A 55,072-nucleotide genomic window follows, 5' to 3' on the forward strand; every position below is an offset into this window, starting at 1 on the left:
CTTGCCGGGCCACAACCACCAGGATAGCCTCATGGAATTCGACTTCAGTCCCGTCATTGAATACTTCCCCACGCTGCTTCAGGGCATCGGCGTCACCTTGCTGATCGGCCTCGCCGTCGCCGTGATGTCCGTGATTGGTGGCCAGATCGTGGCGGTCATCACCCTGTATACCCGCAAGGTAGTGAACTGGCCGCTGCGCTTCTTCATCTGGCTGTTCATGACCACGCCACTGCTGCTGCAGCTCTACTTTCTTTACTTCGGCCTCGGCGAGCTGATCCTGATACCGGCCATCGTGGTAGGGATTCTGGGCCTTGGCTTTCACTACATGGCCTATAACGCCGATATCTTCATTGCCACCATCAGGTCGGTCTCGAGCGGACAGTACGAGGCATCGCGATCACTGGGTTTCGGGCACGTGCGGACGCTGTTCTACGTGATACTTCCCCAGGCCTTTTATCGTGCCCTCCCCCAGTTGAGCAACAACATGATCATCATGGTCAAGGATATCTCGGTGCTTTCCGCCATCGGCATCGGGGAGATGGTGTATGTCTCGCAGTACGCCATCAGCGTGACCTTCCGCCCCTTCGAGTTCTACATCACCATCGCCGTCATCTACTACCTGATCAACCTGATGATGGAAGCCGGCCAGACGTGGATCGAGCGTCGCGCCGCCTATCGCCGCTAACGAGGAAGCGACATGACACAATCAACAGAGACCCCGATGGTCGAGCTCAAGGGCGTCAAGAAACGCTTCGGCGACCTGGAGGTGCTCAAGGGCATCGACCTGAGGGTCGACCGCGGCAGGATCATCTCCATCATCGGCCCATCGGGCTCGGGCAAGAGCACACTACTGCGCTCCATCAACAACCTGGAGGTGATCGACGAAGGCAGTATCTTGCTGGATGGCGCCCAGGTGAATCGCCCCGACCTGAAGGGCCTGGCCTTCGAGAGGCACATCAATCATATCCGCCAGAACATGGGCATGGTGTTTCAGCACTTCAACCTGTTTCCGCATCTCTCGACATTGGAAAACGTGACCCTGGCGCCCAGAAAGCTCAAGGGAATGGATGCCGGTAGCGCCCGCGAGCTGGGGATGGAGTTGCTCGAGCGCGTGGGCCTGGCGGACAAGGCACTGTCCTATCCCAGCTCCCTCTCCGGGGGCCAGAAACAGCGGGTGGCCATCGCCCGGGCACTGGCCATGCAGCCCAAGGTCATGCTCTTCGACGAAGCCACTTCGGCGCTGGATCCCGAGCTGGTCGAGGAGGTAAACCGCGTCATGAAGGGACTCGCCGAGGAGCATATGACCATGCTGATCGTCACTCACGAGATGGCCTTCGCGCGCGATGTCTCCGATTGGGCGATGTTCATGGATGGCGGCGTCGTGGTCGAGGCCAACACCCCTGACCATCTGTTCAGCCATCCCGAACAGGAACGCACCCAACACTTCCTGCGCAAGCACCTGGGAGCACCCGCCTGACAAGGCTCCACCCCAGCAGATTCGAACAAACCTGAAGCCACTCCGGCCGGTTCCTGCATCGGCCGGCGGCATCCCACTCCCTGAAGGAGCAACACGTGCACGACACGATGCCCCACGGTGCATCACCTATCGCCGGAGGAGGTACAGCCGGGCTGATCAGGGATCGCGCTCGAGCGAGCGCTTCATGGCCTCACCCGGATCGAGCGCCGATGGCAACTGGTCGAGCCAGGCGCGCCCTATAGCGATAATCACCAGGAAGCGCGCTCCCGGCACGCTCGACACGGCACTGGGCACAAGCCACCGCCGGGACGTGATTGATGACAGGGGAGCGGGAAGAAGACGCGGGCGAACGCCGGGCCAGGCGTCACATTGCCTCGTCGGCAGGCATGAGGCCCTGACGTCGAGACCAGAAGGGATGGTCCGACCAGCGTCGCTCCCGCCGATATTGATCCTGCCACTCCTGAAGAAAACGACCGATGCCCCGGTTAGCGCGCCGCGCATACTGGCGGGCCGCTTCCCGACCGTTGCCGTCGAGCCAGTCGGCGATGACCGGCGCCGCGGCCAGGCCGTCGCCCAGCGCATTGGAAATCCCCGAGGAGGTCAGCGGATCGAAGCTGGACAAGGCATCGCCCACGGCCAGCCAGCCGGGGCCGGCGGCCCGGGTGACGAAACCGCTATGGGCAGGGAAACAGTGGAGCGTGACATCGAGCCGAGACGGTGCCGGCAGCCACTGCTGCAGTTCCTCCGTCTGCGCCCAGAGGGCCTGGAAGGTGTCGCCATGCCTCAGCCCCTGCCGACGGACGAGGCCGGCGTCCGACATCAACGCCAGCAGCGCCGAACCGTCCGGCAAGGGCGCGGCGTACCACCAGCCCTCGGCCACCGACTCCACCAGCGTGATGCCCTCCAGCCTGCCGGCACTCGGCCACTGGCATGCCACCGCCACCAGCTCGTCGAGCCGCCTGCGCTCGACACCGAGCCGCCGGCAAAGCGCGGCACGTCGGCCCGATGCGTCGACCAGATAGCGACAGCGCAAGGCGTGATGCCTTGCGCTGTGAGCCACCTCGAGCCGCCACTCGCCTTCACTCCAGCGCACGGCTTCCAGCACCGATGGCGTCAGCAGGGTCACGCCTCGCGCGCGACAGGCCAGGCGCAGCGCCTCGTCGAAGCGCTCCCGATCGAGATGCCAGCCGTCTCCCGCCGAGTGACGAAGAAAATCGTCGTACCCTCGCCGGCCTGCCCAGCGGGAGAGGTTGGCGTAATAGCGCCGGTGACCGCCCGCCTCCAGGTCATCCGACAGTCCCAAGCGCCGCAACTTGTCGGCCACGTCGGGCGCCGCCGACTCCCCTACGCGAAAGGCCTGCCGGGCAGGCCTGTCCAGCATGGCCACGCGCTCGACCCCCGCCGCCATGGCGGCGAGTGCCGTGGCACAGCCGGCGGGCCCGGCGCCAAGGACGACAAGGTCGACATCAGCGGCCATCGGGGGTGAAGGGCCGCGGCAAGGTGCGAGCGACTTCCACGAAACGCCGCTCCCCTTGCACCTCTTTTTCCATCACGAAGCCCAATTGCGACCAGTACTGCACCATCTGCACGTCATCGGCAAAGGAGATGAAATCGCCCCGCAGCTGGTCGAAATCGGTACCGACCCAGGCCACCTGACCTTCCGTCTGCTCGTTCGGCGTCGGAATGGCCGTCAGTGGCTCGGCTTGTGCCTGCGGATCCAGATAGACGAACTCGGGCCGCTGCGCTGGCCACCACCACAGCACTCGCTCGCCGATGGGCTGTGAAGAGCACTCGTTGAAGTCGGCCTGCCAGGGAATAGCCATATAGCGAGTGAGGTCTCCGGGTTCCATCGCTGAAGGCGTGAATCCCAGACCGAGCGGCCCTTGGGTGGGGGGCGCGGCATTGATGCGCAAAGGGTCGTCGCTGCGGTAGATGGCCCGATTCCGGGAGATCCACGTCAGCTCGATGCCCGGCGAGAAGGCGCCCCCCACGCAGTTGTCCAGGACATGCCGGGTCAATGACATCGGGCCGCCATCGGCCACCGGCTCGTTGACGAAGTGGCCGGCAGCCCACTGCTGGATGAAGAAGAACTGGGTATCCGTCAAGCGCAGGTAGTTGGAGGTCAGGGTGCCGTCGATGAGACAGTTGTCCCCCGCCAGGTAGGGCATCATGGTGGCGCCGCGAGCGGAGACGATGGTGTTCTCGTTGGCCGGCGGCCTCAGGATGTCCAGGATCCAATGGCGCAGGCCTCGATAGTGATCCTCGGCGCCCGGCACCGCACCGAGCATCTGCATGTCGAAGCTGTGAGGCTTGGGAGGAATGGCCGCGACCCAGGAATAGGTGGTCGCACGCTCCAGCAGGGGCCGTATCTCACTCTGGAAATTTGGCCTGTAGCCTTCCGCCCCACCCTGCCACATGCCTTGATCGTTGATGCCAGGAAAGTGGCCGGCGCGGACCGCGCTGTCGAAGATGGTGTCCCACAGGGTGACAAGGTTGGCGATCTCGGGCGCATAGGAGGGTGGCGCCACCGCCACCCAGGCCGTATCGGCCGGCGTGCTGCGGGCATCTTCCCATTCAATGACCGCACTGACCGAGCCGTCGCTGGTGTCATCCCACCAGCCGTCGTTGTTGGCGTACTGCTCGATCACCGCATTCTCGTCTTCGCTCCCGGACACCCCCAGGCCGCCCAGCACCAGCAGGCGGCCGGCATCATCGGTTCGCAGCTCTCCCAGCGTGTCGATCCGCTTGCGATCCGGGTAGAGCACGCCTTCCGGGAAATGGGCTCCGCGATACCCCTCCGGAACGCTATGGCGATCCAGAGGGACAGGGCCAGCCTGGGCGCCAGCGATCTTCCTCGGGCCCGGATCGATGATCAGCAGGTGGCGATTCTCCACCCGTGCATTGCGCAGGGGATGATTGCTGGCATAGCCATGCTCGCCCTCGTTGGTGGCGAACTCGTACCAGCTGGCCTTCTTGTTCGCCAGATGTACGGTCCAGGTGATCGATTTCACCCCGGGCGTATCCAGGTTGACTTCCCTGTCGCCGTCGAAAATGCGGAAACGGGCCGCCTGCCGGCACATACGACCCTGCCCATCGCGGAAATCGTCCTGAGTAAAGGCCCTGCCATCGAGGTTGATGGGCAACCCACGATACTCTTCGGGACCGATGTAGCATGCCTCAGGGGCATTGCCCACTCGCGCAATGCCGATAGGCGGATAGATCTTGTAGTCAGCCATGATGATGTCCTTTCCCCTCCAACCCGTTACAAGCGCAGCGCCCCGGCCGCCTTCACGATCTCCTGGTCGCCCGCCAGGGCGGCTTCGAGGTACCGTCGCGGCTCATGGCCCTGCGCTGTGGAAGGCAGTCGATGACTCTCGTCCTCGAGCTCTCGCGCCAGCTCCTCGACGCTGCGCCGACGGTCCGCCCGGTAGCGCCAGGCCGGCGCGGCATTGGGCCCCACGGCACCATCGCCATCGGCGAAGGCCGGGGTCGTCATCAGCGTTCTGGCGAGATGTGGCAGGACGCGATGCATGATCGACAGCACGACGCTGAAGTAAGGGTCGGGGGCATCGGCCCTGAAGGCGGCCTCGAAGGCACGCAGCATCAGGCTGTAGTGGTCATCGAAGCTCTCGGCAAGCCGCCTGGCCTGGGGATTGGTGTAATCACTGCCGGACGGGTTGGAAATGATCGGCAGCGTCGGGGGAAAGTTGGCGGTATCGAGGGCAACTTCGCGGAACTTGAGGAAATGGCTCAGCTCATACGGGGTGCCAAGGATCGGCCCGTAGGTGCCGTCGGTGCGTTTTCCATAGTGATTGTAGGTACCGAAACGCTCGACGGGCACCAAGGGTTTCTCGGGGGGAACGGTGCCTTCGCCCTGCTCGACGATTTCGTTGACCGCGACGTGAAAGCTCTTCTTGTCCACCACTTCACCGACATCACCGCCGAACTTTCCGAGATAGATGTTGGTTCTTTGCCGGCCGGGAACGCCCGTGGTACTGAAGGGGTTGCCCGGATAGGCATCCACCGCTGCTATCAGGGCACCGTAGAGCTGGGCGATGCTGTCGTAGTTGTCACCCTGAGGAGGGGCCCCATACTGGGCCGGACTCTCGATGGCGGTAAAGACATTGGCGAACACGTCGGGGGAGGCCCGATACAGACCGACCTGTGGCGTCGTCTCGGGATTGGCCCTGGGCAGATGACCGGGGTAAACGGGCACCGCGTCTCCGGTAAACCTGGGCAATGCTCCCAGCGCCACGACGATATTGGCGGCCTGGTTGACATGAAACATCTCTTCCATGACGACGCTGCGCAAGACCTGGTAGGCATGACTGCCAGTGTCCGAAATGGAATAGAGCGAGGTGAGATACACGGGAATGGTCGTGAACTCCACCTGCAATGCCAGCTGTGCCGCTTCCTGCAAATCTTCCAGTGAAGATGAGGTCGTGCTTGCCAACCTGTCGAACAGACCCGCCGGGCGGGCCCGGGCTTCCGATATCGCCATGGTCTTTCACCCCCTTGTCGTTTGTCGTGCCATTTCGAGTTTCCCGTTTTCCCTGCGTCCCTCTCTTCTCCCCCTGGCGTTCATGACCGTGTGATAGCGACGATTTTTCGTGCGCTCAGTCTTTCTTCCTCAGTGTATTGATCTGGATGTGCGGCCATCGCGTGGTGCCGCCATCGGTCCCAAACTGAAACTCGAAGTACTGGATCTGCTCGTACTGCAATTGCAGGATTTCCTTGCCATCCTCGACGACAGTTTCTATCCACAGGCGAAATGTCATCTCGCTGACGGACGCGAACCTGCTGACGAACGGGGTATTCAGCACCCCACCTCCGGGCCCACCCGCCTCACGCGTGCACATCTCGATCAGCACGAAGTCCTTGACCTCCTGGTGCTGGAGGGCGTCGCGCAAGCGCAGGTCCGGACGGACCGAATAGGGATAGAGATCGTGCGCCAGGATGCGCTGCGTGTAGGTCTTGTTGCCGCTTGGACATCGCTCGGCGAGACTGGGGTCGTGAACCCAGGCCGGCGCTTTCTCGTCGAGGTCGATAGGGGTATCGGGGCCGGTACCGGCCAGGCCCATGCTCGATGAAATGGCCAGGTGAGCGGGATCCCAGGCAGCGGTTCCATGCGGGAATGTCGGCCTGCCCGAACCCTGCGAGTACTTACCCAGTAACAGCACGGTGCTGCCATGGGGGATCGTGCCGCTGCGAGAAATCGAATAGGGAGGCACATACACCGGCCCGTCGGAGCCAGCGCCCGCGGAGAGTTCAGGATAGCCGATGTCGGTCATGATGGATTGATCGTCGGCGGGATGGTTGTAAAGGGTATCCAGCCACAGATACATGCCGTTCTCTTCATGGAGCCCGTTCCCCGCGAGATCCTGAATACTCTGGCTGTACTTGACCGCACCGCTGAACTGCTCGTTGGCGCCGCCGCGGTTGCGAACGCCACCGGGCACCAGCGTGAAGGTCAGTTCTTCCTGGTAATCCTGACAGAGAAAATGAAACTTTCCGGGAATGGTTTCTGAGTTGGTACCGGGGGAAGGCAGGCAAGTGGTGTGCAACCCCCACCCCGTACGATTGTTATCCGGGTTATGATTGACCCAGGTTCCCGCCAGCTGTTCGAGAACACCATAATTCGCAGGCTTGTCGAGAACGCCGGGATGATATATCGGCTGATGGGCAGGCATGCTCTCCCCCTGTTGCGGCATCTGTTGTTGTCAATCTTGTTATATATGTCGCTGCATATGTTGTCGTATGCATTGTCATGTCTCGGTCAGCGTGAGGTCACGGGAACGGCATCAAGAGGCCACGCGGCCAGCGACCCTGCCCCCATATCGTCCCATTACACAGCCGAATGATGGAGAAACCGTGACACCTCCGTTACCTGCAGCCTGGGACGGGACATCCCGGTGACGTCACGAGCCCGCTCCTGCAATGGAGCGTCGTGGAAGCATGAAAAAAATCATACATTATAAAAAAACAATGTAGTCGCCGGATGGTCGGCGCGCAATTCAGCCCGCCGTTCTCGACAGCGCCCGGCCCTCTTCTTCCGTACACGTGGCTATCGAGGTCGGACACCTGCCCTTTCCAGGCACCGATGACCAGGCGGCCTCTGCGGAAGAAGGAGGAAGGAGGAAGATGGCACGACAACGCCGTTCGGCAGACCGTCACGCGCCTGAACACCGCAGGAACGGGGTCGAAGAGGATGGCTCGACCCCTTCGGACGCTTCCGCCGGGGCAGCTGCAGGCGGCTCACCGCATGCCGGTATTCACTACTGGAAGGTATTTGCAGGGAAACGCCATCTCGCGGGGAGAACACGCGAGGAAGAAAGGAAGAGCCGCGATTTCAGCGGTCGTCGAGCGACGGTCGACGATATCGGGGTCCTGAAATGGAGGCGGCCCCAAAAGCCACATCCCGGCACACGCGTCCATCACTACCGTTGCTCCCTTCCGGGCCTGGCGGGGTTTGCGACTTAGCGTTGCGGGAGGACCTAAGGGGCCACCACAGCAGGCACTTGGCGTGCCATTTTTGTCAGGCAGTTCTCTGAGCGGGATCAGTCACTTGCCGAACGCTGCGCACTATATCAAGTGACCCTCCGCTCGGCAAGGATGGATTGCCGTCGGCACCCGGCGTTGACGGCAGAGACAAGGCGGCTCGCGACCACCTGCTATGGTGAAGGCATGCCTTCGCTCGTGGCGCCGATGCGCCGACGGGCGTTTTCCCTTGTCGACCCTGGAGGTATGCCATGAAGAAGGATCCGAACAAGGGCTATATCGCCCTGCTGGGCTGGAGCCTGAATGCCATCGAAGCCGCCGAGAACTTCGACCGGCGATACGTGGTGGTGGCGCCTGACTGGGCGGAGGATTACTGCCAACAGCATGATATTCCCTATATTTCCTGGAATTTCGAGCGACTCAACGACCGCTCCATGGAGATCGCCGAGACGCTCAAGGAGATGGGCGTCAACGTGTCCATACCGCTGTTCGAGGAAACCGTGGAATGGGCCGGGGCCATCAATTCGGTGCTGCTCGATAGCCCCCGGCTCTACGGCCAGTCGCTGCTGCTGCGCGACAAGGCGCTGATGAAGCGACGCGCCCAGTTGGGCGGCATCCGCGTCGGGATCTTCGAGGAAGCCCATGACAAGGACGACGTCATCCGCTTCCTCAAGCGCGTCAACCAGACCCTGCTCAAGCTCGACGGCGACCCCAACGATCCCATCCACCTCAAGGCCTTCGACAAGGCGGGCTGCCTGGGGCATCGCGTGATCCGCACCCCCGACGAGGTCGATACCATTCCCGAAGAGGAATTCCCGGTACTGATGGAGTCGCACCTGGACGGATGGGAGTTCGCCGTGGAAGCCTGGATCCACGACGGCAAGATCGCCTTCCTCAACATCTCCGAGTACGTCACCCTGGGCTACTCGGTGTTCGTGCCCGCCTCGCCCGAACTCGAGAAGTATCGCCCGCAGATCACCGCCCAGATCGAGAAGCTGATAAAGGCCTTCGACATCGAGTTCGGCCTGATCCATCCCGAGTATTTCGTGACCAGCGACGGCGAGATGTACTTCGGCGAAGTCGCCTATCGCCCACCGGGATTCAAGGTCTTCGAGCTGCTCGAACGGGTCTATGGCTTCAATGCCTATCAGGCCAGCATGCTGGTCTTCGACCCCAAGACCACCGCCGAGGAGGTCAAGACCTTCTTCCCCAGGGAAGTGGTCGACGCCGACGGCTACGCCGGCTGCTTCGGCGTGTACCCGCGGCTGCGGGTCGTCAGCCGACTGGAGATTCCCGAAGAGGTCGAGGACGACCCCTATTTCGAGTCTCACGAGCTGACCCCGCCGCTCCAGGAGACCGTGACCAAGCGCACGGCCTTCGGCACACACTGGGGCCTGGTGTACTTCAAGGGCGACGATCCCCATCGCATGCGCGATCTGCTCAAGAACCTGGAAGAACTTGATTTCTATGTCTGATAGGGGCGTCATGGTCGCCATGATGACCTGAAGACGAGGAGTCGGCGTGACCACGCAACCCGATCAACCCGGCACCGGCGGGCCCGCCGAAGACAAACTGGCGGGCCTGGTGGCCAAGCTTGACGAAGCCACCGCGCTGCTGGCCGACGCCCGGGAGTTCGCCAAACCGGGCAAGCTGCCGCGGGTGCTCGATACGGCCCGCCGAGTGCTGTTGCAGGAGGGCGGCGGCGCGGCGATCGAAGCCCGCGCCGAGGCGCTGGAGACGGCCGGCGTCTTCCAGGGCTCGGACTGGGCCGCACCGCAGTTCCTGGTACCCTCGCTGACCACCCAGGCGCTGAAGAGCGCCGACGCCAACACCGTGGTGATCGAGGCGATCAGCGAGCTGAGGCTGCTGGCGGTGGCCAAGGGCGAGTATCGCCACGCCCAGGTGTCGGCGGAGCAGGCCCATCACTACCTGACCCAGGTGATCGCCCTGAACCTGTGGCTGCTGTTCGGCGCGCCCAGCGAGGCCGAACGCGAGACCCAGGGTCGCCTGGCGGCGCTGCCCCGACGGCTGTTCGCGCATCTCGCCCAGCGCATCGGCTACGAGCACATCATCGACAAGCTGATCGCCGAGATCTGGCGGATCCTGCAGCAGCGTCCGATCCAGGTCGAACCGGTCAAGCTGATGATCACCCAGATCGCCATCTGCCAGGCCGATCCGTCGATCGACCTCGGCGCCAGCGGCCAGGGCGCCGACCGCCTGGTCAGCTCGCTTTACGGCCCCACCCACGCCTGCCGCGAGGATCCGGGCGTCGACGTCTATCGCGAACGCCTGGCCGGCATGGATGCCACGGCCCTGCAAGCCGAAGCCACCGGCTTCGCCCGGGCGATGCACGATACCGGCCTGGTCTCACCCTATCACCCGGTGCTGCTGCGCCATCTGATCGAGCACGGCGACCAGTTGCTCAGCGAGGCCCTGGGGCTCTCCTCCACCGGGCGTGACTGCCTGCTGTGCTACCGAGAGCTGGTGCACGCCCTGATCCGCGGCGGCGTTCACCCCGCCACGCCCCAGGCCGTCTACGGCCTGGCGCTGATGCTCGAGCGCGGGATTCTCTACCAGCCGCCGGTGGCGCCGGCCATGTGGCGCCAACTGGGGCTCTCGCTATCGGCGTGGTCGCAAGCACGGCTCGATCTGGCCTTCGGCGAAACGGTATCGCCGCGCGCCCGGCTGCTCGAGGGCGTACTGTGCATGCTCGGCCTGCCGCTGGGCGTCGGCCAGGGCAACAACCCCACCTGCCAGTCCGCCCGGGCCCTGTCGATGTGGGCCTACAACGATCCCGACTATCTGCTGCAGATGGTCGCCTGGGCGGCCCGCGACGACGAGATCATCATGCATTTCGAGGGCCAGCCGATCTCTTCCATGGCCAGCATCGGCGGCGTGGCCACCGAGCTGCCGATGGACCTGGACCCGGTATCGCTGATCGTGGTGCCGCACCTGGATCGTATCTACGCCGAGATGGGCCGACGCTGCATCGACCGCGAGGGCGATCCCCATCGCTGGGTCAATCCGGAATTCCACGGCTGGTGGTCGGGCCGCGGCTTTCGCATCAACGTCGACGTGGCCAGCGGCAAGCTGGTCGAGCTGGACAGCTTCCTGCGCCACTTCTATGCCAGCTATCACCCCTACTACAACGGCAACCAGCCGTTGATTCATCCGCAGCCGGCAGGCATCGCCGTCACCGACAGCGCCGCCCGCTTCATCGGCTGGCATGCCATCACCCTGCTGCGCGTCAACCTCGACCCCGGCGGAGAGATGCGCGTCTACTTCTACAACCCCAATAACGACAGCGGCCAGGACTGGGGCGACGGCGTCAGGGTCAGCACGGCGGGGCACGGCGAGCGCTTCGGCGAGGCGTCGCTGCCCTTCGAACAGTTCGCCTCGCGGCTCTACATCTTCCATCACGACCCCCTGGAGCGAGGCGAGCTGGCCCGGGTCGAGCGGGACGAACTGGACCGAGTGATCGGCTATCTGGAACGCAGCTGGGGCGCAGATCGCCTGCCGCCCGGGAACCTGCAAGCCGACGCGGGGCCGTGAGCGACGGGCCGGCATCGCGGCCCTGTGGCATAATCTCAGGCCCATTTCGTGACCGGGACTGCTCATGCCACGCCTCGACCAGCTGCTGCTCCATCAGGGACTGGCACGTTCGCGCACCCGCGCCCAGCGCCTGATCCGCCACGGCAGGGTGCGCCTCGCCGACGACGGACGCGTTTTGACCAAGCCCGGCGAGAAGCTGCCCGACACGGTGCGGTTGAGCGTGGAAGACGACCCGGAGGAGCGCTATGTGTCGCGCGCCGGCCTCAAGCTGGAAGCGGTGCTGGCGACCCTGGCGCTGTCGCTCGAAGGCCGCACGGTCCTCGACGTAGGCCAGTCCACCGGGGGCTTCAGCGACTGCGCCCTGCGCCACGGCGCGGCACACGTGATCGGTGTGGAGGTCGGCCACGACCAGCTGGCCCCGGAGCTGCGCGACGAGCCGCGCCTCACCTGCCTGGAGGGGCTCAACGCCCGCGCCATGCAAGGCGACCCGCGACTCGCCGCGGCGCTGGCCGACCATCCGGCGACGCTCGCGGTCATGGACGTCTCCTTCATCTCCCAGACCCTGATCCTGCCGGAGCTGGCCGACCTGCTGCCCAGCGGCGGCGAGCTGGTGTCGCTGGTCAAGCCGCAGTTCGAGGTCGGCCCCGAGGGTGTCAATGCCCGGGGCCTGGTGACATCTCCCGAGCAGCATGCCCGTGCACAAGCCCGAATTCGCCAGGCCTGTGCCGACACCGGCTTCGAGATCCGCCACTGGCAGGAGAGCCCGATCCGCGGCGGCGACGGCAACCGCGAATTCCTGCTCTACGCGCGCCTGGGCTGACGCGATGCGCCTCAGCGCCCGGCATCGCCGTCTGCGTCCCCCACGTCCAGGTCGCCGGGATCGCCCCCGGCGCCCGGCGGGGGATTGGCCGGCGCCTCCCCCGCTCCCCGGCTGACGACCTTGGCCTCGTTACCGTTGCGATCGCGAAGCCAGACGTCCAGCTGATTGAAGGCGATCTCCAGCTCATGCTCGACGAACAGCTCCCCGACCCGACCATTGATCTCGTCGGTGGCGAACAGGCGATCACCCAGGCTGTTGACGAAGATTCGCAGCTCGAACTCCAGGCTGCTGGCGCCATAGCGCATGAAGAACACCTGCGGCTCGGGATCGTCCAGCACCCGGGCATTCTCCTCGGCCGCCTGGTGCAGCAGGCGCTGCACCAGGCGGTGGTCGCTGCCATAGGCCACGCCATAGGTCAGGATCACCCGGGTGATGTTGTCCGACAGCGACCAGTTGATCAGTTGGTCGGTGACGAAGGTCTTGTTGGGAATGATGATTTCCTTGCGGTCGAAGTCGGTCACCGTGGTGGCGCGGATGCGAATGCGGTTGACCGTGCCGGTGAGGTTGCCCAGCGTGATGGTGTCGCCGATGCGTACCGGCCGCTCGAAGAGGATGATCAGCCCTGAGATGAAATTGGCGAAGATCTCCTGCAGCCCGAAGCCCAGCCCCACGCCAAGCGCCGCCACCAGCCACTGCAGCTTGCTCCAGGACACCCCCAGGGTGCCCAGCGACCAGACCACGCCGGTGCCGATGATGACGTAGGAAAGCAGCGAGCTGATGGCATAGGCGCTGCCCTGCTTGAGCTCGAGCCGCGACAGTACCATCACCTCGAGCAGGCCCGGGAGGTTGCGCGCCATGATCAGCGTCAGCGCCACCACCAGCAGCGCCACGCAGAGATCGGCCACCGAGATCGAGGCGCCCACCAGCTCGCTGCCCTGCTGCCCTTCACCGCCCAGGATCATCACCTGCTCGAGATAGCCGAACACCGTGAGCAGATCGGCCCAGACCACATAGAAGACCAGCAGGAAACCCAGCATCAGGATCAGCTTGGAGAGCCGCAACGATTGCTGGTTGACCTGCTGCATGTCCAGCGGCGGCTCCTCGACTACCTCCACGCCGTGCTCGCCGCTGTCGGTCTCCTGGGCCAGCGCCCGGCGCCGCGCCAGGGCCCGCCGATAGGCCAGCCGACGCGCCGCGACGGCCAGCCCGCGCACCACCGCCGCCTCGACCAGGATCCACACGCCCAGCAGGTACAGGGTGATGACGAAACGCGCCACCAGGCTGAGCGCCGTATAGGCATAGCCGTAGACCACCAGACCGCCCAGCACCAGGGGTGCCATGGCCATCGCCAGCCCCACCAGCAGGCGGAACAGCTTGACGCCGAAGAAGGGCGTATGAGCCAGGATCAGCTTGGCCAGTGCCAGACTCATGCCCGTAAGCCCCGACAACAGCAGCAGCAGGGCCACCGGGCGCTGTGTCAGGTCGATGGCCGCGTCACGCGCCAGGGTGCCCACGAACAGCACGGGCACCAGGGCCACGCCCAACCACAGCAGCCAGCGTCGCAGCTGCACCACGTAGCCGGTCGGCCAGTGGAAGTGGCGGGTCGCGACGCCCTCGGGCACCAGCAGCCCTCTCGCCCAGGCCAGCACCGCCCACGCCAGGGAAAGATGCAGCAGTGCCCAACCGATGCTCACGCCGATACCGGTGCTGCCCAGCACCAGGCCGAGGGACAACGTCACCATGCACAGTGGCCCAGGCAAGGCCAGCAGTGCCTCCAGCGCCACCGCCAGCGGCGTATGCCCCTGGCTGTCCTGGCGCAGGTGGCCGATTTCACCGTGCAGCCCCTCCAGCCGCCGGGACAGGGTGCGACGCAGTCCGAGCAGGATGCCGGCGAGCAGCAGCAGCGGCGAGGCCAGCAAGGCCCCGGCATCCGGCCATCGCCAGTGCGACGGCAAGGCCTGGCGCCATTCGCCCTCCTGCCACTCGGCCTGCAGGTGACTGGGCAAACGCAGCACCCAGGTCAGATCCAGGGGGCGAGCATTGGCGACCCAGAACAGCTGCTCGTCGATGGTCGACCGCAGCGCACGGCTCGTCTCGAGCAGCTGCTGCTGGTTGAGCTGCAGCTCGATGGCCGCCGTCAGCACCTCGCCGTAGGTCGGCTCCAGGCGATCGAGCAGTTCGCGCCGCGCGCGCAGCAGCTGGGTGAGCGAATCGAGAACCGCATCGGAGGCCTTGGCGTCGGCTTCGTCCAGGCGCTGACGCGCCAGTTGCTCGGCGTCCTGCAGGCGCTCGCGCTGGCGATCGAGATCGAACTGCTTGAGGCGCAGGTCGGCGATCTCCTCCTTGAGACTGCCCCCGGACTCGACCCGCGGCAGCGCCTGGCGCTGCTCGCGCAGGATGCGCGACAGCAGCGGGCTGCCGCGAATAGCCTCGATATGTTCGGAGAGCCCACGCTGCAGCTGGCGCACGCGATCGAGCCGCCGACGCGCCTCCTGCCCCTGGCGGGCCAGATCATTGGCCCGGCTGGTGGCGCGCAGCAGTTCGAGGCTCATGTCGCGATTGGCCTGCTGGGCCTCCAGTATCAGGGGATGACGGGCTACCCCTTCCGGTTCGTCTCGCACCGCCTGGGCGATGGCCTGCTCGGACTGCTCGCGGCGCCGACGCTCGAGGGCTCTCTGCAGGGCCTTCACCTGAGCCTCGTTCCGCGCCACCCGGATCTGCAGCAGGTCGCGACGCTGCTGGGCGAGCTCACGAAATCGCGAATTGGTGGCCAGCTCGCGCTGATGCAACGCCAGGCGGCGTTCGGCGAGCTGCCGCTCGATGCGATGGCGCAGGCGCTGTGGATCGTCGTCCGCCGCTTCTCGGGCATCCAGCTGCTCCAGGGCGCGACGGTGCTCTTCCATCGCCGCAGAGGCCTCGGCGATGCCCTGCTGGGCACGCTCGGGCAGGGTCTGGGTACCCAGCAGTTGGGTCTCCACATCGGCGAGGCGATCCTGGGCCTCTTCCAGGTCATCGCTGGAGGTCTCCAGCCGGGACTCCAGCGTATCGAGATCCAGTTCCTGCAGCGCTTCGTCGCCGGGCACCTGCTGCTGCGCATCCTGAGCGGCCGCCAGGGCTCTGCGAGTCTCCCCCAGATCCTGGGGCGCCCGCTCCGCCCGGGCTTCCAGATCGGCCAGACGTGTTTCGGTGTCGTCCAGGGCCTCGAGTCCCTTCAGCGCCGCCTGGAGGGCGTCGATGTCGGCCTGAGTCGCCTCATCGGCCGTTTCTCCCTCAGCGGGCTGCAGGGCCGCCAGCCGGTCTTCCAGCGCGGAGCGCTCGGGCAGCTCGGCGGCCAACGCCGCCAACGGCGCCACCAGCAGCCATACGAGGCAAACAATGTGAAAGCGAACGCGCCACCGGCAGCGTGAAAAAACGATCAAGGGAACCTCGTCAATGGCGTTATCATGGGCTCTGCTCCGGATTCTCGACCGCCCGGCGCGGCAAGGCAATCACCGAGTGTCACGCCGCTGCCCGTTGACTTGTCCGACGGGCGTGATAGAACGACCATTCAATTTCGATAAGGTAGTCGAAGCACCATGGCTTCACGCTCATTGCCCAAGCTGTCGGCACTCGCGTTGGCCGCGACGCTGGCCAGCCTGGGAACGGCCCATGCCCAGACCGACGCGCCGCTCGGCGATGCCGAGCGACAGGTCATCCGCGACCGAATCGAATCTCTGCAAGCCGAGATCGGTGAACTGCGTGCGCGTCTGGCGCAACAGCCGGCCGTCGAAGCCTCGACGCCCGACACCGCATCGGAATCGGCCGAGCCGGAGCTCAAGGCGTCGGTTGCCGAACGTCGCCTGCTCGAGGAAGAGTCGGCCGACAACCCCTTCGCCATCACCACTCACCACCGCAACTATCTGTTGCCGTTCAGCTATACCACGACGCCCAACGTGGATGGCTTCCATCAGATCGACGACCAGGCCAGCCCCGACCGCCTGGAGGTGAAGTTCCAGTTCAGCGCCAAGTTTCAGCTCGCCCAGGAGCTGATCCTCGGTCACGGCGACCTCTATTTCGCCTACACCCAGCGCAGCTGGTGGCAGGCCTACAACGCCGATGCCTCTTCGCCCTTCCGCGAAACCAACTACGAGCCGGAAGCCTTTTTCGATTTCGACAACGACTGGACGCTGGCCGGCTGGACCAACATCAACAACCGCATCGCCATCAATCACCAATCCAACGGCCGTTCGGGGGACCTGTCGCGCAGCTGGAACCGCCTGATCCTGACCAGCACCTTCATCAACGATGACTGGGCCGTCTCACTGGCCCCCTACTGGCGCCTTCCCGAGACCGAGGGCGAGGACGACAATCCCGACATTAACGAATACCTGGGCTATGGCGACATCACCGTGGCGCGGCGTTTCTTCGACGACCACGAGGCCAGCCTGCTGTGGCGCGGCAACCCCGACCGCGGCCACATGGGCGCCCAGGTCGACTACTCATGGCCTCTGTTCGGCAAGGTCAGGGGCCATATCCAGTACTACCAGGGCTATGGCGACAGCTTGATCGACTACAATCGCAGCGTTCAGCGTCTCGGCGTGGGCTTCAGCCTCAACCCGCTGTTTTCCACGGGCAGTTTCGAGCAATGATGTGCCCTGGGTCATTACGGTAAGGGGAGACGGCTGCTATGCTGGGGCTGTCATATACCGTCAGAGGATGACCCAATGGCCGACCGCACGCCCCATACCCGTGAGACCACCCAACAGCTCAAGGAAGACCTGCGTCATCTGTCGCAGACCGTCGAGGAACTGGTGAGCGCCACCGCGGACGATTCCCGAAACAACATCAAGGAACTTCGCGAGCGGGCGGAAAAACGCCTCAACGAGACCCGTGCCCGACTCGAGGCCCGAGGCGAACGTGCCTATCACGACGCCCGCGATACCGTGACCCAGCAGGCCGATGCCTGTGATCGCTACGTCCACGACAATCCCTGGACCAGCATCGGCATCGGTGCCGCCGTCGGCGTGGTGGTCGGCATGCTGATCGGGCGGCGCTGATGGCACAGAGCCAGGGACCGGCTCAGCGACTGTTTGGCGCCGGCAAGCGCCTGCTGGGCAGCCTGCTCGCCACCGGCGAGACGCGCCTGCGTCTCGCCGTGCTGGAACTCGAGGAAGAACGCGCCCGGCTGGTCACGCTGCTGCTGCTGACCGGCATCAGCCTGCTGCTGTTGCTGCTGGGGCTTGGCGCCCTCACGACCCTGGTCATCGTCGCCTTCTGGGACACTCACCGTCTCGCCGCCATCGCCGTGAGCGCTGGCGTGCTACTGTTCGGCGGCCTGGGCTTGGCGGCCTGGGTGCTGCATCTGGCACGGCGACGGACCCTGCTGGTCGACACCCTCAAGCATCTGGCGCTGGACCGGGAGCTGATGGAGACCCAACGCGATGCGCAAGACTGAGCGTCGAGCGCGCAAGGCGGCTCTGCAGGCCGCCATCGAGCAACAGCGTCTCGACCTGCTGGTCGAGGCCGAACGCTGGCAGTCTGCTGCTCGCCCGCTCGAGGCCGGCTGGCAGACCATGCAGCGCTATCGACTTCCCGCCGTCGGCGGCAGCGCCCTGCTGCTCTGGTGGTCCCTGCGTCATCCCGGTGCCGCCAAGCGCCTGGCGCGGCGCGGACTGTTCGTCATGATGACCGCCCGGCGACTGCAGCAGCTGCGACGCTTGCTGCCCCTGCCCTGAGCCCAGCGCCTCACGCCGCATTGCCGAGAGTGCCTTGGGCGTCGCGGGGCGCTCACTATCATCTCGCCGTAACATACCCACATGACCCGCCTGTTATGATTCCGTGTCGATGTAATGACGAATCCACGACAGGACACGATCTCCATGCGCATGCTGGCGCTCTACAGCATCAAGGGCGGCGTCGGCAAGACCGCCTCGTCGGTGAACCTGGCCGCAGAGGCTGCGCGGGCGGGGCTTCGCGTGCTGCTTTGGGATCTCGACCCTCAGGCGGCCACCAGCTTCTATCTGCGCGTCAAGCCGCGCATTCGCGGCGGCGTCGGCAAGCTGGTCAAGGGCAAGGCCTCCTTCGACAAGGTGATCCGCGCCACCCAGATCGATGGCCTCGAGCTGTTGCCGGCGGCCCAGGTCTCTCGCGAGATGGATGCCCGGCTCGCCAAGCGGGGCGCTAGCCACCTGCGCCAGATCCTCACGCCGATACGCGACGATTACGACCTGGTGATTCTCGACTGCCCGCCGAGCCTCTCCCACCTTTCGGAGAACATCTTCTCCAGCGTCGACGCCCTGCTGGTACCGATGGTCCCCACCGTACTCTCTCTGCGTACCCTGGAGCAGCTCGATGACTTCCTGGATGACCACGACATCGCCTGCCCCCGCTGGCCCTTCGTGACCCTGGCCGATCGGCGTCGCACGCTGCATCGCGAGGTCATGGCGGCGCTGCCGGAGCGCTGGCCGCTACGCCTGTCGACGACCATCCCCGCTGCCAGCGCGGTCGAGCGCATGGGCCTCGAGCGCGCCCCGGTGCGCGACTTCGCACCACGCAGCGCCGCCGCCCGCGCCTATGCCGCCCTGTGGCGAGAGCTCGACCAACGCCTGAACTGAAGCCCCTCACTCAGCCACCGCGCATGGCTGTGATGGTCGCCTCCAACCGTGCCGACAGCGTTGCCCCCGGGCCCGACGAAAGCGCCGTCTCACGGGCGATGTCGTAGTGGGCGAGCCTGCGCTGGCGCTGGATCCGCGCCAGCGCCAGGAATCCCCTCAGATGACGCGGCGCGACGGCTCGGGCCTCTTTGCCCTCGGCGGCGCGCGCCAGCCGGTCGCGCACCTCTTCATCGGCATGGGCGGCGGCGGCCGCCTCGAGAGCGGGCTCACGCACCAGGTCGTCATGCAGCACGCCGAAGGCGTCCTGAAAGGTCTTCATGGCCCTTTCCGCCTCCGCGAACACCTCACCCTCCTGCTGCCACGGCCGAAGCAGGTAACGGATGCGCTTCCCAGTGATGCGCGGGCGATGCAGCGACTCACGCTCCTCGGGGGAGCCGATGGCGGCGATCTCCTCGTTCAACGCATCGTGCAGGATGGCCAGCTCACGGGCCGTCGCTTCGCCGAAACGCGGCCCGCGGCCTCCTTTCTCGGCCAGCCGGGCGAGCGTCTCGCCAAGACCACGCTCGAGCGCAGGAAAGTTGGCCCCCAACACCCGCCGGGCCGCGGCATAATCGCTCTCGACCTGAGCCGCCAGCCGCGGGCACCACCAGTCGATGGCGCCGCGCTCGGCGTTACCCAGCACCGGCCGCTCGGCTTCGAGCCAGGCCAGCATCACCTCGCCGTCGCGCGCATCATTGGTGGCGCGGGCCAGGTCGCGCAGCCGACGATGCTGCGACTTGGGCACCTCGATGCCCGGGTCGTCACGATAGGCCCTCAGCCAGGAGCGCAATCGGCGCAGGGCGACACGAAAGTCATGCAGGCCCTCGCTATCCCGCGGATCGTCGATGCGTGGCCAGGCCAGTCGGGCCTCTTCCAGCATGGTCAGACCGACCTTGCCCACGACACGGCGCAGCCGACGTTCTCTCAATGGCTTGGGCATGGACGCCTCCTCCGGGGATTGCCGCCCCCAGTATAGGCGCGACCTACAGGGCCAACCCGCAGGCCACCCCGGAGGCCCAGGCCCACTGGAAGTTGTAGCCGCCGAGCTCGCCGGTGACGTCCAGCACCTCGCCAATGAAGCGCAGCTGGGGCAGGCCGTTGACCTCGAAGGTCTTCGACGACAGGGCCCGAGTGTCCACGCCGCCCATGGTGACCTCGGCGGTGCGCCAGCCCTCGGTGCCGGCGGGCTTGAGCCGCCAGTCGTTGAGGTGGGCGGCCCAGGCCTCCAACTCGGCGTTGGAGCGCTCGGCCAGCGGGCCGTCGCCGCCGTGCCACTCGACCAGCGACTGGGCCAGGCGGCGCGGCAGCCGCTCGCCGAGCCAGGTGGACAGGCGCCGCTTGGGCGTGTCCCGACGGGCCGCCGCCAGGGCCTCGAAGGCCGATTCGCCGGGCAGCAGGTCGATGGCGAGTTCGTCGCCCGGTTGCCAATGGCTGGAGATCTGCAGCATCGCCGGCCCCGACAGGCCACGGTGGGTGAAAAGGATCGGCTCGCGATACTCGCCGGTTCGACAGCGCGCCACCACCTCCGTGGACACGCCTGACAGCTCCGCGGCCCGCGACTTCCAGGCCGAGGTCAGGGTGAAGGGCACCAGTGCGGCCCGGGTGTCGGTCACCTCGAGGCCGAACTGGCGGGCGATGTCATAGCCGAAGCCACTCGCCCCCATGGTGGGCACCGACAGCCCGCCGGTCGCGATCACCACCGCCCCGGCGTCGATGCGCCCGCCTGACGTCTCGATCCGCATGCCCTCTCCGCGGCGCTCGAGGCTTTCGACGGTCGTCTTCATCCGCAGCTCGACGCCTGCCCAGTCGCACTCGGTGAGCAGCACGGCCAGCAGGTCCTTGGCCGATTCCGCGCAGAACAGCTGGCCCGGCGCCTTTTCCACATACTCCAGCCCATGGCGCTCGACCAGTTCGACGAAATGCTCCGGCCGATAGCGCTTCAGCGCCGAGATGCAAAAGTGCGGGTTGCCCGAGAAGAAGTTGGCCGGCGTGGCGGCCAGGTTGGTGAAATTGCAGCGCCCGCCCCCGGACATCAGGATCTTCTTGCCGGGCCTGTTGGCATGATCGATCACTAGCACCGAGCGCCCGGCATAGCCGGCGGTCAGCGCGCACATCAGTCCGGCGGCCCCTGCGCCAATGACGACCACGTCGTAGCTCATGCTTGCCTCTCTCGCGATGACCCGCCGACACCCTGAGCCAGGCGGGTGGAAAAGGGCGACATCTTAGCAAAGCCGGCTCCGGCAATCCTCCGCGGAAGCGTCATCGGCAACGAGCGGTCGCAAAACGGCGAACGAGTTGCGAAAACAATGTGCAACCCCCGGTTTTGTGACACCCTGACCCGCCGGCTTGAGGCATGCTGTCGCTACTCGTCGACACCCATGTTACCGAGGGTAAAGACCTCCTTCTGGACACACGCTCATGATCCACGCATTCGCTTCGTTGCGAGCCTCACTGCAACGGTTAGGCCCGCTCGCCCTCATCCCCCTGCTGGTCACCCTGTCATCAGCGACCCTGGCCCAACAGCCCGCCGACATGCCGCCGACGCCGGTGATCGGCGCCGAGGTCAGCCGCAAGGCCTGGTCCGATCCGCTGGAATCGCTGGGCACCCTGGCCGCCAACGAGAGCGTGACGCTCTCGGCCACGGTTACCGACACGGTATCGGCGATCAACTTCGAGGGCGGCGAGCGGGTCAAGCGGGGCGAAGTGCTGGTCGAGCTGTCCGATGCCGAGGAGCAGGCCGCGCTGCGCGAGGCCCAGGCGTTGCGCGTCGAACGCCAGAACGCCGTCGACCGCCTCTCCCAGCTGCAAAGCCGCAACCTGGCGCCTCGCGCCGACGTCGAGGACAGCCGCGCGCAGCTGCAGCAGGTCGACGCCACCCTCCAGGGCCTGCGGGCGCGGCTCGAGAACTACCGGGTCAAGGCGCCCTTCGACGGCGTGGTCGGGGTCCGCGATATCAGTGTCGGAACCCTGGTCACGCCCGGCACCGAGCTGGTCACCCTGGACGACGTCTCGCGCATGAAGCTCGACTTCGAGATTCCCGAGGTCCAGCTCGGCTCGCTGACCGAGGGGCTCGCCGTGACCGCGACCACCGCCGCCTATCCCGACCGGGTCTTCGAAGGCGATGTCGGCACCATCGATTCGCGAGTCGATCCGGTCAGCCGCAGCATCGCGGTGCGGGCCCTGATCGACAATCCGGACCAGCGGCTGCGTCCCGGCATGCTGATGCGGGTCACCATCGCCCGTCGTCCTCGCCAGGCCCTGGTGATCCCGGAGTCCGCGGTGGTCCCGGAGGGGCAGCGCCAGCGGGTGTGGGTGATCACCTCGCGGGAGGACGGCTCGGTGGAGCGCCGCGACATCAGCGTCGGCGAGCGTCGCCGGGGCGAAGTGGAAGTCACCGAGGGCCTGACGGCGGGCGAACTGGTGGTCAGCCACGGCGCCGACCGCCTGCATGCCGCCTCGCGAGTGCGACTGATCGGCATCGAAGACGACTCCACCAGCGTCAGCGAGATCCTGCGGGCCAACCGCCAGGGAGATGACGCCTGATGCGACTGTCCGACGTCTCCGTCCAGCGCCCGGTTCTGGCCATCGTCATGGCGGCGCTGATCGTCGCCTTCGGCCTGCTGGCGCTGACTCGCCTGCCGCTGCAGGAATATCCCACCATCGATCCGCCCGTGGTCAGCATCCGCACCTCCTATCCGGGGGCCAACGCCGAGGTGGTGGAGACCCGCATCACCCAGGTGCTCGAGGAACGCATCGCCGGCATCGCCGGTATCGAGGTGATCTCCTCCACCAGCAGCGACGGCGACTCCAACATCAACATCGAGTTCGGCCTCGACACCGACATCGATGCTGCCGCCAACGATGTGCGCGACCGCATCTCCGGGGCGGCGGACAACCTGCCAGAGGAGGCCGACCCGCCCGAGGTGCGCAAGGAGGACACCAGCTCCGAGGTGGTGATGTGGCTGATGCTCTCCGGCGAGGGCTACACCACCGCCGAACTGACCGACTATGCCGAACGCTACCTGGTCGACGGCTTCTCGGTGCAGCAGGGCGTCTCCGGGGTGTTCGTCGGCGGCGGCCGGGAATACGCCATGCGCGTGTGGCTCGACAGCGACGCCCTCGCCGCCAGGGGGCTCGCGGTCAGCGACGTCGAGGACGCCCTGCGCGAGGAGAACGTCGAGCTGCCCGGCGGCGCCGTGGAATCCGCCGATCGACAGTTCATCGTGCGCCTGCCGCGCAGCTTCGCCACCCCGCAGGACTTTCGTGAGCTGGTGCTCGACCGCGGCGATGGCGGCTACCTGGTGCGCCTGGCCGACGTGGCCCGCGTCGAACTGGGCACCGTCGAGGAGCGTTCGCTGTTCCGCGGCAACGGCGAGACGGTGGTGGGCCTGGGCATGGTCAAGCAATCCACCGCCAACGTCATGGCACTCTCCCAGGCCGTACAGGCGGAAATGGCGCGCGTGGCGCCGCGGCTGCCCGACGGCATGCACCTGTCGCTCAACTACGATGCCTCCACTTTCGTCTCCGACGCCATCCGCCAGGTGGTCGCCACCCTGCTGATCGCCATCGGCCTGGTGGTGGTGGCGATCTTCGTGTTCCTCGGCAACCTGCGCAGCACCCTGGTGCCGGCGGTCACGGTGCCGGTGACGCTGATCGGCACCTTCGCCGCGCTGGCCGCCATGGGCTTCACCATCAACCTGCTGACACTGCTGGCGCTGGTGCTGGCCATCGGCCTGGTGGTGGACGACGCCATCGTGGTGCTCGAGAACATCCACCGGCGCATGCACCTGTATGGCGAGACACCGCTGGTGGCCGCCTACCGAGGCGCCCGACAGTTGGCCTTCGCGGTGATCGCCACCAGCCTGGTGCTGATTGCGGTGTTCGTGCCGCTGAGCTTCATCCAGGGCGACGTGGGCAAGCTGTTCACCGAATTCGCGCTGACGCTCTCGGCGGCGGTGGCCATCTCCACGCTGCTGGCGCTGACGCTGACGCCGATGATGGCGTCCAAGATCCTCTCGCCGGGCATGCACGAGGGCCGGCTGGCCCACTGGGTCGATGGCGGCCTGCACTGGGCCCAGAGCCTCTATCGCCGCTGCCTGGAGGCGGTGCTCGCCCTGCGCTGGCTGGTGGTGGCGGTCTTCATCGCCCTGCTCGCATCCATCGCCTGGCTCTACCCTCAGCTGCCGGCGGAATACACCCCGCGTGAAGACCGCGGCACCTTCTTCGTGCTGATCAACGGCCCGCCCGGTGCCACCTTCTCCTACATGGAAGACTACATGGACGAGGTCGAGGCACGGCTGCTGCCCCTGCGCGAGGACGGCGAGGTCGAGCGAGTGCTGATCATCTCGCCGCGGGGACGCGGCAGCGTCGAGAACTTCAACTCCGGTTTCGCCATCGTCGGTCTCTCCGATTGGGCCGAGCGACGGCCCGCCTGGCCGATCATGAACGAGGTGCGCCAGACGCTGGCCGAGCTGCCCGGCATCCGCGCCTTCCCGATCATGAGCCAGGGCTTCGGCGGCGGCTTCGAGCAAGGCGTGCAGTTCGTGCTCGGCGGCGGCAGCTACGAGCAGCTGGCGACCTGGCGCGATGCCCTGCTGGAGCATATTCGCCGCACCAACCCGCAGTTGATCAACCTGGAGAGCGACTACGAGGAGAACCAGCCTCAGCTCAGCGTCGACATCGACTACACCCGGGCGGCGGACCTCGGCGTCACCGTCAGCGAGATCGGCAGTACCCTTGAAACCCTGCTCGGCGGGCGCACCGTGACCCGCTTCACCGACCAGGGCGAGGAGTACGACGTCATCCTCGAGGGCGAGCGCGGCGCTACCCCGACGCCGAGCGCCCTGGAGAGCGTGCGCGTGCGTTCGGCGCGTACCGGCGAGCTGATCCCGCTGTCGAGCCTGGTCGAGATCGAGACCTACGCCGGGCCCAGCCAGCTCAACCGCTACAATCGCCTGCGGGCAATCACCGTCCAGGCGGACCTGGCCGACGGCTACTCCATGGGCGAGGCCCTCGACTACCTGGAAAGCGCCGTGGACGAGGTGCTGCCACCGGGCGTGCAGACCGACGTCAAGGGCGCCGCCCGGGACTATCGCGAGTCGAGCGGCGCCACCACCTTCCTGCTGGTCCTCGGCACCCTGGTGGTGTTCCTGGTGCTGGCCGCCCAGTTCGAAAGCTTCGTCCATCCGCTGGTGATCATGCTCACCGTGCCGCTGGCCATCGGCGGCGCCCTGCTCGGACTATGGCTCACGGGACAGTCACTGAACATCTACAGCCAAGTGGGCCTGGTGATGCTGGTGGGGCTGGCGGCCAAGAACGGCATCCTGATCGTGGAATTCGCCAATCAGCTGCGCGACCAGGGCGTGGCCTTCCGCGATGCCCTGCTGCGCGCGGCCATGACGCGACTGCGCCCCATCGTGATGACCTCGGCCACCACCATCGCCGGCTCGATACCGCTGATCCTCTCCAGCGGCGCCGGCGCCGAGACGCGTCTGGTGATCGGCACCGTGATCTTCACCGGGGTGGCCGCGGCAACCTTCTTCACGCTGTTCGTGGTGCCGGTGGCCTACGACCTGCTGGCACGTCGCACCGGCTCGCCCGGCGACGTGGCCCGCCGCCTGGAGCACGAGATGGGCGAAGAGCCGGCGCAGCACTGAATCGCCCTCGCGCCCCGGCGTCACTCGACGCCGGGGCCGACCCACATGAAGGGGTTGTAGGCGATCTCCCAGAGGTGGCCGTCGGGGTCGGCGAAGTAGCCGGAATAGCCGCCCCAGAACACTGCCTGGCCCGGCTTGACCAGCCGGGCTCCCGCGGCCACCGCCTGGGCCAGCACGTCGTCCACCTCAGCCTCACTGGCCACGTTGTGGGCCAGCGCCACTCCGCGAAAACCCTCGCCATTGGCGCTGACGCCGGCATCCTCGGCCAGCGCCTCCCGCCCGTAGAGCCCCAGCCAGGTGCCATTGAGGGGAAAGAAGGCCACTTCAGGCGGCGATTCCATTCGCTCCCAGCCCAGACCCTCGGCATAGAAGCGCACCGCCCGCTCGAGATCGGCAACGCCCAGTGTGATCATGCTGATACGCGCTTGCATGGCGTTCTCCTTAGACGTGTCGCTTAGTGTAGGCGTCTCGCGCCATGCGCGATGGCCCGAGAGACTATGCTGCTATAGGAAAGCATCACCGCCGCATCGAGGAGGACCCACCATGCTCGAACTCCTGCCCTCGGGCGCCGACCACGTGGTAGCCATGAAGGTCAGTGGCCGCGTCACCGCACCGGACCTCCAGGTCGCCATCGATGCCATCGAAGCCGTCAAGAAGACTCAGCCCCGCATCAGCCTCTACACCGAAATCGACGAGATGCGCTGGATGACCTTCACGGCCTTTCTGCGTGACCTGGGCTATGGCCTGACCCAGGTGGGCGACCTCGATCGTTACTACCGCGCGGCGGTGCTCAGCGACAAGCACTGGGTGCGCCACCTGGCCCGGCTGGAGAACCGGCTCTTCAAGCATCTGGAAGTGCGTGCCTTCTCGGTGCGACACAAGCCCGACGCCCTCGAATGGATCCGTCACCTGCCTGAGCATCCCGTTGCTGGCTCCCAACCCTCCACCTCCCGACGCTAGGCATGCGACAAAAAATGCCCCCGGAGCGGGGGCCAAAACAGGGAATGATCGAGGCCGAGACAACGTGATTGGCGATGGGGGAGCCACCGTTGCCTGGCCCCGCAGGGGAACAGGTCCGCTCAGCATGGACCTGGAGCAGCGAACGCCCGATAGACCATGGACTCGGTCTCGGGGTATGGCTCGGGTGTATCGCCACGCCTTCCATGATGGCTCTTCTTGCCGAAGAGCATCGCACGGCATTGACCGCACGCCGTGTAGGAGATCGATGAAAACGGCGAAGATACTCAGTGCCTCCGGGGCTGAATGACGGCCGAAGCTCGCGGCCACCCTCACGTCGCTACCCTCACATCGCTACATACCGGGGCGCGCAGGAACCGTACGCCATTAAGAATATCTGCATATTCAAATTAAGACATAACGTATAGCGAGGTCGGTCCCGTTTCAGGATGCTAGGAGGCTCACGAAATGGAGACGTATGAATGCAAGAAATCGAACTGGTGCCTTCCCCGTTAGGCCACTGGATGATGATGTGCTCGTGTGGCGCAACCGAGATCCGCTCGCCCAAAGGACCAAACTGGACGAGTTTCGAGCTTCGATGCCTCGATGGGGCCAGCTACCGGATCACCTGCGGAAGCTGTGGCCAAATGACCCAGCGCTACTGCCCACGGGATGGAGAAGCCGGCCATACGGGGGTACGGGGGGCCGGGCAACAGGGGAAATCGGATTCATCGGCATGTTTCACCAAGCGGGATAACTCACGTCATGCATCATGAGGCACTTCCCCAACGTGCAGGCTTCTCGCTTGGTACAGACGAAGAAGGGGAATCAACATAAAATGTTGATTCCCCTTCAAGATTCTGTGGCGGAGGGGGAGTCCCCTCGTATTTCTTATAAATCAATATCTTGTTAATTAATTTACCACATACCCAACAAAGAACCTCACATAGAGAATGCTATTCCGTGATACGGGGAGATACCTCCGGCGAGCACTCTTCACCTCCGCTGCGAAGGCTCTCATAGTGGCTGGGTCGGGCTCAGATTCCTACCCTTCGGGCGCCTCGATGCTATCCCTGTAGCAACGGGCAGCCAGGTGATAAGAGCGGGATGCTGGCGGTTTCCCGGTTTCAAACCGGAAAACGTGACGCCGAGTCACAATTACCGAACATGGCAGGCGGTGCGATGATCGTCGCATCAGGGCGGTCAGGCTAGCCGGCTGGGGCAGAGTGTCACAGGGTCACTCGTTGGGGGAGGCACTCCCCGGTATCAGGGTGGTGCCGGTAAAAGGTGGGGATTCCCATCTTTTCGCCAGAAGCTCGGCAGCGGGCCGCTACCTCGCGGGTGCCTGGTCGTTCATGCAGGCCCAGACCAGGGCGACCACCCAACCGATGAAGGTCCAGCCGAGGAAGAGATTCAGCATCGAGATGGCCACCGCATTCTCCTTGGACCGCATGACGGCCACGATCAGCGGCAGGAAGTAGACCACCACGGCGACGAAGAGCATCAGCAAGGCTTCCATGTCCTGTTCCTCATAGCTTGTAGTTGCGGCGCAGTATGCCACGGATCTCGGGCTTAGCCTCCTCGAACCCCTTCTCGAGGAAGCGTGGCTCGCCTCGCGGGTCCCAGAACTTGCCCGCGTTCGACGCGAAGGCCTGGCGGCCGTCCGACGTGCCGAAGGCCTGCACCGAGGAGCGGGGCTGTCCCTTGAGCTTGCCAGACGCCTCGTGGACGTAAAGAGCATAGTCGGCCGTGTAGCCCACGATGCCCCGGGTGCCGGTAAGCGTGTTGGTGACCTGGCGGTACCTGCTGTTGATCAGGTTCGCAGTATCGATCGGCGTCAACCGGGCGGCATACCCTTCGGCGGTAATGAGGATCTCGGTCATCGCCCGCTCGGTGACACGACCTCGAGCCTCCTTCACCAGCCGGCCCATGTTCCGCCGGACATTGCGCCCACCTCGACTCGGCATTGTTGCCTATCCTCCCTCTACAGGGTACACGCCAAGCAGCTTCACCACGTCTCGACCACGACTGATGTCGAGCCCGGCAATATGCCGCTTCAAGCAGGCTTCCGAACTCTCGCCCTCGTGCCGATACGTCGCGGTGCCAGCTGTCCTGTATCCGGCCACCAACTGCCGCTCAGGGTCGCGCGACCCCGGCACCAGGAAGATGTGACGCACACTTGCGTCATCTCCACAGCCTTGAATCTCCACAGCCTCCAGGCGGTTCAGCAGGTCACGTCTCATCACGATTCTCCTCCCCCAACGAACTTCTTGGCTTCCCGGTTCCACGGAGGCACCTCTAGTTGCAGATCCTCCATCCCCGGCAATCCACCGCACATCTCCCAGGCTATCCGGTAGGTCGCCTTCTTCACCTCCTCGGGAAGGTGCGCATTGTCGCTGTCGTAGCGCTCCCAAGTCAGGCGTTCAGCTCCATAGGCGAAGAGGGCCGTGAAGGCCTCCACCTCGTCCTTGTCGACGATGGGTAGGGTGCCCGGGGTTCTCTCCTCCAGGGCTTTCAGCCTGCGCAGGATCAATGCCCTCACCCCATCACCTCCCAATAGACGCGCTCGGCCTCGCTGGGCCCAACCGGGCGCAGCCGGCCTGCCTGGATGCCCCCATCGAGAATGCTTCGATATTGCCGGGCGGCCTCATGGGGGCAAGCAGTGGGCTGATAGACCGGCACTGGCCGACGTTGCCGGCCGACTCCAGCTCGAGCCTCAAGCACATCGAGGCGAGCCGCATTCCTGGATCGCGCCATCTGGAACCTCCTTATTGCTCTAGGTGGGTCGATGTCGAGGGGCCAAGAGTGGCCGCAATGCGCCGGGCCCGCTCCTGTGCCTCTTCCGGAGTATCGCCACCGACCCGAGCCATGGTCGCACCGCTCTCATCTTCGACCCGAGCGAAATAGCGACGCGGCAGGGGCTCTCCCCACCGAAAGTCAGGGTTGTGGTCAAGGATCCGCATTTCTCTCTCCTTCTAGGGCCTCAAGGCGCCGAACGATTTCATCAACCTCCTGCACCTTGACCAGGCCGGCAATGGCGGCAATCAGCTCTTTCCCGGTGGCTGGGTCGAGGTCGCCGGCAGCGATCGCAGTCAGCACGCTGTCCGCCTTCTCGGTGAGCGTCTCGCCCTTCAGCTCGAAGCGCACCGGCTCAGCCTGAGGCTTATAGGCCGGCGTCAGACGTTCGAGACAAAGGCGCAAGGCCTGGGCGTCCCCGGAGAGCGCCATTTCCACGGCTTTGGTCACCAAGGCCTTGCCCTTTGGCTCCAACTCATTGCGCCAGGCTGTGCGCCGATCCGGGCGGCCCCTTGGCCGCCCTTTCGGGTTCCCTGACTGCCCCGGCTTGAATGCCATCCTGTTCTTTCCTTGTTCTGTTTAGCGGGACGGCATGGTGCCGAGGTCATCACTGGAGCCCCCTCGGGCGTCGCGGCTTGGCATGGTGTCGTAGAAGCCTGCCTGGCGATTCGCCACAGTAGCCTCGCGCCCCCAGCGGACATGCTTCTTGAGGTCGGCACTGCCAGCCTGGATCGCGGCCAGGCCTTCAGCATCAAGGCTGCCCAGCACCTCACCTTGTTCGTTCACGATCTCGCCACGCTCAAAGGTATCGCCGTCGCGGTCACCGACGTTCTTCTTAAAGACCACGGTTCCCTTCTCGTCATACAGGGTCAGGTAGAGCTTCCCACTCTGATTCTCCAGCTCTTCAACCGGGTCCTTGTCGCTGGACTCGGGTGCAGCTACGTTGCCCTGGAAGGCCGGAAGTAGTTGATTGCCGAACATGTCGATTTCCTCTATCAGTTAGTTTGCACCCGAAAGCGCGGTTGGATCAGCGGCCAGAGATGGTACGCCGCAGTCCGTAGTTGCTGGCCACCTTGGCATTGTTGCCCTCCTGTCATTTTTGGCTGGTATGCTGGCCCTTCAAGTCATCGCAAAGAGGGGCAGACATGGAAATTAGCTTTGGCAGCGCGGACGAAGTCACAGGCAAGGTTCTTACTCGCTTCCAGATGAATGAAGACACTCCTGAAGGACATTTCCAATGCATCGAGATTGACGTCTGGGTGCCCGACCTTGACTCACTCTCCGAGCGTCAGCGCCACTCCAAGCAGGAGGCTCTTTCGATGCTTCGCCGGGCCGTTGCCACGCTCGAGGAAAATCTGGACGAGTAAGTGGTGGGGGTGGCGCTTCTGCGTCACCTCTGAACCCCATACAGGCTCTTCATCTGCCGGTCCATGGACCCGTCTTGAAAGTTCTTCCTCATGCGTTGATCGACAACCTTCTGCACCCACAAATGAAGCTCTCGGCGGCCATCACCCCCTTGTCGATCCTCTCGGCGCCCCACCTGCATCGGCTCACCCCCCTCGTTGTGGATGTGAACCTCAACACCCCCTAGCGCGGAGCCCGCGGCCGATGAGCCCCCGCCAACGCGACCGCCTTTCAGATAACCGCGGGTGTTCTTGAGCTGCTCGAGCATCGGCAGCATGCCGGGCTGATCGACGACCGCCTTGGGCATGACGAACTCGCCGCGGTGGACGATGCCCGCCACGTCGTGCTTGCTGCCGTCGCCGGTGTAGCCGCCGTTGGCCCAGCTCCCGCCGCCTGCCACAGATAGGGCTGAATCAATCGCCATGCCCGAGACGCCGGAGCTTGAACCGAAGGAGGTTCCGGCCGAGGGCCAGCCGAAGAGACCGCTGATCATGCCGCCCCAGTCGAAGCCGCCAATGGCATTACCCAGAGGCTCAGTGACGTTGCGGCGAAGAGTGATGCGCGCGATGTCCTTGGCGATGCCCTGAAGCACGCTGCGCAGATCCTCGCCCTCGATAACAGCGTCCTCGAACGCAGATTGGAAGGTGAAACCGAGATCCCGGGCCGCGTCGTTGACCTTGTCCATGGCCTTCTCGCCGTTCAGGCCGTACGCCTCGGCGGCGCTCTGGCTGCTGCGGTAGCTCTCTTCCAGGTCGTTGAGCAGCGCCCCCAGCTCGGTGGCCGCCATACCCTCGCGGACGGCGTAGCTGATCAGGGTCAGCTTGTCCTGCATGTACTGCCGCTGGGAGGCTTCGAGAGGGCGTAGATCGTCGCGCAAGCCGCGGTAGGCACGGCCGAGCTCGTCTACGCTTTCCTTTTCATCTTCCAGAGGGGCCCCCAATCCAGGCAGTCGGGTCTTGGGCGGCGTAAGCGGGTCCAAGTCTAGGGTGTCAGGCACAGTGACCCCGGTATCCAGATTCAGCAACTCCTTCTTCCGGTCGATAAGGCGCCCATATTCCTCCTGCAGCTCCTGCAGGGCCTGTACAGCATCCTGGGCCTGAGGCGAGTTCTCCCCGAACAGGTCGATACGCGCCTCGAGCCTGGCCTTGTCATCGAAAAGGCGCTCAAGCTCGGCATTGATGCCGGCAAGCGAGCGCTTGGCCTCGTTATCACGGAAGGAGTCCATGAAGATGTTGAAGCCGCGAGCCAGCGCAGCCAGCCCCTCGCTGGTAGTCTCCAGAGATTCCTTGATCAGGCTGTCGAACTGCAGGACGGCGCGACTAGTCTCGGTACGGATCTGCTGGCCAAGCTGGTTGAATCCCTGGGCTAGCTCTCTCAGGCGCTCAACCTCCGACTGAGAAAGCACGGCATTGAGGTCACGCGCCTCCTTGGCCATGTCCCGAAGCGCTCGAGCGTTGTTGGTCAGGAGCGGCTGGAGGCGCGATGCTTCATCGGCCACGCTCTCGAGATAGAAGACCTGCTCCTCCATCGAGAGATTGGCCGCGTCCATGCCTTGCTGAAGCTTGATGAGCACTTGGGGGCCGGAGAGATTGCGAAACTCCTCCGCCGTCTGCCCGACCAGTGGAGCGATGTTCTCGAAGTAGTCGGCGAGCTCTCCGCCTCCTGTTGCCAGGAAATCGCCCACGCGGTCCTGACTGTCACGGAAGATGTCGGCGAGCCTCTCCTGCTGGACATTCACGCTCTTGGCCGCGTAGGCCAACTGCTGATAGGCCTCGACTGACACGCCGGCCTGACGGGCCTGGCTGGTCAGCTCCTGGGCCGACTGCGCAGCGCGCTGGGTTAATACCAGCATCGCCGCCGAGAGCCCTGTGAACGCCGCCGTGCCGGCTATGGCCACGGACTTCACGCTAGCGGCAATAGGCCTGAGCTTAGAGAAAGAGCGGGAGACGCGATCGCTCTCATCCTTCACGTCATCCAGCCGGCGCTCCATACGCTTTGAGGAGCGGGACACATCCCGTTCAGCCTCGAGAAGCGCTTCAGTCTGCGCATCTACCGTGAAATGAATCCCGCCGAGATCACCGTCCATACATCACCTCAATCCAAGGGATAGCTCTTGGCGTGCCCCGGCCCCACTGGAAAACCGTTCTCTCCCTGGTGCATGACGACTTCGGCCCGCTCGAACATGCCCTTCCCAACGCTACACACGCGGCGGGAGGTGAAGGCCCCCACATTCGGAACCTCGATGGCGTCCTTGGCGCCAGACTTGTCGATGATCTTGAGCGCGCCGGCATGTACCGCTTGTGCCTGCTCCCGGATCTCGGCATAGCGATCCAGGTGGCTGGCAAGCGTTTTCCAGGCCTCGTCAATGGCTGCCGCGGCCTCTTCTGCTTGCTCTGCCAAAGCGGAATGTTCATCCACCACGCCCTTGAGCTTGGTCTGGGCGTCCTCGGCCCTGGCGATCGGCAGCCGAGCCTCGAGCGCCTGTCGCTCCACTCGCAGTCTCCGCGCCTGGCGCTCGGCCTCCAGGTGCGCGTCCTCGACTGCATCAACGTCGCCGCCATCGGCGATGACCCTACCCAGCTCGGCATCGAGATCCCGGGCATCGAAGGCACGTTGCTCCTCGGTGACCTCGGCCAGGCGCTGCTCGACGGCCTCAAGACTCATGGTGTTGATCATGCTGGTTGCCCTCCAGGGCGGTGTGGTTGAGGGGTCTGCTCGCTGATGAAAACCAGCCAGCCGGCGGCATTTACGTCGCCACGTTCAGCGGCTTGCTGCAGGAGCTGGTAATAGCTGGCGATGGCCGCTTTGCCGGGGCGAATGTTGCGGGCTCCGGCTGGACGGCCGCCTCGCTTCCCTTGGCTCATGACGTATCACCTCGGTGGATGGAATCGCATTTTTGTTGGGTATATTGTTGGTTATTTGGAGTTTATACCCATAAACCATTGTTTTCAAATACTCCGATGCGGACCACATCTCCGCCAAACACCGCGACGTGAACCATGACCGATGTCAGGCAACGGGGTGGTACGGGGTGGTACGGGGTAGAACAACAAAACTCGGTCGGGCACCATCTGGGTGGCCAGCATAGAGACTGGTGGAATAGAGCAAACAGGATCGTAGGGAACCAAAATGAAGAAGATCATTCTTGCCGCGGCCGCATCACTCACTCTTGCGGGGTGTGCGGGCCCCTCAGTGATGCCACCCAACACGTCCACGGGGAACCAAACGGAAGCCTACAGCGCTGACTTTGATAGCGTTTGGGAAGGTGCCGTTGACTGGTTCGCCGTCAACAACATCCCAATCAAAAATATCGAGAAAGATTCTGGAATCATCGGCTCCGAATACACACTTGGGGCAAACTACTCGCAGATTGACTGCGGCACCGTTAATCCAGGTGCGATGCACATCCTGCTCAACCAGAATGTAGTGGCCAATATCAATGTTCTAGTCCGAGAAACAAGTGCCGGCACCACCGTCCAGCCCAACGTTTTTGGACACGGAACAGCAATGCTGCGAGATAACTGGAACGGTATGCCCGTACAGCTCCGGCTTGATAACTGCGTCAGCACTGGCGAGCTCGAAAGAAGCTTGCATCAGTACCTCAGCAGGAGCCTGTAATGCCCCCTTTCGCGGGTTTCATGGTCTTTGAGGAAGGCGTGGGACAAGCGGCCAACGGCCTTGTTCTTTCTCTGTTCTGATCAGCAGCAACCAAATCGGCCCCGGCAAGCGACGGGGCCGATAGTGGGCAAGGTTCGGGCAAGGGTCAGTGCAGCGGCTTGGGTGGCGTGGTGCGTAGCTGGTCGGCTATGTCCATCTTCTCGGCATGGGCCAGCAAGTCCTCCTCGCTGGCACCCAGCGCCTGGGCCAGGTCGGCCAGGTTGAACATGGGCCTTCCCTCCTCATCGACGCCTGACGGTTTCAGGCCCGGAAAGAACTCCTCCATGCCATGGCGCAGCGTCTCCAGGATCGGGCCGCGCAGGAACATCGGATGATCCTCGTCATGGGCGGCAGCATGGGCCAGAGTGTCGCGGATGATGGCGTCGGTCATGGGCATGTCTTCCAGGTCAGGGCGTCCGGTGGTCGTGCTGCATGCGCCAGCTGTCAGGCCGGATGAGGGCCAATAAGGTGCGGTTGGCGGCCCTCCTTCCAGCGTTCTCTTGGCGATGCGGCTTAGGCTCAGCCTCGGCGGCCTGCATCCAGGTCTGGATGTACCGCCTGGCAGCCCTCTCCATCGCTAACGGCGGGAGGGTGGCCAAGCGCGACCACACGTATTGCCGATCCTCTCGAAGCAGCGGCACCTGGCCGGCGATCCACTCGAGCCAGTCGGTCCGACTCGCCGCCTCAGGGTCAGGTTCTGATGCAACTCCGGAGGGCTCGCCAGGGGCTAAAAGTTGCACGGTTTCAGGGGTGTCGGTTGCAGCCGAGTTGCAATCACGGTTGCTTTCAATCTCTCGCAACCGCTTGTCTGCCAAGGCTTTGAGTCCGCCGGTTGCACTCCCGGTTGCATCCTGACCCCGCGAAGTTGCCCCCTTGGACTGGGAAAGTTGCGGGTTGCATCCCCTAGGGGGTGCAACGTGCAACTCTGGACGATCGCTCATCACTCACCCCCTCCCTTCTTGGCCAGCAAGCCATCCCGCTCGGCCCGCTTGCGATACCGAGTAGCCGTGCTTTTGTGGATGTCCAACTCCCGGGCCGCCTCTGTCGGCGACAGCCCCTCATTGAGGAGATCAACGACCCGCTGATAGGTGCTCTCCTGGAGCGGGAGCCAGGACCAGGTGGTGCCCCCGCTTGGGGAGCTGACCAGCTCGATCTCTCGCCCCTTGGCGTCGTCACCGTAGAAGCCCCGATTCTTCTCGAAATGAAGCTCGAACTTGGCGCCCTGGGCGTCGTCGTCCTCGCCTTTCGGGTAGCGGAGCGCGATGACGGTATCCAGTACGTCCTCCCGGCGGCTGGTGCCGCGCTGCTGACCGCCCTTTCCGGCGTGGTGGACGAACAGCACCGTCTTCCCCTGGGCCCGCATACGCAGGGCCCATTCCTGCACCATCAGCCAGCTTTCGCCTTCGTTCTCCTTTCCGGTCCGACAAAGGGTCGCGATGTTGTCCACCACGATGAGCTTGGCGGGATCGGTGAAGGGCTCGAGGGCTGTTTGGCCTTCCACGGTCGAGAGGTCCGGCATCCCCCTGGGCTGCAAGTCAGGCGTCAGCAGCTGCAGGGCCTCTGGCGCCGCCTCGTGCTCAGTGCTCTGGATGATGCTTGCGAATCGCTCCTGAAGGGCGATGGCCGGCATCTCCCCATCCAGGTAGAGCACCGGCGCCGGGGAAGGCGCCTCCCAGCCGAGAAAGGATCCTCCGGCAGCCACGGCGTAGCCCGCGTACATCGCAAACCAGGTCTTGCCGATGCCTCGAGGCGCATAGACCATGGCCAGCCCGCTGGTGGGCAACCAGGGAGCCAGGAGCATGGTTCTCGGCGGGATGTTCAGGCCCAAGAAGTCGCCCAAGCTGATGGACTTCAGCGCCATCGATGCCGCGGTTTCCTCATAAGCACTTGCTGGCGGCGTCGGCGGCCCCTCGCTGGGAACCGGCCTCAGCTTAGCCGCGGTGTTGGCTCGCTCATCGAGCCAGCTGGCCCCTGTGTCACGTTCAGACATGGCAACCCACCTCCTCCGCGGCACCGCGCAGGCGCCCGACGGCCTTGGCCAGGCGGTCCAGGTCGGTGCGCTGGAGAGGCTTGCCAGACTGCACCGCCTCCGCCGCCAGCATGACCACCACCGCCTCCCTGGAGATGGCAGCCAACACATCTCGGGGGACCCAGCGCTCGCCGGATCGCTTGCTTGTGCGGAAGGCCTCCTGTTCCCGCTGGGGGAACAGGTCGGCCAAGGACATGCCGACGGCAGCCATCACATCCGCGGTCGGGCATCCGGTGAAGCACTTCACCAGCAGTGTGCCATCCTCGGTCTCTCGGATTGCCAGGCTCGGCGATCGGTCATCATGCGCTGGGCAGCATGCAAGCCACCTGCCCGTGCCATTCGCCTTTACCTTGTCCAACCGGGCGAGGAGCCGGTGCACATCGGCCCCGGTCCGATACTCAGCCCTCGGCAGCTGATCAGCTCGCATGGAAGGGCCCTCCTCCGTTGCGGCGGACTTCCTCAAAGCAGCCATGGATCGAGCGGATCGTATCCGCGATGTGCCCCGTGGCATCGACCAGGGGCTGGTAATGAGCCTGGGGATGACCGGCATCGGCCAGGGCATGGGCGACGGCATCCACCCGATCGCCCAGCGCCAGCAGCTCTTCAGTGACCTTCACCAGATCGGCAGCTTGCTCATACGTCATAGCCTCAATGCCTCCCCTGCTTGTTCCCTGCGACCGTCTCGAAGGGAAGCGCCTCGATCTCGTCCACCAGCGCACTGGCTTCTCGCTCGGTGAGCTCGCCATACCACTTCATGATGAGAATGGCGCCACCACAGAAGAGCTTCCGGCTATTCAGCTCATCCTCGGTGCTGCTCTCGAGCAGCGTGTCCAGGGAAGCCGTGAGAGGATGGGCCCGGTGTCGCCCCATGAACTCGTCGATCCACATGCGAGCGTCCTGCGCCACGTTCAGGCGAATGGTTTTATCCGGCATGGTCACCTCCACTGCCTGCATTGATCTCCTGGATTTTCGCCGTGTGGTAGGCGAGGTTCTCCATCAGCCCGGACATGATGTCGTCGTTCAAGACGTTGTGGTCTTCCTGGCCGCCGTAGTGATCAACCAGCAGCTCGGCCAATGCCCAAGCCTGGCGGGCGTGCGAATCGATATGATCAGAGGTGGTGGGGTAGCTCATGCGTCGCCCTCCTCATCCTGCAGCTCGCGGGCGAAGTCGTCGAAGTCGCAGGCGGCGATGTCGGCGGAATCATGGGAAAGACTGGCGATACGCTTGGCGTGCTTGATGGCATCGGGCTGATCCGACTCCATCAGCACCACGATGGTCTTGAACATCGTGGCGGCGTTTTGCAGGTGCTCACTCGCCAGGGTCAGGTTGTCGTAGTGATCGGTGTGATTCATGACGCCACCTCCTGGCCGGCAACGCGGGCCTCCAGGCGGCGAGCTTTCTGGATGTGGTGGTTATAGCGGCGCAGCCGAACGGCGGCGCTTGAATCAGAGAAAAGGGCTGATTTCGCCATCGCTCGATGAGCAGCGGCGCGTGCGGACGCACTCCGGGTAAGGAGGGGGATCATGGGTCTGACTCCTGTATCTGTGGAGTCGTCCCCGGCTGCGGCCAAGCAGCTGATGGGGGCGACTGTACGCGGGTTGGCCGACCGGGGATACAGGATCCCGGCACACCCGAAGGTGTCCCGCGCACAGCCGCCATAACGCATAGCGGGCACAAAAAAGCGCCTGCTATGAGAGGGGCGCTTGTGCGCCTGTATCCTTTCGACCGGCCAAGGTCGGCCACGGAATTTGCCGTGGCTCCCCCATGGTAGTGAGACGGGATGATATGCGCAAGCATTAGGCGACCTCCTCGCGGGAGGATTCCCACGCTTCAAGGTCGGCCAGGTTCCAGCGGGTGCAGTTGTCGCCCAGCTTCTTGGGCTTGGGGAACTCGGTGCGGGCCTTTGACCACCGCCAGATGGTGGCCACTCCGACGCCATAGCGATCAGCGACTTGGTTGGCGTTAAGCCATGCTTGGTTGGTCTGGGATGTCATGCCTTGATGCCCTATGCGATGGATTGCAAGGGCATCGTGCATCGAAGTCTATCCGCATAAACTGCCAGTATTAGAAAAAAATATTACATGCCGTCAACAGATGCTTAACTCGACATGCAAAACATCAGTGATCAAGAATGCATGCTTTCCATTTCCGAAGACTTTGCAGTAAGGTCATCAATGTACCCTCCTTCCACTCGCCGAATGAACCTACCTACCGTCTTGGAGGGCATCATATCGACCTCCCCGTACCGCCCACCAAAAAGAGCGCTTGCCATGCACTTCTTCGTAATGGTGCAACCTGTCAAAAAGCTCCATGACTCAAGATCAGCATAGGCCGCAACGCGATACTCAAACAGCTTCCTCACATCCGAATATCTAGCTCTATCAGCCCCGTTGTTGCGACCAGGCAGCGAGCGAAGGTGTCCTTCTATCTGCCTGATTACCGTTGGAATTGTTGGATATGGATCCACCATCAAAAAATCACCCATGTCACTATCTCGAACAGGTATATGCCTCTGAATGGCAATTCTCACGCTATCGGTATCCCATCCGTTCTTTGCCGACAACCGCTCAGCCGTGCGATCTATCTCCTTAACAAGCTCCTCATTTTCTTTCAACCACTCCATCATGTCCGCGAGAGTTACCTGGCTAATGCCATCTTCGCTTAAGACGCTTGGCTTGTGGCCAAGAATCCTATCTACCTCGTGGGCACAGCATGTAGAGAACTGCTCTTCTTCACGCCGCCTTTCACTTAGATAGCCTTTGTAATCAAAACTGCCCTTCTCCTTACACCGCTCGTGAAAAATTTCAATTAGAAGCTTGTTAACATTTCGCTCATAAGGGCATGAGGATATTTCCGACAACTTCTCGAGCACTGCCTCCCGAGTATTGCCTGGGCACCCTGGAGTATCTTCATCAAAGATAACAAAGCCAGAGGATATGATGTCCTTTATCCAAAGCCTATCGCTCACTGACATAGCTGCTTCATAGGGGTCTTTGTCTTCCCATTGCTCGTATGGCCGAATATCGAACCATTCGGGAAGCTCGCTGACATCGCGGATCATCTTGTTCATCGCGCTACTCCTGCGCTTACTCCATCCATTGAAGAGGCCGGCCAGTGCGGTGGAGTGTGCCGCACGTTCGGGAGCGACCCTAGGCCAGCCAACAGGGGCGGCGCCGGCTATTCGGCAGACGCCTTATTCTCGCGAATCGAGGTGACATTCCCGGCCTTGGCGGGCGGGGTGTCGATGAAGTCAGCCCATTGCTGCATCAGCTTGGCCCGCTTGGCCAACAGGTCGCCACGCCGGTAGGCCGCTTCGGCGTCGTTCTTGATGGTGTGCGCCAAGGCCATCTCAGCGATGTGGTGCGGGGTGCTGGTGCGCTCGGCCGTCCAGTCACGGAACGTCGATCGGAGGCCGTGAACGGTGGTCTTGTCGCTCATGCCCATCCGCTTGAGCACCGCGGACATGCCAGCATCAGAGAGCCGGCCGCCCCGCGGTGCGCTGAAGATGAGGCCGCCGCCCTTGCAGGGCATGCCGCGCAGCAGATCGACAGCCGCGTCTGAGAGCGGCACGCGATGCTCCTTGCCAGCCTTCATGCGCTCCGCAGGGATGGTCCAGACGCGGCTCTCCAGGTCGATCTCCTCCCAGCATGCAGAACGGGCCTCATTGGACCTCACGGCGGTCAGCGCCACCAGCTCGAGGCAGCGGGCAGCCTCGCCTTTACGCTTGCGCAGGGCGGCCATGAAGTCGTGCACCTCGTCGATCGGCAGGGCCCGATGGTGCTTCACCTTGGAGATGCGGGTAGGCGCCGGCAGGATGGCATCCAGATTGTTCTTCCAGACGGCCACATTGGGAGCGTCCCGGTAGCCATGGGCCGAGGCATAGGCCAGCACGGTCTCGATCCGCTGGCGAACCCTGGTCATGGTCTCGGTCTTCTCCTCCCAATACGGCTCGAGGACCTGGACGATGTGGGGTAGCTCGATGTCGCCGATAGCCATCTTGCCGAGGACCGGATAGGCGTATGCCTCCAAGGTGGAAGCCCACTGCTTGCCATGCTTTGGATTGCTGGCCTCAGCCTGCTTCTTCTTGATCACCGCGGCGGCGCATTGCTCGAAGGTGATGGCCTTGGCCTGGGCGGCGATGAGCTCGCTTCGCTTGGCCTGGCGCTCGAGCACGGGGTCGATGCCCTCCTCTCGGATCCGGCGCTTGAGCTCGGCCGCATCCTCCCTCGCCCTGGCCACGGGCACCTCGCTGGCACTGCCGAGGCCGATGTCCCGGCGCTTGCTGCCCACTGTCGTCCTGAGGATCCAGGAGCGGCCACCGTTCTTGCTCACCTGCAGGTGCAGGCCCGGCGCACCGCCCACGGCATAGAAGCCTGGCTCGACCAGCCGCTTGATCTCCAGGGGGGTAAGTGCCTTCGCAACCTTGGGCATATCCGCCTCTCACATCCTACCCAACAAAAAAGTTTGTGATTGGATGGTAGTAGGTGATACGGGCTAATACAAGGAAATGGCGTAACGGCGGGACCCAGACACGAAAAAGCCGCCTCGATGGGCGGCTTAATCTGCTGTTCTGGCGGAGGGGGAGGGATTCGAACCCTCGAAGCCTTTCGACTTACACACTTTCCAGGCGTGCTCCTTCGACCACTCGGACACCCCTCCGCATTGTGGTTCCCAAGCCTGAGGCGCGCTGCCTTCTCCTCGAGAACGGCGCACATATTATCGACTTAAGTGCGCGATTGCAAGCCGTTTTTCGGCTTTCCGCCAATTCCCTTCCATGGATCGCCATCCCTACCCGGCGGGCAACACCGCGTAGTCCCCGCGCGCCTCGAGGCACAGGGTCTCGCCGCACCATAGGCGCTGGACCAGGGCGATACGCCCCTTGCCACGCTGCGCCAGGCGTGCGCCGAGCCTTGCCGGGCCTTCCTCGGCTTCGGGCGTGCACACCAGCCGGTAGTTGCCGGTCACCGGCGCCAGGAAACGCTGCTCGGCCTTGGCCACCACCACATCGCGGTCAAAGCCGTGCCGACGCAGCCAGAGCGTCGTCCAGCACCAGCCGAGCAGCGTGGTCTGGGCGGCCAGGGAACCGCCGAAGCCAGTGCCCTTGTCGTTGAGGTTCGGCGAGAGACCAAGACGCCACTCGAGGGCATCGCCGTCACGCTGCATCGCCTCGATACCGAGATGCCCGACCATGGGGATCGCCTCGCCGAGCCAGGCCAGGAAGGCCGCCGGGTCGTCCTCCTGGCCTGGCGACGGCAGCGGAAGGCGGGGATGGGAAATGCCGGGTTCGCGCACGGTCAGTCCCAACGCTCGACGAAGTCGTCGATGTCATGTTCGGGCACCGGCCGATGGCGCCCGCCAAGCTGGCCAACGTAGAGAAACGCGACCAGCTCGTCGTCCTCGGCCAGGCCGAGCCCCTTGCGCACCGTGGGATCGAAGGCGTACTTGCCGGTCCGCCACATGGCGCCGAGCCCTTGCGCGTGGGCGGCCAGCAGCAAGCCGTGGGCCGCACAGCCGGCGGAGATCACCTGCTCCACGCGCGGCACCTTGGGTTCGTCGGGAACGACCTTGGCGATCACGGCGATGATCATCGGGGCACGCTTGGGTTTCTTGCGCGCGGCTTCGAGCACGGCGTCCTTGGCGTGTGGGTCCTCGCGAAACTCGGCTTCGGCAAACAGCTCACCGAGCCGGTCGAGCCCCTCGCCGGAGAACTCGATGAAGCGCCAGGGCCGTAGCTCCTTGTGGTCCGGGGCCCGCAACGCCGCCCGATACATCGCCTCGAGCTGTTCAGTGCCGGGGGGCGGCCCCATCAGCTTGCCCATGGAACTGCGTTCATGGAGCAACGTCATCGCATCCATCAGGATCTCCTTGCCGGGAACAAACGAGAAAGTTTCTCGATACTCTATCAAGCCGCGACATTACTGTCGCGCCAGGCCTGCTGTCACGGCAAGACTACTGCCTCGACAGGCGAAGGGGCGTCGGCGGCCGCTCGCCGGGGGTGCCGCGCCATGGGCTGATGTCGAGCCCGCCGCGCCGCACGTAGCGCGCCAGCACCAGCAGCCGCTCGGGCCGAGCCTTCTCCATCACGTCCATGAAGATGTGCTCGACGCAGTGCTCGTGGAAATCCTGATGCTGGCGATAGCCGATCAGGTAGCGCAGCAGGCCGTCGCGGTCGAGGCGCGGCCCGCGGTAGCGGATCATCACGCTGCCCCAATCGGGCTGGCCGGTAACCGGGCAGTTGGACTTGAGCAGGTGCGAGTGCAGCGTTTCCTCGACGATCTCGTCGCCGACGATCAACTGCTCGGGGCTGGGCGTGTAGTCCTCGACCTCGATGTCGCGGTCGTCGATGCACTCTCCGGGCAGGCGGCGCGGGGCCAGCACAGCGTCGTCGACGCCGAGCAGCTCGACGCTCACGGCGGCACCGGCCGCCGCGGCCAGGTCGCGCGCCATGGTCGCCTGCACCTCATCCTGCGAGGCGAAGCGGGTCTGGTTGAAGCCGTTGAGGTAGAGCTTCCAGGACTTGGACTCGATCAGCCGCGGCGAGTCCGCCGGCAGCCGGAAGCGCGCCACGGCGACGATCGGCTTACCGCGCGCATTGAGCCATGAGACCTCGAAGGCATGCCACTCGTCCTCGCCGACGAACGGCAAGGCGCCCTCCTCGATGCCAAGCGGCGCTCGGTTGGCGGCGCGAGGAATCGGATAGAGCAGCCCGGCATCGTACTGCTCGGGGTAGGCGGACTCCCGGCCAAGGGGAGCCTCTGCCAGGGTCTCGGGTCGATCGTGTGCCATCGGTTAACTCCTGATGCCCTTGCCATTGTCGAGCATCCACAGGGCGACGCCGAAGAGTACCACGATGAACGCCAGGATGGCGGTGAGCGCCCAGCCCACGGGAATGTCGGAGACGCCCAGGAAACCGTAGCGGAAGACGTTGACCATGTAGAGGATCGGGTTGAGCATCGAGGCGCCCTGCCAGAAGGCCGGCAGCAGCGAGATCGAGTAGAACACCCCGCCCAGGTAGGTCAGTGGCGTCAGCACGAAGGTCGGCACGATGGAGATGTCGTCGAACTTCTTGCCCAGCAGCGCGTTGATGAAGCCGCCGATGGCAAACAGTGCCGCGGTCAGCACCACCACCACGATGGTCAGCAATGGATGCGCCACCTCGAGGCGAGTGAAGAACAGCGACACCAGGGTCACGATCACGCCGACGCCCAGGCCACGCGCCATGCCGCCAAGCACGAAGCCGGACAGGATGACCCAGTTGGGCATCGGCGAGACCATCATCTCCTCCACGCTGCGCTGGAACTTGTTGGAGAAGAAGGAGGACGCCACGTTGGAGTAGCTGTTGGTGATCACCGCCATCATGATCAGCCCGGGGACGATGAAGTCCATGTAGGTGTAGCCATCCATGGCCCCGATACGCGATCCGATCAGGTTGCCGAAGATGATGAAGTACATGGTCATGGTGATCGACGGTGGCAGCAGGGTCTGCGGCCAGATCCGCGTGAAGCGCTTGATCTCCTTGACCACGAGCGTCCAGAGGGCGATGGCGATCTGAGTGGCGTTCATGCACTGACCTCCTGGTCCGCTTTCCCTGTGTTCTGCCCACCTTCCACCATGGAGACGAACATCTCCTCGAGCCGGTTGGCGCGGTTACGCATCGACATCACCTCGATGCCCTGCTTGCCCAGCGCATCGAAGACGGCGTTGAGCCGCTGGCCGCGATGCACCATGACCGCCAACTGGGCGTCGTCCACCTGCCGGACATCGAAGCCCTCGATCGCCGGCAGCGTCTCGAGCGGATGCGCCAGGTCGAGCAGGAAGGTCTCGGTGTCCAGCTCGGCGAGCAGCTCGCGCACGCTGGTGTCACGGATGATCTCGCCGTGATTGATGATGCCCACATGCCGGCACAGGCTCTCGGCCTCTTCCAGATAGTGGGTGGTCAGGATGATGGTGGTGCCCTCCTCCTCGTTGATGCGGCGCATGTACTCCCACATGCTGCGGCGCAGCTCGATATCCACCCCGGCGGTGGGCTCGTCGAGAATCAGCAGCCTGGGACGGTGCATCAGGGCACGGGCGATCATCAGCCGGCGCTTCATGCCACCGGAGAGCATGCGGGCGCTGCCGTCGCGCTTGTCCCACAGCCCCAGGTCGCGCAGCAGCTCTTCGGCGCGCGGCAGGGCCTCGCGGCGTGACATGCCGTAATAGCCGGCCTGGGCCAGCACGATGTCGATGACTTTCTCGAACTGGTTGAAGTTGAATTCCTGGGGCACCACGCCCAGATGGTACTTGGCGTGGGCGAAGTCCTTGTCGATGTCGATGCCGAAGATCGAGACCTTGCCGGCGGTCTTCTGCACCAGCGAGCAGACCACGCCGAGAGTGGTCGACTTGCCCGCGCCGTTGGGGCCCAGCAGGGCGTAGAAGTCGCCCTGGGCGACGTCGAGATCGATGCCCTTGAGGGCTTGGAAGCCATTGCCGTAGACCTTGGTCAGGCCACGAATGGACAGCGCCGGTTCGGCCATGAGCAGTCCTGTGTACTTGGGTGAATGTCGTCGAAGGCCCACTACTATGGGGGCGATTCCGCCAGGTTCAATCGCTGGCGAACGAGTTCGGCGGATTCCCGCCCGGCGATCATGGGTGAGATCACGAAAGCCTGGTAAGAATGAACGCGGCTCGGCCGCCCCTGGCGAGGCGGCCGAGCCGGTCGTCGTCGACGCCAGAGGTCAGCGACACAAGATAGCGCGTTAACTATTCTCCGGCACACCTGATCATCGCCAACATTTGACTGATTCTCCGATGCAGGCCTTCCGGGTCCCGTCCGGCGCCGTTCATGCGCTTCATTCATAACTGCTATCGGACTCATGATCTTATCAGGGCATGTCGCGCCACCTAGACTGCGACGCCATCCAGCCCTGGCGACCACGCCGCACGTGCCATTCCTGTGCCACGCCCCATCGCTTGCCGGCCCCCTGCCTCGTAGCGGGGGCCGGCGTTGCTGTCGGCAGTCAAAGGACCAACGCCAGGCATCATCGACGACAACGCAAGGCAGACGCTGTGAACACGACTCCCCCGACTTCGACCGGCCGCTTCAACGGGCCGCTGGTGGCCCTCGGCCTCGGCGCCTTCGGCATCGGCACCACCGAATTCTCGCCCATGGGCCTGCTGCCAGTGATCGCCGACGGCGTGAGCGTCTCGATTCCCACCGCCGGCACCCTGGTCACCGCCTACGCCATCGGCGTGATGATCGGCGCGCCAGTCATCACCCTGCTGCTCAGCCGCTTCGGCAAGCGCACCGCGCTGATGCTGCTGATGGGCCTGTTCATTCTCGGCAACCTGCTCTCGGCGCTGGCCCCGGGCTACCCCACCCTGCTGGCGGCGCGGGTGATCACCAGCCTGTCGCAGGGCGCCTTCTTCGGCTTCGGTGTCGTCGTAGCCACACAGGTGGTGCCGAAGGAGAAGCAGGCAAGCGCAGTGGCGACCATGTTCATGGGGCTCAGCATCGCCAACATCGGCGGCGTGCCCGCCGCGGCCTGGATCGGTCAGCAGGTCGGCTGGCGGATGCCCTTCGCGGCCATCGCGGCGCTGGGCGTACTGGCCCTCATTGCCCTGGCGCTGGCCCTACCCCACGGCGAGCGCGGCCAGCGCCCGAATGTGAAACGCGAGCTGCGGGCGCTGATGCAGGCCGAGGTGCTGATCGCGATGTCGATGACCGTGCTGTTCGCCGCGGCCTTCTTCACCCTCTACACCTACGTGGCCCCGCTGCTGAAGGTCCTGACCGGTGCCTCGGGCAACTTCGTGACCTTCGCGCTGATGCTGATCGGCCTGGGCCTGACCGCCGGCAACTGGCTGGGCGGCCGTCTGGCGGACTGGTCGCTCGACGGCGGCACGGCCATCGGCCTGGCTGCGCTTGGCGGCACCCTGCTGGCGGTACCGCTGATGACACTCACCCACGTCGGCGCAGCGGTCATCCTGATGCTGTGGGCCATCGCCGCTTTCATCGTGGTGCCGCCGCTGCAGATCCGCGCCATGCGAGCAGCCTCTGACGCGCCCAGCCTGGCCGCCGCGATCAATATCGCCGGCTTCAACCTGGGCAATGCCATCGGCGCCAGCGTGGGCGGCGGCGCCCTCGCACTGGGCTTCGGCTATGGCGCGGTGCCCGTAGCCGGCGGCGTCCTGGCGCTGATCGCCCTCGCCATCCTGTGGCTGTCACGTGGCCGAGCTGCGTCGACCGCAGCACCGGCCGCCGATACCGCCGCCTGACGTCCGCCTCACCGCCTTCCATAAAAGCAGCCACAAGAGCGCCCGCACGAATTTCGTGGGGGCGCCTTGCGTTGTGCCTTTCTTATATAAAGCACGACGCATCACGCCACGCGACGCCAGCTAGCCATGAGCACACGAAGAGGATGAGACAACGCAAAACTCCGGGCAGGCACATTGGGCCGGACCGGTAAGGAGAAACCTTCGAATGGAGCGGGAAACGAGATTCGACTGGGCCGGCACACCGGGTCGTGACCCGAGCCTTGGCCTATCGGATATTGCTATGTAGGAAATGGAGCGGGAAACGAGATTCGAACTCGCGACCCTCGCCTTGGCAAGGCGATGCTCTACCACTGAGCTATTCCCGCTCTACAGAAAGGAGACGATGCGAAGTGGCGTCCCATAGGGGGTTCGAACCCCTGTTACCGCCGTGAAAGGGCGGTGTCCTAGGCCACTAGACGAATGGGACGCAATCATTGCCCTATTGGACAAATGGAGCGGGAAACGAGATTCGACCGGGCTGGCGTTCCAGCTCGCGACCCTCGCAGGCCCTACTCTAACCCCATTAACCCGAAGGAAAATGGAGCGGGAAACGAGATTCGAACTCGCGACCCTCGCCTTGGCAAGGCGATGCTCTACCACTGAGCTATTCCCGCAGGTCTCGCACTGTCGAACATCGGAAGTGGCGTCCCATAGGGGGTTCGAACCCCTGTTACCGCCGTGAAAGGGCGGTGTCCTGGACCACTAGACGAATGGGACGCATATGGAGCGATAAACGAGATTCGACCGGGCTGGCGCTCCAGCTCGCGACCCTCGACCACCTGACCTCCTAATCCAACTTCCCGAGGGAAGATTGGAGCGGGAAACGAGATTCGAACTCGCGACCCTCGCCTTGGCAAGGCGATGCTCTACCACTGAGCTATTCCCGCACTCCGATATCTCATCGAGAAGAGTGGCGTCCCATAGGGGGTTCGAACCCCTGTTACCGCCGTGAAAGGGCGGTGTCCTGGACCACTAGACGAATGGGACGCTGTGTCTCGCCTCGTCGAGATGGCGCGTATATTACTGAGCCCCCTGGAAACTGTCAAGCATGGGGTGCTGCGCGACCTCAGCGTTGGTAGCCGGGGTGGAAAAAAACCGCCCTTCGGATGTCACAATGAGGTGCAGGCGCCCGCGACGCGATAAGGAGAAAGTCCATGCGCAAGAAGATAGAGAAGAGCGATGCCGAATGGCGTGAACAGCTCACTCCCGAGCAGTATCACGTCACCCGGGAGAAAGGCACCGAACGTCCCTTCTCCGGAGACCACGGGGTCACCGACGAGCACGGCATCTATCACTGCGTGTGTTGTCACGCCCCGCTGTTCGAGAACGAGCACAAGTTCGACGCCGGCTGTGGCTGGCCGAGCTTCGACCGCCCGCTTGCCTCCGGCTGCGTGGAGCAGCATGCCGATTCGAGCCACGGCATGCAGCGCACCGAGGTAATCTGCGCCCGCTGCGATGCCCACCTGGGCCATGTCTTTCCGGACGGCCCGGCCGAGACCACCGGCCAGCGCTATTGCATCAACTCGGTCGCCATCGACTTCCACCCCGGGGAATAGTCCAGCTCCGTCCTGAGGCGGCCGGCCATCTGCTATGATGGTCGGCCGTTTCATTTGGCAAGCAGGAGAGATGTGATGCTCGGCTGGTACCCGGGACACATGAACAAGGCACGTCGCCAGATCCTCGAGGCGCTGCCGGAGATCGACGTGGTCATCGAGGTGCTCGATGCCCGTCTGCCCTACTCCAGCGCCAACCCCATGCTGGCGGAGCTCACTCGTCACAAGCCGGTGCTCAAGATTCTCTCCCGGGCCGACCTGGCCGATCCGGCCCGCACCAGGGAGTGGACGTCTCACTTCGACGCCCAGGCCGACACCCGGGCACTGGCGGTGACCACCACCCAGGCCCGCGAACTCAAGCGGATCCCCAAGCTGTGCCACGAGCTGGCCGGCCAGGTACGCGCCGACCGCGACGTGCGAGTGATGGTCATGGGCATTCCCAACGTGGGCAAGTCGACGCTGATCAACGGCCTGGCCGGGCGCACCATCGCCAAGACCGGGAACGAGCCGGCGGTCACCAAGCGCCAGCAGAAGGTGCGCATCGGCGGGCAGGTGGCGCTGATCGACACCCCCGGGGTGCTGTGGCCCAAGATCGAGGATCAGGCCAGCGCCTATCGCCTCGCCGCCAGCGGCGCCATTCGCGATACCGCCATCGACTACGTCGATGTAGCGGTGGTCGCCGCCGCCGAGCTGGCCAGGCGCTACCCCGAGGCGCTCTCTTCGCGCTACAAGTTGAAGACGCTGCCCGCCTACCAGCCCAACCCGGATGCCGACCGGGTCGACGCCGACGGCGACGACCGGCTCGATCTGCTGGCGCTGGCCGGCTACGACGGCCATGCCATCCTGAGCACTATCGCCGGCAAGCGCGGCGGCCTGCGCGCGGGCGGCGAGGTCGATCTTCATCGCGGCGCCGAGGTGTTGCTGCACGAGCTGCGCGACGGCAAGCTCGGCCGACTGACCCTCGAGACCCCCGCCGACATTCCGGCGGAGCCCCTCGTGGAGGATGCCAACGCCTCAGCCAAAGCCGACGACGAAGCGGCCAGTTGAACCACACTCACACGATGTTTCTCTCACCCCGAAGACGCTAGCCCCGCCGCTGGCGGCCCTGGACCTCACTGGACACGACCCATGGACACTGCCCCGCTCAGGAAATCGCACAAGCTCGACAATGTCTGCTATGACATTCGCGGCCCGGTGCTCGACCACGCCAAGCGCCTGGAAGAGGAAGGCCAACGCATCCTCAAGCTGAATATCGGCAATCCCGCGCCGTTCGGCTTCGAGGCGCCGGAGGAGATCCTCCAGGACGTGATGCGCAACCTGCCCACCGCCCAGGGCTATTGCGATTCCAAGGGGCTGTATTCGGCGCGCAAGGCGATCATGCAGGAGTGCCAGCGCAAGGGTATTCCCGGTGTGGGCATCGAGGACATCTTCATCGGCAACGGCGTGTCCGAGCTGATCACGATCGCCCTGCAGTCACTGCTCAACGACGGCGATGAGGTGCTGATTCCGGCGCCGGACTATCCGCTGTGGACCGCCGCGACCAACCTCTCGGGCGGGCGCGCCGTGCACTACCTGTGCGACGAACAGGCCGACTGGGCGCCGGACCTCGACGACATCCGCAAGAAGGTCACCGAGCACACTCGGGCCATCGTCATCATCAACCCCAACAACCCCACCGGCGCCGTCTATCCACCGGAGGTAGTGCGCGAGATTCTGGCGATCGCCCGCGAGCATGATCTAGTGGTGTTCTCCGACGAGATCTACGACAAGATCCTCTACGATGACGCCGAGCACGTGGCCACCGGCGCGCTGGCTGGCGACGACCAGTTGGTGGTGACCATGAACGGGCTGTCGAAGAGCTACCGCTGCGCCGGCTTTCGCAGCGGCTGGATGACGCTGTCCGGCGGCATCGCCAAGCAGCGCGCCCAGGACTATGTCCAGGGCCTCAACATGCTGGCGTCGATGCGCCTGTGCGCCAACGTGCCGGCCCAGCACGCCATCCAGACCGCGCTGGGCGGTTATCAGTCGATCAACGACCTGATATTGCCGGGCGGACGGCTGCTCGCCCAGCGCGATATCACCTTCGAGAAGCTCAACGCCATCCCCGGGGTGTCCTGCACCAAGGCCAAGGGGGCGCTGTACGCCTTCCCGCGTCTCGACCCCAAGGTATACAACATCCAGGACGACCAGCAGCTGGTGCTCGACCTGCTGCTGCAGGAGAAGATCCTGCTGGTCCAGGGCACCGCCTTCAACTGGCCGGCGCCGGACCACGTGCGCATCGTCACCCTGCCCTGGGCCGATCAGCTCGACGATGCCCTGGATCGTTTCGCGCGCTTCCTGTCGCGCTACCGCCAATGAACAATCGGCAGCGCCGGACTTGAAACCCTCGGCCAAAGGCCGTATCTAAGCAAATGCTTCTACTCGCCGCATCCACCCCGGATGCGGCGCCCGCATGACAACCCTGACGGGAGAGTTCCGGCCATGATGAGAATCCTGCTGTTCCTGGGCACCAACCTGGCGGTGATCCTGGTGGCCAGCATCACCCTGCGCCTGCTTGGCGTCGAGCCTTACCTGACCGCCCAAGGCATCAACTTCAATGCCCTGCTGATCTTCTGCTTCATCTTTGGCATGGCCGGCTCCATGGTGTCGCTGTTCATCTCCAAGTGGATGGCCAAGCGGACCACCGGCACGGTCATCATCGAGCAACCCTCCAACAGCACCGAGCAGTGGCTGCTCGACACCGTCGGCGAACTGGCCCGGGATGCCGGTATCAAGATGCCGGAAGTGGGGATCTTTCCCGCCCAGCAGTCCAACGCCTTTGCCACCGGCTGGAACAAGGACGATGCCCTGGTAGCGGTCTCGGCCGGCCTGCTCAACCGCATGAGGCCCGAGGAGGTCCGCGCCGTCCTGGCCCACGAGATCGGCCACGTGGCCAATGGCGACATGGTCACCCTGGCGCTGATCCAGGGCGTGCTCAACACCTTCGTGATGTTCTTCGCCCGCGTGGTGGCGCAGCTGGTCGACAGCTTCCTGCGCCGAGACGACAACGAGGGACTGGGCTTCTTCGGCTACTTCGCGGTGGTGATCGTCGCCGAGATCGTGTTCGGCCTGATCGCCTCGGCGATCGTCGCCTGGTTCTCACGCTTCCGCGAATATCGCGCTGACGCCGCAGGGGCCAAGCTGGCCGGCAGCGGCGCCATGATCAACGCCCTGGCCCGGCTGAAAGCCGAAACCCAGATGCCCGATCAGATGCCCGACACCCTGACGGCGTTTGCCATCACCACCGGCCAGACTCGCAAGCTGATGGAGCGACTGTTCGCCAGCCACCCCCCGCTGGACGAGCGGATTCGCGCCCTCAAGGAAGCGGCTTACCGGCAGCAATAAGCTGCGGGCTGCGGGCTGCGGGCTGCGGGCTGCGAGCTGCGAGCTGCGAGCTGCGAGCTGCGAGCTGCGAGCGGTGAGTATCGCTCATCGCTCGCAGCCCGCCACATCCTGCTCACCACTCACTCTTCCCCCCTCACCCTTCACCACTCACCCTTCACTTCCCACCGCCACCCGAAAACCGGCGGCCGAGAGCGGTCCGGCCAACGCCTCCGCGGCCGGTCGCAGCGCCACGGTCAGCGTCGAGAATTCCCGGCGTAGCGGATAGCGTGCCCGACAGTCGTCGAAGCCGGCCGCCATGCCCTGACGGCGACGCTCGCGATGCAGGGCATCGTGGTCGCGCCGCACGTCGTAGACCGCTCGCATGCAAAGCCGCAGGGCCTCGTCCACCGACAGCCCCTCGTCGAGCGTCAGGGAAGGCAGCGGCGGCGGCGGAGACAGGTCCTCCATGGTGAGCCGCACCGGTAGCCCGAAGCGATGAGCCAACGCTTGATAGACGGCATGGGTACCGCGCAGCTTGCCGTCCCGACTGTGGCCAGCGATGTGCGGCGTGGCGATCTCCGCCAGGTCGCAGAGCGCGGCGTCGATGGCCGGCTCCCGCTCCCAGACGTCGAGTACCGCCGTGATATCGTCCTGCCCGGAGAGCCTCGAGCGCAGGGCCTGGCCATCGAGGCAGTCGCCACGCCCGGCATTGAGCAAGATGGTGCCCGGCGCCAGCTCGGCAATGCGTCTGGCGTCGAGCAGGTGCCGGGTCGCGTGGGGTCCCTCGCGCACCAGCGGCGTGTGCAGGCAAAGCACGTCGCAGGCGTCGATCAGGGCGTCCAGTTCGTGAAAGCCCGCACCGCCCTCCGCCTCGATGCTCTCTGCTTCCACCCTGGGCGGATCGCAGGCCAGGCACTCGATGCCCAGTGCCTCAAGCCGCGCCCGCAGCCTGCCGCCGACGTTGCCTACCCCGACGATGCCGACCCGGCGTTCGGTCAGTCCGAACCCCTGGCGCTCGGCCAGGGTTGCGAGGCTTGCCAGCACGTAGTCGACCACCGCCTCGGCATTGCAGCCCGGTGCGCTGGCGAAGCCGATGTCGCGCGCGGCCAGGGCAGCCCGGTCGACGTGATCGGTCCCGATGGTACAGGTGCCGACGAAGCGCAGCCGCGAGCCCGCCACCAGGGCCTCATCGACGCGGGTGATCGAGCGCACCACCAAGGCATCCGCCTCGCGGACCGCCGCGGCATCGATCTCGCGCCCCGGCACCGCGATTACCTCGCCCAACGGCGCAAAGCATTCCCGGGCCGCCGGAACGTTGGCATCGACGACGATTCTCATGACTGCCTCCTTCACATGACTTGTCCGCGGGACACAAGCCCTTACAATAGCGCCCCATGTTACACGAGCGGGGCCCTACTGCGCCGCCGCCGACACCGGGAGCCACTGTGATCGTTCGCTGGGAAACCGACCATGACTATGTGCTGGTACATGTCCATCAGGACATGTTCGGCGACTGGATCTTCAGCCGCGCCTGGGGCCAGATCGGCACCCAGTTCGGCGGCCTCAAGCACCGCCTCGCCGACGATCACGCCCAGGCCATGATGTGGCTCGAGGACGAGACGACCATCCAGACGTCCCGCGGCTTTCGCAAGGTGCTGGAAGCCGACGACCATACCCCCGAGGGTCGTGACGCCGTGGCTCAGCTTTCGCTGCTGGATACGCCGTGAAACCGCGAGACGCGGCTGCGCCGCGGGAAGAGGAAGTACGGCGCTTCGCGCCTTGAAGAGGAAAGAACAGCCACGATCCCGACGTCCCTCTTCCCACTCACAGCTTCCCGGGAGGGGTAAGGTAGCGCCGCCCATCGCGCATCTCGGCACCTCGGGAAGCCGGCCGCGGTTCCTCGCCCTCCTGGGCGGCCCGCCAGGCCGCCTCGTCCAACCAGCCCCTTGCGGCCAGCCATTCGGCCAGACGCGGCGCCTCGAACCCCCGCTCCAGCTCGTCGCCGTCGGCATCGACCAGCACGGGGATCCGCTCCCCGAAGCGCTCGAGCAGGCGATCGTCCTCGCTGATCTCCACCTTCTCCAGGCGATGCTCGACCGACGCCAGAACGCTCAGCCATGCCTCGAGCTGCTCGCAGAGATGGCAGCCCAGGGTGGTATAGAGCGTCAGCCGAATCATGCCCTGACCCATCGCACGACATCGACGCCGCACCATCCGGCACGGTCTTGGGCGATGAGCCCCCACCGTCTGCGCAGCACGGGCGTCATGCCTCCTCCCGGTGATGGATCAGGAACACATGATGCAGGTCCGGACGCCGCGAGAAATCGGGATCGAAGGTCTTCGCCGAGATATCCTCTACCGCGAAGGCCTCGGCAAGATCGGCATCGAGCTTGAAGCGTCGCTGGTTGTTGGAGAACACCAGGATGCCGCCCGGCGCCAGCCGCGCCATGGCCAGGCGCACCAGTCGCCCGTGGTCGCGCTGGACATCCAGGGTATCGGCCATACGCTTGGAGTTGGAGAAGGTCGGCGGATCCATGAAGATCAGGTCGAACTGGACGCCGGCGGTCTCCAGCCATTGGAAGCAGTCGTCGCGCACCACGCGGTGACGCGAGGGATCGAGCCGGTTCAGGGCGAAGTTGTCGCGGGCCCAGTCCAGATAGGTATTGGACAGGTCCACGCTGACGCTGTCGGTCGCCCCACCGAGTGCCGCCTGCACGGTGGCCGTGGCGGTATAGCAGAACAGGTTCAGGAAGCGCTTGCCCTGGGCCACCTCGCCGAGCATGCGCCGCACCGGCCGATGGTCGAGGAACAGGCCGGTGTCCAGGTAGTCACGCAGGTTCACCCACAGCCTGGCAGGACCTTCCCGGACCTCGAAACGCTCGCCGCTGGCCGCCTGTTTCTGGTACTGGGCGCGCCCGCTCTGGCGCTCGCGACGCTTGACCACCACCCGGCTGACGTCGACCTCCAGCTCTTCGGGAATCACCGCCAGCGCCTCGAACAGCCGCTTCTGGGCCTGCCCGGCGTCGATCGACTTGGGCGGCGCGTATTCCTGCACGTGAACGTGATCGCCGTAGACGTCGATGGCCAGGGCATACTCCGGCATGTCGGCGTCATATAGCCGGTAGCAGCACTCGCCGGAGCGCTTGAGCCACTTCCTGAGCCGCTTGCGGTTCTTGATCAGGCGATTGGCAAACATCTGCGCCCCCTCGGAGCGCGGCGGCGGCGCCGGGGTCGGCGACGTGGCCTTGCCCTCACCTTCTCCCTGGGTGGCCTCCGGCACGTCCATCAGCAACAGCTTGGCGTCCAGCGGCCCGTTCTTCAGCGAATACTGCTTGTAGGCACGCAGCGCGGTGCGATGACCGAGATCCGGATTGGCCGTAAACA

Annotated in this window: 55 protein-coding genes, 7 tRNA genes and 1 other RNA gene (1 of these 63 running past the window's edge); 21 read left to right on the plus strand and 42 right to left on the minus strand. The window is 64.6% G+C overall.

The window, feature by feature from the left end; genetic code table 11:
• The first annotated feature begins 31 nt into the window (after positions 1-31).
• Together FHR96_RS05150 and FHR96_RS05155 are read left to right on the plus strand one after the other, a co-directional pair.
• Positions 32-685, plus strand: a complete 654-nt coding sequence (locus tag FHR96_RS05150; RefSeq protein ID WP_183386600.1) for an amino acid ABC transporter permease — start codon at positions 32-34, stop codon at positions 683-685.
• Positions 686-697: 12 nt separating this feature from the next.
• Positions 698-1,477, plus strand: a complete 780-nt coding sequence (locus FHR96_RS05155) for an amino acid ABC transporter ATP-binding protein (protein WP_425485664.1) — start codon at positions 698-700, stop codon at positions 1,475-1,477.
• 364 nt (positions 1,478-1,841) lie between these two features.
• Here the strand turns inward: FHR96_RS05155 and FHR96_RS05160 are convergent, their stop codons facing one another.
• From FHR96_RS05160 to ffs, 5 genes are all read right to left on the minus strand, one after another.
• A complete protein-coding gene (locus tag FHR96_RS05160; RefSeq protein WP_281378370.1) occupies positions 1,842-2,954 on the minus strand; it encodes an NAD(P)/FAD-dependent oxidoreductase in 1,113 nt (370 codons plus the stop codon).
• Entirely contained in the window at positions 2,944-4,713 is a 1,770-nt protein-coding gene (locus FHR96_RS05165; RefSeq protein WP_183386602.1) for a LodA/GoxA family CTQ-dependent oxidase, read from the minus strand. Before FHR96_RS05165 ends, FHR96_RS05160 begins: the two co-directional genes overlap by 11 nt.
• 26 nt (positions 4,714-4,739) lie before the next feature.
• Positions 4,740-5,978, minus strand: a complete 1,239-nt coding sequence (locus FHR96_RS05170) for a ferritin-like domain-containing protein (protein ID WP_183386603.1) — start codon at positions 5,976-5,978, stop codon at positions 4,740-4,742.
• A gap of 115 nt (positions 5,979-6,093) precedes the next feature.
• Complete coding sequence (locus tag FHR96_RS05175) at positions 6,094-7,167, minus strand: peroxidase, FMP-type (RefSeq protein WP_183386604.1); 1,074 nt, start codon at positions 7,165-7,167, stop codon at positions 6,094-6,096.
• 712 nt (positions 7,168-7,879) lie between these two features.
• An RNA gene (gene ffs, locus FHR96_RS05180) (signal recognition particle sRNA small type) lies at positions 7,880-7,976 on the minus strand.
• Between the two features lie 250 nt (positions 7,977-8,226).
• Between ffs and FHR96_RS05185 the strand changes: the two genes are divergently transcribed.
• The 3 genes from FHR96_RS05185 to FHR96_RS05195 all read left to right on the plus strand — a co-directional run bounded on the left by FHR96_RS05185 (position 8,227) and on the right by FHR96_RS05195 (position 12,347).
• Positions 8,227-9,450 carry an ATP-grasp domain-containing protein gene (locus FHR96_RS05185; protein WP_183386605.1) on the plus strand — a complete coding sequence of 408 codons (1,224 nt, stop codon included), beginning with the start codon at positions 8,227-8,229 and terminating at the stop codon, positions 9,448-9,450.
• A gap of 46 nt (positions 9,451-9,496) precedes the next feature.
• A complete protein-coding gene (locus FHR96_RS05190; protein WP_183386606.1) occupies positions 9,497-11,527 on the plus strand; it encodes a hypothetical protein in 2,031 nt (676 codons plus the stop codon).
• 64 nt (positions 11,528-11,591) lie between these two features.
• The gene (locus FHR96_RS05195; RefSeq protein ID WP_183386607.1) at positions 11,592-12,347 is read left to right on the plus strand and encodes a TlyA family RNA methyltransferase; all 756 of its coding nucleotides are present in this window, start codon (positions 11,592-11,594) and stop codon (positions 12,345-12,347) included.
• Positions 12,348-12,358: 11 nt separating this feature from the next.
• On the opposite strand, the gene mscK is transcribed toward FHR96_RS05195, so the two are convergent.
• Positions 12,359-15,766 (minus strand): mechanosensitive channel MscK, encoded by a 3,408-nt coding sequence (mscK, locus tag FHR96_RS05200; RefSeq protein WP_183386608.1) that lies wholly within the window; start codon positions 15,764-15,766, stop codon positions 12,359-12,361.
• A 156-nt stretch (positions 15,767-15,922) separates the two neighbouring features.
• On the opposite strand from mscK, the gene FHR96_RS05205 reads away from it, so the two are divergent.
• The 5 genes from FHR96_RS05205 to FHR96_RS05225 all read left to right on the plus strand — a co-directional run bounded on the left by FHR96_RS05205 (position 15,923) and on the right by FHR96_RS05225 (position 18,940).
• Entirely contained in the window at positions 15,923-16,975 is a 1,053-nt protein-coding gene (locus FHR96_RS05205) for a phospholipase A (RefSeq protein ID WP_183386609.1), read from the plus strand.
• A gap of 75 nt (positions 16,976-17,050) precedes the next feature.
• Entirely contained in the window at positions 17,051-17,383 is a 333-nt protein-coding gene (locus tag FHR96_RS05210; RefSeq protein WP_183386610.1) for an ElaB/YgaM/YqjD family protein, read from the plus strand.
• The gene (locus tag FHR96_RS05215) at positions 17,383-17,781 is read left to right on the plus strand and encodes a phage holin family protein (RefSeq protein ID WP_183386611.1); all 399 of its coding nucleotides are present in this window, start codon (positions 17,383-17,385) and stop codon (positions 17,779-17,781) included. Before FHR96_RS05210 ends, FHR96_RS05215 begins: the two co-directional genes overlap by 1 nt.
• Positions 17,768-18,061 carry a YqjK-like family protein gene (locus tag FHR96_RS05220; protein ID WP_183386612.1) on the plus strand — a complete coding sequence of 98 codons (294 nt, stop codon included), beginning with the start codon at positions 17,768-17,770 and terminating at the stop codon, positions 18,059-18,061. The genes FHR96_RS05215 and FHR96_RS05220 overlap by 14 nt, the downstream gene beginning before the upstream one ends.
• 144 nt (positions 18,062-18,205) lie before the next feature.
• A complete protein-coding gene (locus FHR96_RS05225; RefSeq protein WP_183386613.1) occupies positions 18,206-18,940 on the plus strand; it encodes a ParA family protein in 735 nt (244 codons plus the stop codon).
• 10 nt (positions 18,941-18,950) lie between these two features.
• Here FHR96_RS05225 and FHR96_RS05230 read toward each other — a convergent pair whose 3' ends face one another.
• Together FHR96_RS05230 and FHR96_RS05235 are read right to left on the minus strand one after the other, a co-directional pair.
• Positions 18,951-19,919 (minus strand): CHAD domain-containing protein, encoded by a 969-nt coding sequence (locus FHR96_RS05230; protein WP_183386614.1) that lies wholly within the window; start codon positions 19,917-19,919, stop codon positions 18,951-18,953.
• Between the two features lie 43 nt (positions 19,920-19,962).
• Positions 19,963-21,138 carry a BaiN/RdsA family NAD(P)/FAD-dependent oxidoreductase gene (locus FHR96_RS05235; RefSeq protein ID WP_183386615.1) on the minus strand — a complete coding sequence of 392 codons (1,176 nt, stop codon included), beginning with the start codon at positions 21,136-21,138 and terminating at the stop codon, positions 19,963-19,965.
• A gap of 259 nt (positions 21,139-21,397) precedes the next feature.
• Between FHR96_RS05235 and FHR96_RS05240 the strand changes: the two genes are divergently transcribed.
• Positions 21,398-22,522 (plus strand): efflux RND transporter periplasmic adaptor subunit, encoded by a 1,125-nt coding sequence (locus FHR96_RS05240; RefSeq protein ID WP_183386616.1) that lies wholly within the window; start codon positions 21,398-21,400, stop codon positions 22,520-22,522.
• On the plus strand, positions 22,522-25,635 hold the full coding sequence (locus FHR96_RS05245; protein WP_183386617.1) for an efflux RND transporter permease subunit: 3,114 nt from the start codon (positions 22,522-22,524) through the stop codon (positions 25,633-25,635). The genes FHR96_RS05240 and FHR96_RS05245 overlap by 1 nt, the downstream gene beginning before the upstream one ends.
• A gap of 20 nt (positions 25,636-25,655) precedes the next feature.
• On the opposite strand, the gene FHR96_RS05250 is transcribed toward FHR96_RS05245, so the two are convergent.
• Positions 25,656-26,066 (minus strand): VOC family protein, encoded by a 411-nt coding sequence (locus FHR96_RS05250; protein WP_183386618.1) that lies wholly within the window; start codon positions 26,064-26,066, stop codon positions 25,656-25,658.
• 112 nt (positions 26,067-26,178) lie between these two features.
• Between FHR96_RS05250 and FHR96_RS05255 the strand changes: the two genes are divergently transcribed.
• Positions 26,179-26,595, plus strand: coding sequence for a SpoIIAA family protein (locus FHR96_RS05255; RefSeq protein WP_183386619.1), 417 nt, complete (start codon positions 26,179-26,181; stop codon positions 26,593-26,595).
• A gap of 1,327 nt (positions 26,596-27,922) precedes the next feature.
• On the opposite strand, the gene FHR96_RS05260 is transcribed toward FHR96_RS05255, so the two are convergent.
• The 6 genes from FHR96_RS05260 to FHR96_RS05285 all read right to left on the minus strand — a co-directional run bounded on the left by FHR96_RS05260 (position 27,923) and on the right by FHR96_RS05285 (position 30,369).
• Positions 27,923-28,111, minus strand: a complete 189-nt coding sequence (locus tag FHR96_RS05260) for a superinfection immunity protein (RefSeq protein WP_183386620.1) — start codon at positions 28,109-28,111, stop codon at positions 27,923-27,925.
• Between the two features lie 10 nt (positions 28,112-28,121).
• Positions 28,122-28,559 carry a hypothetical protein gene (locus FHR96_RS05265; protein ID WP_183386621.1) on the minus strand — a complete coding sequence of 146 codons (438 nt, stop codon included), beginning with the start codon at positions 28,557-28,559 and terminating at the stop codon, positions 28,122-28,124.
• A gap of 6 nt (positions 28,560-28,565) precedes the next feature.
• Entirely contained in the window at positions 28,566-28,835 is a 270-nt protein-coding gene (locus FHR96_RS05270) for a hypothetical protein (RefSeq protein WP_183386622.1), read from the minus strand.
• Positions 28,835-29,134, minus strand: a complete 300-nt coding sequence (locus FHR96_RS05275; RefSeq protein ID WP_183386623.1) for a hypothetical protein — start codon at positions 29,132-29,134, stop codon at positions 28,835-28,837. The genes FHR96_RS05270 and FHR96_RS05275 overlap by 1 nt, the downstream gene beginning before the upstream one ends.
• Before the next feature lie 407 nt (positions 29,135-29,541).
• Positions 29,542-29,946 carry a DUF5681 domain-containing protein gene (locus tag FHR96_RS05280; protein ID WP_183386624.1) on the minus strand — a complete coding sequence of 135 codons (405 nt, stop codon included), beginning with the start codon at positions 29,944-29,946 and terminating at the stop codon, positions 29,542-29,544.
• A 21-nt stretch (positions 29,947-29,967) separates the two neighbouring features.
• On the minus strand, positions 29,968-30,369 hold the full coding sequence (locus FHR96_RS05285) for a hypothetical protein (protein ID WP_183386625.1): 402 nt from the start codon (positions 30,367-30,369) through the stop codon (positions 29,968-29,970).
• 164 nt (positions 30,370-30,533) lie between these two features.
• Here FHR96_RS05285 and FHR96_RS05290 point away from each other — a divergent pair, with 164 nt between their 5' ends.
• A complete protein-coding gene (locus FHR96_RS05290) occupies positions 30,534-30,755 on the plus strand; it encodes a hypothetical protein (RefSeq protein WP_183386626.1) in 222 nt (73 codons plus the stop codon).
• Between the two features lie 23 nt (positions 30,756-30,778).
• Here FHR96_RS05290 and FHR96_RS05295 read toward each other — a convergent pair whose 3' ends face one another.
• Together FHR96_RS05295 and FHR96_RS05300 are read right to left on the minus strand one after the other, a co-directional pair.
• Complete coding sequence (locus FHR96_RS05295; RefSeq protein ID WP_183386627.1) at positions 30,779-32,878, minus strand: hypothetical protein; 2,100 nt, start codon at positions 32,876-32,878, stop codon at positions 30,779-30,781.
• A gap of 8 nt (positions 32,879-32,886) precedes the next feature.
• Positions 32,887-33,468, minus strand: a complete 582-nt coding sequence (locus FHR96_RS05300) for a hypothetical protein (protein ID WP_183386628.1) — start codon at positions 33,466-33,468, stop codon at positions 32,887-32,889.
• Positions 33,469-33,921: 453 nt separating this feature from the next.
• Between FHR96_RS05300 and FHR96_RS05305 the strand changes: the two genes are divergently transcribed.
• Positions 33,922-34,410: a hypothetical protein gene (locus FHR96_RS05305; RefSeq protein WP_183386629.1), complete on the plus strand. Its 489-nt coding sequence runs from the start codon at positions 33,922-33,924 to the stop codon at positions 34,408-34,410.
• A 145-nt stretch (positions 34,411-34,555) separates the two neighbouring features.
• On the opposite strand, the gene FHR96_RS05310 is transcribed toward FHR96_RS05305, so the two are convergent.
• The 16 genes from FHR96_RS05310 to FHR96_RS05385 form a co-directional block, all read right to left on the minus strand.
• The gene (locus FHR96_RS05310; RefSeq protein WP_183386630.1) at positions 34,556-34,840 is read right to left on the minus strand and encodes a hypothetical protein; all 285 of its coding nucleotides are present in this window, start codon (positions 34,838-34,840) and stop codon (positions 34,556-34,558) included.
• Between the two features lie 549 nt (positions 34,841-35,389).
• Positions 35,390-36,439, minus strand: coding sequence for an AAA family ATPase (locus tag FHR96_RS05315; RefSeq protein ID WP_183386631.1), 1,050 nt, complete (start codon positions 36,437-36,439; stop codon positions 35,390-35,392).
• Positions 36,432-36,905, minus strand: coding sequence for a hypothetical protein (locus tag FHR96_RS05320; protein WP_183386632.1), 474 nt, complete (start codon positions 36,903-36,905; stop codon positions 36,432-36,434). Before FHR96_RS05320 ends, FHR96_RS05315 begins: the two co-directional genes overlap by 8 nt.
• Positions 36,895-37,122, minus strand: coding sequence for a hypothetical protein (locus FHR96_RS05325; RefSeq protein WP_183386633.1), 228 nt, complete (start codon positions 37,120-37,122; stop codon positions 36,895-36,897). The genes FHR96_RS05320 and FHR96_RS05325 overlap by 11 nt, the downstream gene beginning before the upstream one ends.
• Positions 37,123-37,126: 4 nt before the next feature.
• Entirely contained in the window at positions 37,127-37,432 is a 306-nt protein-coding gene (locus FHR96_RS05330) for a hypothetical protein (protein WP_183386634.1), read from the minus strand.
• Positions 37,401-37,610, minus strand: a complete 210-nt coding sequence (locus tag FHR96_RS05335) for a hypothetical protein (protein ID WP_183386635.1) — start codon at positions 37,608-37,610, stop codon at positions 37,401-37,403. The genes FHR96_RS05330 and FHR96_RS05335 overlap by 32 nt, the downstream gene beginning before the upstream one ends.
• On the minus strand, positions 37,607-37,831 hold the full coding sequence (locus FHR96_RS05340) for a hypothetical protein (protein ID WP_183386636.1): 225 nt from the start codon (positions 37,829-37,831) through the stop codon (positions 37,607-37,609). Before FHR96_RS05340 ends, FHR96_RS05335 begins: the two co-directional genes overlap by 4 nt.
• Positions 37,832-38,275: 444 nt before the next feature.
• A complete protein-coding gene (locus FHR96_RS05345) occupies positions 38,276-38,515 on the minus strand; it encodes a helix-turn-helix transcriptional regulator (protein ID WP_246392787.1) in 240 nt (79 codons plus the stop codon).
• A gap of 89 nt (positions 38,516-38,604) precedes the next feature.
• Positions 38,605-39,549: a hypothetical protein gene (locus FHR96_RS05350; protein WP_183386637.1), complete on the minus strand. Its 945-nt coding sequence runs from the start codon at positions 39,547-39,549 to the stop codon at positions 38,605-38,607.
• A 107-nt stretch (positions 39,550-39,656) separates the two neighbouring features.
• The gene (locus FHR96_RS05355) at positions 39,657-40,841 is read right to left on the minus strand and encodes a tyrosine-type recombinase/integrase (RefSeq protein ID WP_343066332.1); all 1,185 of its coding nucleotides are present in this window, start codon (positions 40,839-40,841) and stop codon (positions 39,657-39,659) included.
• A gap of 209 nt (positions 40,842-41,050) precedes the next feature.
• A tRNA-Ser gene (locus FHR96_RS05360) sits at positions 41,051-41,138 on the minus strand.
• Positions 41,139-41,267: 129 nt separating this feature from the next.
• The gene (locus tag FHR96_RS05365) at positions 41,268-41,771 is read right to left on the minus strand and encodes a YiiD C-terminal domain-containing protein (RefSeq protein ID WP_183386639.1); all 504 of its coding nucleotides are present in this window, start codon (positions 41,769-41,771) and stop codon (positions 41,268-41,270) included.
• A 2-nt stretch (positions 41,772-41,773) separates the two neighbouring features.
• Positions 41,774-42,334 carry a nitroreductase family protein gene (locus FHR96_RS05370; RefSeq protein ID WP_183386640.1) on the minus strand — a complete coding sequence of 187 codons (561 nt, stop codon included), beginning with the start codon at positions 42,332-42,334 and terminating at the stop codon, positions 41,774-41,776.
• A gap of 94 nt (positions 42,335-42,428) precedes the next feature.
• On the minus strand, positions 42,429-43,265 hold the full coding sequence (queF, locus tag FHR96_RS05375; RefSeq protein ID WP_183386641.1) for an NADPH-dependent 7-cyano-7-deazaguanine reductase QueF: 837 nt from the start codon (positions 43,263-43,265) through the stop codon (positions 42,429-42,431).
• A 3-nt stretch (positions 43,266-43,268) separates the two neighbouring features.
• Complete coding sequence (locus FHR96_RS05380; RefSeq protein ID WP_183386642.1) at positions 43,269-44,042, minus strand: ABC transporter permease; 774 nt, start codon at positions 44,040-44,042, stop codon at positions 43,269-43,271.
• The gene (locus FHR96_RS05385) at positions 44,039-44,995 is read right to left on the minus strand and encodes an ABC transporter ATP-binding protein (protein WP_183386643.1); all 957 of its coding nucleotides are present in this window, start codon (positions 44,993-44,995) and stop codon (positions 44,039-44,041) included. The genes FHR96_RS05380 and FHR96_RS05385 overlap by 4 nt, the downstream gene beginning before the upstream one ends.
• Positions 44,996-45,527: 532 nt before the next feature.
• Between FHR96_RS05385 and FHR96_RS05390 the strand changes: the two genes are divergently transcribed.
• The gene (locus FHR96_RS05390; RefSeq protein ID WP_343066333.1) at positions 45,528-46,733 is read left to right on the plus strand and encodes an MFS transporter; all 1,206 of its coding nucleotides are present in this window, start codon (positions 45,528-45,530) and stop codon (positions 46,731-46,733) included.
• A 290-nt stretch (positions 46,734-47,023) separates the two neighbouring features.
• On the opposite strand, the gene FHR96_RS05395 is transcribed toward FHR96_RS05390, so the two are convergent.
• The 6 genes from FHR96_RS05395 to FHR96_RS05420 form a co-directional block, all read right to left on the minus strand.
• A tRNA-Gly gene (locus tag FHR96_RS05395) sits at positions 47,024-47,098 on the minus strand.
• A 25-nt stretch (positions 47,099-47,123) separates the two neighbouring features.
• Positions 47,124-47,199: transfer RNA gene (locus FHR96_RS05400), tRNA-Glu, on the minus strand.
• A gap of 112 nt (positions 47,200-47,311) precedes the next feature.
• A tRNA-Gly gene (locus FHR96_RS05405) sits at positions 47,312-47,386 on the minus strand.
• Positions 47,387-47,413: 27 nt separating this feature from the next.
• Positions 47,414-47,489 (minus strand) — tRNA-Glu (locus FHR96_RS05410).
• Between the two features lie 95 nt (positions 47,490-47,584).
• Positions 47,585-47,659, minus strand: a tRNA-Gly gene (locus FHR96_RS05415).
• Between the two features lie 24 nt (positions 47,660-47,683).
• Positions 47,684-47,759: transfer RNA gene (locus FHR96_RS05420), tRNA-Glu, on the minus strand.
• Between the two features lie 167 nt (positions 47,760-47,926).
• Between FHR96_RS05420 and msrB the strand changes: the two genes are divergently transcribed.
• From msrB to htpX, 4 genes are all read left to right on the plus strand, one after another.
• Positions 47,927-48,328, plus strand: coding sequence for a peptide-methionine (R)-S-oxide reductase MsrB (gene msrB, locus FHR96_RS05425; protein ID WP_183386645.1), 402 nt, complete (start codon positions 47,927-47,929; stop codon positions 48,326-48,328).
• A gap of 75 nt (positions 48,329-48,403) precedes the next feature.
• Positions 48,404-49,372, plus strand: coding sequence for a ribosome biogenesis GTPase YlqF (gene ylqF / locus FHR96_RS05430; protein ID WP_183386646.1), 969 nt, complete (start codon positions 48,404-48,406; stop codon positions 49,370-49,372).
• 81 nt (positions 49,373-49,453) lie between these two features.
• The gene (locus FHR96_RS05435) at positions 49,454-50,683 is read left to right on the plus strand and encodes a pyridoxal phosphate-dependent aminotransferase (protein WP_183386647.1); all 1,230 of its coding nucleotides are present in this window, start codon (positions 49,454-49,456) and stop codon (positions 50,681-50,683) included.
• A gap of 123 nt (positions 50,684-50,806) precedes the next feature.
• A complete protein-coding gene (gene htpX, locus FHR96_RS05440) occupies positions 50,807-51,709 on the plus strand; it encodes a protease HtpX (protein ID WP_183386648.1) in 903 nt (300 codons plus the stop codon).
• A 147-nt stretch (positions 51,710-51,856) separates the two neighbouring features.
• Here htpX and pdxB read toward each other — a convergent pair whose 3' ends face one another.
• On the minus strand, positions 51,857-53,026 hold the full coding sequence (gene pdxB, locus FHR96_RS05445) for a 4-phosphoerythronate dehydrogenase PdxB (RefSeq protein ID WP_183386649.1): 1,170 nt from the start codon (positions 53,024-53,026) through the stop codon (positions 51,857-51,859).
• A gap of 107 nt (positions 53,027-53,133) precedes the next feature.
• Here pdxB and FHR96_RS05450 point away from each other — a divergent pair, with 107 nt between their 5' ends.
• Positions 53,134-53,415: a hypothetical protein gene (locus FHR96_RS05450; protein ID WP_183386650.1), complete on the plus strand. Its 282-nt coding sequence runs from the start codon at positions 53,134-53,136 to the stop codon at positions 53,413-53,415.
• A 97-nt stretch (positions 53,416-53,512) separates the two neighbouring features.
• Here FHR96_RS05450 and FHR96_RS05455 read toward each other — a convergent pair whose 3' ends face one another.
• Positions 53,513-53,866 carry a glutaredoxin family protein gene (locus FHR96_RS05455; RefSeq protein ID WP_183386651.1) on the minus strand — a complete coding sequence of 118 codons (354 nt, stop codon included), beginning with the start codon at positions 53,864-53,866 and terminating at the stop codon, positions 53,513-53,515.
• Positions 53,867-53,951: 85 nt separating this feature from the next.
• On the minus strand, positions 53,952-55,072 hold the 3' portion of the coding sequence (gene rlmKL, locus FHR96_RS05460; protein WP_183386652.1) for a bifunctional 23S rRNA (guanine(2069)-N(7))-methyltransferase RlmK/23S rRNA (guanine(2445)-N(2))-methyltransferase RlmL. It continues 1,075 nt past the right edge of the window; only the last 1,121 of its 2,196 coding nucleotides appear in the window; its start codon lies beyond the right edge, outside the window; the stop codon is at positions 53,952-53,954.

It is taken from the genome of Halomonas organivorans (genome assembly GCF_014192055.1).
Lineage (GTDB): Bacteria > Pseudomonadota > Gammaproteobacteria > Pseudomonadales > Halomonadaceae > Halomonas > Halomonas organivorans.

What these genes read in the sequence shown, in the direction of transcription:
- FHR96_RS05150 (WP_183386600.1), top strand. Translation starts at nt 32, where the DNA reads ATGGAATTCGACTTCAGTCCCGTCATTGAATACTTCCCCACGCTGCTT.
- FHR96_RS05155 (WP_425485664.1), top strand. Translation starts at nt 698, where the DNA reads ATGACACAATCAACAGAGACCCCGATGGTCGAGCTCAAGGGCGTCAAG.
- FHR96_RS05160 (WP_281378370.1), bottom strand. Translation starts at nt 2,954, where the DNA reads ATGGCCGCTGATGTCGACCTTGTCGTCCTTGGCGCCGGGCCCGCCGGC.
- FHR96_RS05165 (WP_183386602.1), bottom strand. Translation starts at nt 4,713, where the DNA reads ATGGCTGACTACAAGATCTATCCGCCTATCGGCATTGCGCGAGTGGGC.
- FHR96_RS05170 (WP_183386603.1), bottom strand. Translation starts at nt 5,978, where the DNA reads ATGGCGATATCGGAAGCCCGGGCCCGCCCGGCGGGTCTGTTCGACAGG.
- FHR96_RS05175 (WP_183386604.1), bottom strand. Translation starts at nt 7,167, where the DNA reads ATGCCTGCCCATCAGCCGATATATCATCCCGGCGTTCTCGACAAGCCT.
- FHR96_RS05185 (WP_183386605.1), top strand. Translation starts at nt 8,227, where the DNA reads ATGAAGAAGGATCCGAACAAGGGCTATATCGCCCTGCTGGGCTGGAGC.
- FHR96_RS05195 (WP_183386607.1), top strand. Translation starts at nt 11,592, where the DNA reads ATGCCACGCCTCGACCAGCTGCTGCTCCATCAGGGACTGGCACGTTCG.
- FHR96_RS05205 (WP_183386609.1), top strand. Translation starts at nt 15,923, where the DNA reads ATGGCTTCACGCTCATTGCCCAAGCTGTCGGCACTCGCGTTGGCCGCG.
- FHR96_RS05210 (WP_183386610.1), top strand. Translation starts at nt 17,051, where the DNA reads ATGGCCGACCGCACGCCCCATACCCGTGAGACCACCCAACAGCTCAAG.
- FHR96_RS05215 (WP_183386611.1), top strand. Translation starts at nt 17,383, where the DNA reads ATGGCACAGAGCCAGGGACCGGCTCAGCGACTGTTTGGCGCCGGCAAG.
- FHR96_RS05220 (WP_183386612.1), top strand. Translation starts at nt 17,768, where the DNA reads ATGCGCAAGACTGAGCGTCGAGCGCGCAAGGCGGCTCTGCAGGCCGCC.
- FHR96_RS05225 (WP_183386613.1), top strand. Translation starts at nt 18,206, where the DNA reads ATGCGCATGCTGGCGCTCTACAGCATCAAGGGCGGCGTCGGCAAGACC.
- FHR96_RS05230 (WP_183386614.1), bottom strand. Translation starts at nt 19,919, where the DNA reads ATGCCCAAGCCATTGAGAGAACGTCGGCTGCGCCGTGTCGTGGGCAAG.
- FHR96_RS05235 (WP_183386615.1), bottom strand. Translation starts at nt 21,138, where the DNA reads ATGAGCTACGACGTGGTCGTCATTGGCGCAGGGGCCGCCGGACTGATG.
- FHR96_RS05240 (WP_183386616.1), top strand. Translation starts at nt 21,398, where the DNA reads ATGATCCACGCATTCGCTTCGTTGCGAGCCTCACTGCAACGGTTAGGC.
- FHR96_RS05245 (WP_183386617.1), top strand. Translation starts at nt 22,522, where the DNA reads ATGCGACTGTCCGACGTCTCCGTCCAGCGCCCGGTTCTGGCCATCGTC.
- FHR96_RS05250 (WP_183386618.1), bottom strand. Translation starts at nt 26,066, where the DNA reads ATGCAAGCGCGTATCAGCATGATCACACTGGGCGTTGCCGATCTCGAG.
- FHR96_RS05255 (WP_183386619.1), top strand. Translation starts at nt 26,179, where the DNA reads ATGCTCGAACTCCTGCCCTCGGGCGCCGACCACGTGGTAGCCATGAAG.
- FHR96_RS05260 (WP_183386620.1), bottom strand. Translation starts at nt 28,111, where the DNA reads ATGGAAGCCTTGCTGATGCTCTTCGTCGCCGTGGTGGTCTACTTCCTG.
- FHR96_RS05265 (WP_183386621.1), bottom strand. Translation starts at nt 28,559, where the DNA reads ATGCCGAGTCGAGGTGGGCGCAATGTCCGGCGGAACATGGGCCGGCTG.
- FHR96_RS05270 (WP_183386622.1), bottom strand. Translation starts at nt 28,835, where the DNA reads ATGAGACGTGACCTGCTGAACCGCCTGGAGGCTGTGGAGATTCAAGGC.
- FHR96_RS05280 (WP_183386624.1), bottom strand. Translation starts at nt 29,946, where the DNA reads ATGGCATTCAAGCCGGGGCAGTCAGGGAACCCGAAAGGGCGGCCAAGG.
- FHR96_RS05285 (WP_183386625.1), bottom strand. Translation starts at nt 30,369, where the DNA reads ATGTTCGGCAATCAACTACTTCCGGCCTTCCAGGGCAACGTAGCTGCA.
- FHR96_RS05290 (WP_183386626.1), top strand. Translation starts at nt 30,534, where the DNA reads ATGGAAATTAGCTTTGGCAGCGCGGACGAAGTCACAGGCAAGGTTCTT.
- FHR96_RS05295 (WP_183386627.1), bottom strand. Translation starts at nt 32,878, where the DNA reads ATGGACGGTGATCTCGGCGGGATTCATTTCACGGTAGATGCGCAGACT.
- FHR96_RS05300 (WP_183386628.1), bottom strand. Translation starts at nt 33,468, where the DNA reads ATGATCAACACCATGAGTCTTGAGGCCGTCGAGCAGCGCCTGGCCGAG.
- FHR96_RS05305 (WP_183386629.1), top strand. Translation starts at nt 33,922, where the DNA reads ATGAAGAAGATCATTCTTGCCGCGGCCGCATCACTCACTCTTGCGGGG.
- FHR96_RS05310 (WP_183386630.1), bottom strand. Translation starts at nt 34,840, where the DNA reads ATGACCGACGCCATCATCCGCGACACTCTGGCCCATGCTGCCGCCCAT.
- FHR96_RS05315 (WP_183386631.1), bottom strand. Translation starts at nt 36,439, where the DNA reads ATGTCTGAACGTGACACAGGGGCCAGCTGGCTCGATGAGCGAGCCAAC.
- FHR96_RS05320 (WP_183386632.1), bottom strand. Translation starts at nt 36,905, where the DNA reads ATGCGAGCTGATCAGCTGCCGAGGGCTGAGTATCGGACCGGGGCCGAT.
- FHR96_RS05325 (WP_183386633.1), bottom strand. Translation starts at nt 37,122, where the DNA reads ATGACGTATGAGCAAGCTGCCGATCTGGTGAAGGTCACTGAAGAGCTG.
- FHR96_RS05330 (WP_183386634.1), bottom strand. Translation starts at nt 37,432, where the DNA reads ATGCAGGCAGTGGAGGTGACCATGCCGGATAAAACCATTCGCCTGAAC.
- FHR96_RS05335 (WP_183386635.1), bottom strand. Translation starts at nt 37,610, where the DNA reads ATGAGCTACCCCACCACCTCTGATCATATCGATTCGCACGCCCGCCAG.
- FHR96_RS05340 (WP_183386636.1), bottom strand. Translation starts at nt 37,831, where the DNA reads ATGAATCACACCGATCACTACGACAACCTGACCCTGGCGAGTGAGCAC.
- FHR96_RS05345 (WP_246392787.1), bottom strand. Translation starts at nt 38,515, where the DNA reads ATGCACGATGCCCTTGCAATCCATCGCATAGGGCATCAAGGCATGACA.
- FHR96_RS05350 (WP_183386637.1), bottom strand. Translation starts at nt 39,549, where the DNA reads ATGAACAAGATGATCCGCGATGTCAGCGAGCTTCCCGAATGGTTCGAT.
- FHR96_RS05370 (WP_183386640.1), bottom strand. Translation starts at nt 42,334, where the DNA reads ATGGATGCGATGACGTTGCTCCATGAACGCAGTTCCATGGGCAAGCTG.
- queF (WP_183386641.1), bottom strand. Translation starts at nt 43,265, where the DNA reads ATGGCACACGATCGACCCGAGACCCTGGCAGAGGCTCCCCTTGGCCGG.
- FHR96_RS05380 (WP_183386642.1), bottom strand. Translation starts at nt 44,042, where the DNA reads ATGAACGCCACTCAGATCGCCATCGCCCTCTGGACGCTCGTGGTCAAG.
- FHR96_RS05385 (WP_183386643.1), bottom strand. Translation starts at nt 44,995, where the DNA reads ATGGCCGAACCGGCGCTGTCCATTCGTGGCCTGACCAAGGTCTACGGC.
- msrB (WP_183386645.1), top strand. Translation starts at nt 47,927, where the DNA reads ATGCGCAAGAAGATAGAGAAGAGCGATGCCGAATGGCGTGAACAGCTC.
- ylqF (WP_183386646.1), top strand. Translation starts at nt 48,404, where the DNA reads ATGCTCGGCTGGTACCCGGGACACATGAACAAGGCACGTCGCCAGATC.
- FHR96_RS05435 (WP_183386647.1), top strand. Translation starts at nt 49,454, where the DNA reads ATGGACACTGCCCCGCTCAGGAAATCGCACAAGCTCGACAATGTCTGC.
- htpX (WP_183386648.1), top strand. Translation starts at nt 50,807, where the DNA reads ATGATGAGAATCCTGCTGTTCCTGGGCACCAACCTGGCGGTGATCCTG.
- pdxB (WP_183386649.1), bottom strand. Translation starts at nt 53,026, where the DNA reads ATGAGAATCGTCGTCGATGCCAACGTTCCGGCGGCCCGGGAATGCTTT.
- FHR96_RS05455 (WP_183386651.1), bottom strand. Translation starts at nt 53,866, where the DNA reads ATGATTCGGCTGACGCTCTATACCACCCTGGGCTGCCATCTCTGCGAG.